Genomic DNA, 56,356 nt, shown 5'->3' with positions numbered 1-56,356 from the left:
AGCAGCACCACGTCGCTGACGCGGAAGTCCCGCGGCAGCGGGTCGTCGGCGTCGGCGCGCCTGCGGGCGAGGTCGTTGAGCAGGTGGCCGAGGAACACGGCGCCCGCGCTGTGGCCGACCAGGGTGACCCGCGGGCGCGCCCCGGAGGCGAGCAGCTGGCCGAAGCGGTCGAGGAAGTGGCGTCCGGCGCGCGGCTCGCCGCCGGGGGCGGTGAAGGTGTCGGCGGTCTGCCGCTTCATCGCGTCCCAGACGGCCGCGCCCACGTTGGCGAGGTAGAACTCGCGGAGGATCTCCTCGACGGCCGTCGGGTACAGGCCGTGGTCGGTGTGCGTGCGGAACCGGCCGACGACGGCGGTGACCACGCGGACCGTCTTGCGCACCAGCAGCGCCGACGTCACCACGGCGCGCCGGTTGTCGGCGGCCGCGGTCTCCGCCGCCAGCTCGGCCACGGTCCGCGGGGACATGAGGGTGGCGACCGCCGCGCGCCCCCGTCGATGTCGCGCGCGGCGGTCGGTGACGCGGCCGGGCGCAGGACCGAGCCGACGATCTCCCGGTTGCGCTCGGCGAGTTCGGTGTCCGCCGAGAGGTCGGCGGTGATGCGGACGCGTTCGGCCTCGGTGACCGGCGGGACGTCCGCGGGGGCCGTCAGGCGCGCGTACGGCTCCTGGCCGGTGCGCAGGCGGGCGAGTTCGGCGGCGACGGCCTTGGTGGACGGGGCGGCGAGGGCGCCGAGCGCGCGCTGGCCCGGCTCCTGGAAGACCAGGCCCGCGGCGAACCGGGTGACCCGGTTCAGGAGGGTCTGGAAGACGCCCTCGCTGAGGATCCGCGGCAGGTTGCCGCGCAGCACCTCGAGCAGGCCGCTGCTCCACACGAAGAACACCGGCTCGGCGCCCGCCGCCTCGTACACCGGGGCGAGCCGCGCGGCCGTCGCGAACCCCCGCTCCTCGTCGACGAGTCCGCCGTGGACGTGCAGCACCACGTGCGGCCGGTCCTTCAGGCGCGCGACCAGCGCGTCGACGTCGTCGGTTGTGGTCGAGGCGAGGCGGCCCCCCGGTCCCGTGTGGACGCAGCGCGTGCGCGGTGCGATGCCGGTCTGGATGCCGGTCTGGATGCCGGTCTGGGTGTCGGTCTGGGTGTCGGTCTGCATGTCGGACCTCCGGCCCGCCGGAGCCTCCCGCGGCCTTCCGCGGGAGCCCCGTCGCTCCTGGCGGGAGATCCCCACGGTAGGACCGCGGTCGGCGCCGCGTCCCCGGGGGCGGGCCCAGGGGTTACCCCAGGGAGGCGAACCCCCGGCGAACCCTGAGCGAACCCGAACGGCCCGTGGGCGGACCGCCGCTGAGGCGGGGCAGGGGCGGGGCATGGTGAGGCGGGGCAGGGGCGGGGCCGGGCCCCAATAGGACATGGGCATGTGCTCTGCCAAGCGATCGGCCGGTTCGTCATGCTCCCGCGTGACACGCCCCGGCGCCGCGGCCGCGGTCCCGTGACAATGGCCCGCATGGCTGACGACTGGAGGCAGCACATCGACGCGCTGCACGGCGAGTTGGTGCGCCGCGACGACCCGGCCGCGTGGGTCAGCGAGGCCGACGCGGTGGACGCCTCGTACCGGTATCCGCACCTGGCGGTGCGCGGCCCCGTCTTCGGCCTCGCCGCCCGTGAGGTCGGGGACACGGCACCGTGGCGGCTGCTGAGCGACGTCGCGGACGGCACGCCGCAGCAGGCGCGGGACGCGCTCAACTCGCTGCTGTGGTTCCGGGCGAAGGACGAGGCCGAGGGGCGGGCGCAGCGCCGCGCGCTGCTTCGGGCCGTCGGCACCCTGGAGCGGGAGCGGGTGAACGAGGTGACCGTGCTCGGCACCCGCTACCGGGTGGTGCGCGGCGAGGAGTTCGCGCGCGTCGGCGACGGCGGCCTCGAACCGCCGCGCCCGACGGACCCGGAGCCCGCCGTGCCGTCGTGGGACGAGACCCCGGCGGCGCCGTCGCACGACGTGGGCTTCGCACTCGACCCGGGCCGCTCCTGCGGCCTGATGGCGGGCGCGCTGCGCCTCGCGCTGCGCGGCTTCGCGTACGCCGGTGAGGACACGCCCGCCGCGCCGCGCGCGGACGCGGAGCGGGCCGTGCGGGACTTCCCGGACGTGGTGCTGCTGCCGGTCAGCTTCGGGGTCGCCGAGCGGCACGGCGAGCGGTGGCGCCCGCGCGGCGCCCTGATGCCCACGCCGCACGACGCGCGGAAGGTCCTGGTGCACGGCCTCACCGAGTTCTGGCCGCTGCTGTACGGCCTCGGCACCGCGGACCGGGCGGCGTTCGCCCGCGCCGCCGCCGAGTTCAAGGCGGCGGGGCGGGCCAACGAGGTCGTGGTGCGCGAGCGGTGCTTCCGGATCTGCCGGGTGGAGCGCATGATGCGGGTCGGCCCGGACGGGCCGGAGCCCGCGCGGCCGTCGGACCAGCAGACGACGGGGCCGATGAAGCTCCATCCGACGATGGACGAGGACGGCACGATCCACTACGACGACTGAGGCTCCGTACGGCGCCCGCGCCACTCCTGCGGCGGCCGGAGGCCCCCCACCGCACCCCTCGTCCGTCGTCGCGTCCGGGCGACCGGACAGGGGTGGGCCGCCCTGCTGTCGGCTTCGGGCACCTATCCTGGTTGCGGCACATGCCCGGCTTCTGGTTCCGTCGCGCGGGCGACCACGTGAACCGCGGCCCGACCGCCTACCTGCATCGACGGAGTGCTGATGACCACCGAACCGACGACGACGTCCCCGCACACCGGGTTCAACGCGACCTCTCCCGTGGCCCGTTGGCTGCGCCGCCCGCAGGCGCGGCCGGGGGCCAGGACCACCCTGGTGTGCTTCCCGCACGCGGGCGGCACCGCGTCCTTCTTCTACCCGTGGGCGAGCCTGGTGCCGCTGGACGTGGAGCTGGTCGCGGTGCAGTACCCGGGCCGCCAGGACCGGCTGGCGGAGCGGCCCATCAGCACGATGACCGAACTGGCCGACGCGGTCACGGAGATCCTGCGCGCGGGCCTGCGCACCGACCGCGACGTGGTCTTCTTCGGCCACAGCATGGGCGCGGCGCTCGCCTGGGAGACGGCGCTGCGCCTGGAGGCGGGCCCCGGCCCCGCGCCCCGCGAGGTCTTCGTGTCGGGCCGTCAGGGTCCGAGCCGCCAGCGTCCGGGCACGGTGCACCTGCTGCCGGAGGAGGGCCTGGTCCGGGAGATGCGGAAGCTGGGCGGCACCGACCCGCAGCTCCTCGACGACCCGGACGTGCGCGAGATGGTGCTGCCCGCCGTGCGCGCCGACTACCGCCTCATCGAGACCTACCGCCCCGACCTGACCGCCCGGCTGCGCTGCCCCCTCGGTGTGTTCACCGGCGACGAGGACGTCGAGGTGGCGCCCGAGGACGTCGAGGCGTGGCGCGAGGCCACCAGCGGCGAGGTCTTCACGCGAGTGCTGCCCGGCGACCACTTCTACCTCGCGGCGCAGGCGGGCCGGATCATCTCCACCATGTTCGGCAGCCGCTCCGGCGACGAGCCGACGGCCCCCGGGGAGCAGGGCGGCACCGCCCCGGCGTGACCCGCGCGCCGCAGCCCACAGGCGCGGCGGCCGGTCCGGTGGGGCCAAGGCCGCCGACGGCGACCTCGAAGGGGTGCGCGTCCGGGGCCCGTTGTCCGGCCCGCGGGGGCGCCCCACGGGGGTCGGCGGCGGCGTCACGTCGTGCCCCTGGCGGTGGGTGCCGTGGTGCGTGACGGGCCGCCCCGTCCAGTAGCGGTCGATCAGGTCGGGCCCCTCGTCGAGGAGTTCGCCCGGCACGGCCGGGTCCGTCGGCTCGCCGAAGCCGCCGAACTCGTCCTCGATCGGGCCGCCGAGCCCCGCCCCGACCACGGCGCGTCCGCCGCTGTCGCACGACGTGGTCCCAGACGAACAACGCCTCCCCGCCTGCCTCGTCGGCCGTGGCGGCCAGGGACGCCACGGTGCGTGCGTCGGCGACGTCACCGACGTCCGGGACGGTCAGGGAGAAGCGCGTGAGGGCATGGCGATGCGCCACGAGGGCTCGGAGCAATCGTCTTGCCGCCCTCGCGTGCCGTGCGTGGTGATCCGTCCGCTACGACGGCGGGGACGTCACCCCCTGGCGTCCGACCCTGATCACCACGGGCAGTCGCCCTCCGGCCTCGTGGGCCAGCACACCGAGCGTGAGCGTCGGGGCGGGCACGGGCCATCCCGACGGACAGATGCACTCCACCCGACCGCAGTAGGGGCAGACGGGAACGTTGTTCGTCATGACCGGCACTATGCCCTGCCGAAGTCAAGATTCCGTTAGAAGCTGATGATTATCGGCTCTCACGTTCCGCCACGTCCCTTCACCATCCGGTCACGCCGTACAGCGTATTCGGCCATCAGCGCAATGGCTGACGCGTACGGCGCCCCTCGATCTACGGTCACGGTGTGACCGAAAATGATGGGTACGTGACCGAAACGTGGGGACCTGGTGACGGAGGGATACTACGCCTTCCCTCCGGGCGGCTTGTGCGCGGACGCGGACTGCACCACCCCCAACCTGAGGGCGCGGAGCCGGTGTTCGGCGTCTACCTCCTGGGGCGGCCCGCGCCCGCCGTGACCTGGGAAGCGCGCTGGCTGCGCTGGCCCGACTTCCGGCTCCCCGCCGACCGCGAGGAGGCCCGGCGGGTGCTCGCCGAGGCCTGGGCGCGGGCCGCCACCGAACGCGTCGAGATCGCGTGCGGCGGCGGCATCGGCCGCACCGGCACGGCCCTGGCGTGCCTCGCCGTCCTCGACGGAGTGCCCGCCGGTGAGGCCGTGGCGTACGTCCGCGAGCACTACCACCGGCGGGCCGTCGAGACGCCGTGGCAGCGCCGCTATGTGCGCACGTTCGCCCCAGCGGCCAAGGCGCCACCGTCCGGGGGGCGTTGACGCCGCGGGCCGCGCGGCCAGGGGCACGGCGGCGGCGACGAGGGCCAGTGCCACGGCCGCCGTCAGCGGAGAGCGGGGCATCAGCAGCTCCTCGCGCCGACGTGCAGGGCGAGGGCGGTGTTCGGCGCGACGGACGCCGTGAAGCGGCCCGAGCCGTCCACCATCACGCTCCGGCCGCTCTGCACATCGCAGTAGCCGCCCGCCGGAAGGGACGTCTGGAAGGTGCGGCGCAGCTCCGCGCCCTCGTGGTTGATCACGACGTACGCCTTGTCGCCGCGCCCGAAGGCGATGGCGTCGCCGCCGTTGTCCCACCAGTGGGTCACGCCCGTGCCGCGCGCCGCGTTGCGCAGCTCGACCATGCTCCGGACCTCGGGCCAGGCGTGCTGGCACGTCCAGCCGTCGCGGTGGCAGGCCGCGACCCGGCCGCCGTTCGGCGGGCCCGCGTCGCGGTCGGTGAACTCGTAGCCGGAGTGCACGTCCGGGGAGCCGTAGGGCCAGGCCAGCATGAACACATGGGCGAGGGTGTGGTCGGCGCCGTCCTTGTACGTCAGGGTGTCGCCGCCGCGCTCGGTGTCGTGGTTGGCGACAAAGACCGCCGCCTTGCCGGAGGGCAGATAGGCCCAGCCCTCGCCGTAGTTCCTCAGGTGGGCGAGCTTCTCGCTCTGGAAGACCCGCTTGAGGTCGCGGGCGTAGCGGAACTCCTGCACATCGCCGCTGCCCAGGTACTCGTCCGGTGCGACGGCCTCGCCCGCGCCGAAGATGGCCTCCTGCTTCCAGTACGCGTGCGGGTTCTTCAGGCGCGCCTTGATGTCCTTGAGGTCGGCCGCGGCCATGTGCTTGGCCGCGTCCACCCGGAAGCCGTCGACGCCGAGGGAGAGCAGGTCGTTCAGGTACGCGGCGACGCGGCCGCGCACGTACTCCTCGCCGGTGTCCAGGTCGGCGAGTCCGACCAGTTCGCACTCCTGGACGTTGAAGCGGTCCTGGTAGTCGCTGATCGGGGCGGTGCAGTTGTCGAAGTCGGGGCGCGAGTAGAGGCCCGGGTAGTCGTACTTCGTATACCTGGAGCCACCGGTTCCGGTGCCGTTCCCGGCCGCCATGTGGTTGATGACGGTGTCGACGACGACCTTGACGCCCGCCTTGTGGCAGGTGTCGACCATGTCCTTGAAGGCGCCGCGGCCCCCGAGGCGCCCGGCGATCCGGTAGCTCACGGGCTGGTACGAGGTCCACCACTGCGGGCCCTGGATGTGCTCCTGCGGCGGCGACACCTGCACGGAGCCGTAGCCGTCGGGGCCCAGGCGGGCGGTGCACTCCTCGGCGACCGAGGCGAAGGTCCACTCGAAGAGGACGGCAGTGACGTCCTTGCCGCCGGGCGGGGCCGCCTGCGCCTGCGGGGCGGCGCCCACGACGCCGCCGCCGACGGCCGCGAGCAGGGCCAGGGTCGCGGTGCGGGGCCGTGGGCGGCGCGCGCCGCCGCTGTGGGGGGTCACGGGGCCTCCTGTGGGGGTGTGGGCGCGAGAGGATGAAGGATGTTGCAGAAAGATTTCGACTGCGTTTGCGCCGTGACCGTACGGCGGTCAACCACCCCGGTCAACCCTCCTGACGCGCCTGCCCGGTTGAGCCCCGTACGACGAGTTCCGGCTGGAACACGAACTCGGTGCGCTGCACCGGATGGCCCGCGATCTCCTCCAGGAGCGCGCCGACGGCCGCCGACGCCATCGCGTGCACGGGCTGGCGCACCGTGGTCAGCGGCGGGTCGGTGAACGCGATGAGCGGCGAGTCGTCGAAGCCGACCACCGACACGTCGCCGGGCACCGTCAGGCCCCGCTGGCGGGCGGCCCGCACCGCGCCGAGCGCCATCAGGTCGCTGCCGCACACCACGGCGGTGCAGCCCGCGTCGAGGAGCGCGCTGGCCGCCGCGTGCCCGCCCTCGACGGTGAACAGCGTGTGCCGCACGAGCCCTTGGGCGTCCCCCTGTGCCGGGCCGAAGTGCTCGCGCAGCGCCGCCGTGAATCCCTCCGCCTTGCGCCGCGAGGGCACGTACCGGCTCGGCCCGAGGGCCAGGCCGATCCGCTCGTGGCCCAGCTCCACCAGGTGGCGCACCGCCATCCGCATCGCGGCGCGGTCGTCCGGCGAGACGAAGGAGACGGGGATGTCCGGGTGGTAGCCGTTGATGAGCACGAACGGCACGCCTCGGCCCGCGAGTTCGAGGTAGCGGCCGGGGTCGGCGGTGGTGTCGGCGTGCAGGCCGGACAGGAAGACGACGCCGCTGACGCCGCGCGCCTCCAGCTGCTCGACCAGTTCGTCCTCGGTGGCGCCGCCCGGCAGCTGCGTGCACAGCATCGGCGTGTAGCCGTGCCCGGCCAGGACCTGCTCGACGACCTGCGCGAACGCCGGGAAGATCGGGTTGGTCAGCTCGGGGATGACCAGGCCGACCAGGCCCGCGCTGCGGCGCTTGAGGCGCACCGGCCGCTCGTAGCCGAGGACGTCGAGCGCGGCGAGCACCCGGCGCCGGGTCGCGGTGGCGACGCCCGCCTTGCCGTTCAGGACGCGGCTCGCGGTGGCCTCGCTGACCTCGGCCTGCGCCGCGATGTCCGCGAGCCGCGGGGCGCCGCGCTCGGAGTCACGGGGGCTCCGGTCGGCGTCCCGCGGCGGGGAGGTCGTCACACCGCCCACCACACGGTGGTGTCGGCGGGCAGCACCACGTGGTCGCCGTCGGCCTCCTCCATGTCTCCGCTGGCCAGGAGCGCGCGGCCCGGCACCGGAATCCGTACGGCCGCCCCCGTGGTGTTGGCGGTGCACACGAACCCCTCGCGGCGGAAGGCGAGCACGCCCTCGGGCGCGTCCAGCCACTGGAGGGCGTCGCCCGCGCCGAGCCCCGGCTGCGCCCGGCGCACCCGCAGGGCCTCGCGGTACAGCTCCAGGGTCGAGCCGGGCACGCCGGTCTGCGCCTGCACGCTCAGCTCGCCCCAGCCCTCGGGCTGCGGCAGCCAGCTGCCGCCCGTCCCGAACCCGTACGACGGGCCGTCCTTGGTCCAGGGGATCGGCACCCGGCAGCCGTCGCGGAACCCGTCCTGGCCGTGCGCCCGGTGGAAGGAGGGGTCCTGGCGCACCTCGTCGGGCAGGTCGGTGACGTCGGGCAGGCCGAGTTCCTCGCCCTGGTAGAGGTACGCGGAGCCGGGCAGGGCCAGCATCAGGAGCGTGGCGGCGCGGGCGCGGCGCAGGCCGAGCGCGCGGTCGCCGGGGGTGCGCAGCTGGGTGCCGAGGCCCGGCGGGTTGGCGAACCGCGTGGCGTGCCGGGTGACGTCGTGGTTGGACAGGACCCAGGTCGCGGGGGCGCCGACGGGGCGCATCGCGGCGAGCGAGGAGTCGATGACGGCGCGCAGCTCGGCCGCGTCCCAGTAGGTGCCCAGGTACTGGAAGTTGAAGGCCTGGTGCAGTTCGTCGGGGCGCACGTACAGGGCGGTGCGCTCGACGGTCGGCGTCCAGGCCTCCGCCACCAGGATCCGCTCCCCCGCGTACTCGGTGAGGATCTGCCGCCAGCCGCGGTAGATCTCGTGCACGCCGTCCTGGTCGAAGAACGGCATGGTGTCGTTGCCGAGCAGCTTGACCTGGTCGCGGCGGCCGATGTCGGGCAGCCCCGCGGCCTTGACCAGGCCGTGGGCGACGTCGACGCGGAAGCCGTCGACGCCGAGGTCCAGCCAGAACCGCAGGATGGAGCGGAACTCGTCGTGGACGGCGGGGTGGTCCCAGTTGAAGTCGGGCTGCTCGGGGGCGAAGAGGTGCAGGTACCACTCGCCGTCGGGTACGCGGGTCCAGGCGGGCCCGCCGAACACGGACTCCCAGTCGTTGGGCGGCAGTTCGCCGTGCTCGCCCTTGCCGGGGCGGAAGTGGTAGCGCCCCCTGAGCGGCGATCCGGGCCCTTCGGCGAGGGCCCGCCGGAACCAGTCGTGCTGGTCGGAGGAGTGGTTGGGCACCAGGTCGACGATGATCCGCAGGCCGAGGGCGTGGGCGTCGCGGATGACGGCTTCGGCGTCCTGGAGGGTGCCGAACACGGGGTCGATGGCGCGGTAGTCGGCGACGTCGTAGCCCGCGTCGGCCTGCGGCGAGGCGTAGAACGGGGAGAGCCAGACGGCGTCGACGCCGAGGTCCTGCAGATGGGGCAGCCGGGCGCGGACGCCCGCCAGGTCGCCCATGCCGTCGCCGTTGGAGTCGGCGAAGCTGCGCGGGTAGACCTGGTAGATGACCGCGCCGCGCCACCAGTCGGCGGCGGGGGCGGCGGAGTCGGCGGGGTGCTTGCTCATGTCGTCCTTGGGAACGTGGGAGGTGCGGGCGGGTGCGGGGGCGTCAGGACTTCGTGGCTCCGGCGGTCAGGCCGGAGACGAGGTGCCGCTGGACGAGCCCGAAGATCACCGCGGCGGGCACGGCCACGATGACGGCGGCGGCGGTCAGCGAACCCCAGTCGCTGGTGTACTGGTTGACGAAGGTCTGGAGGCCGCCCGCGAGGGTCAGGTTCTCCTCGCCCGTCATGAACGCGGAGGCGTAGGCGACCTCCGCCCAGGCGGTGATGAAGCTGTAGAAGCCGGTCACGGCGAGGCCGGGTCTGGCGAGCGGCAGGATCAGCCGCCAGAAGACGCCGAACGGGTTGAGCCCGTCCACGCGCCCCGCCTCGTCGATCTCGGCCGGGATGGTGTCGAAGTACCCCTTCATCATCCAGGCGCTGAACGGCACCGCGATCGTCAGGTAGGTGAGGACCAGGCCGAGGGGCTGGTTGAGCAGTTCCATGGCGGCCAGCAGGTTGTACAGCGGCACGATCAGGACGGCGACCGGGAACATCTGCGTGATGAGCAGCAGCCACATCAGGGGCCGCATGCCGGGGAAGCGGAAGCGGCTCACCGCGTACCCGGTGGTCGCGGAGATGAAGACGCCGATGACCGTGGTCAGGCCGACCACGAGCAGCGAGTTGCCCACCCAGTCCAGGAACTTGGTGTCGTTCAGGACGTGGTCGTAGTTGCCGAGCGTGAAGTCCTTGACCAGGGCGGTCGAGAACGCCTCGCTCTGCGGTTTGAACGACGTGACCAGCAGCCACAGCGGCGGCAGGACCGCGATGAGGCTGGCGATCAGCAGCGTCGTGTGCAGCGCGACGGAGGCGAGCGGCCCGCGTTCGCCGCGCGGTCGGGGCGTGCTGTGCTTCCGCACGGTCACCACACCTCTCCCTGTCTGCGGAGCGCGCGGCGGTAGACCACCGCGAAGAGCGAAAGGAGCAGCAGGATCAGCACGCCCAGGCGGCGGATCCGGCGAAGTCGCGGGGGCTGACGACGAACGAGAGCCGGTAGGCGTACGTCACCAGGATCTCCGTGGCGTCGCCCGGGCCGCCCGGGTGAGCAGGAAGATCACCGGGAACATGTTGAACGTCCAGATGGCGCTGATGAGGACGACGGTGCTGCTGACGGTCCTGAGGCCCGGCAGGGTCACGTACCGGAAGCGCTGCCAGGCGCTCGCGCCGTCCATCTCCGCGGCCTCGTACAGCTCGCGCGGGATGGACTGGAGGCCGCCGAGCATGGCGACCAGCATGAACGGCACGCCGAGCCAGACGTTGACGGCGATCACGGAGACCTTCGCCCAGGTGGGGTCGTTCAGCCAGGGGACGGCGTCGATGCCGCCGCCTTCGAGGATCTTGTTGAGCAGGCCGTTCTTCTCGTTGAAGAGCAGCCGCCAGGTGAAGACGGAGACGAACGCGGGCACGGCCCAGGGCAGGATCAGCGCCATCCGGTAGACGGAGCGGCCCCTGAGCTTGCGGTTGAGCATGTTCGCGAGGGCGAGCCCGAGGACGAAGGACAGGGCGACGCAGGACACCGTCCAGACGACGGTCCAGGTCAGCCGGTCCCAGAAGACGCCGTCGTCGAGGATGGCCCGGTAGTTGTCCAGGCCGACGGACTCGTAGGTGGCGGGGATGTGGTTGACGCCGATGGTGCGCTCGACGTTCGCCTCGTTGGCGTCGGTCGTGGACAGGTAGACGCCGCGGGCCAGCGGGTAGCCGACGATGACGCCGATGACGATCACCACGGGGGCGACCATGGCCCAGGCGTACCAGTGGGTGGCGAGCGCTCTGCGCAGGCGTCCGGGGTGCTTTCCGGCGCGGGGGCCGCGGTCGCGGACGCGCTCGGCGTCCGCGGCCGGGGCCGCCCGGCGGTGGCTGTCGAGGGCCATCGCTACTGGTAGTCCTTGAGGAGCTTGCGGTAGGCGTCGCCGATGCCCTTGGCGCCGTCGCCGGGCGAGGTGTCGCCGCCGAGGACCTTGCCCATCTGGAGCCGGATCGGCTCGAACAGGGAGTTGGCCTCGGGGATCCACGGCCGCTGCACGGACTTGTCGACGGCGGGCTTGAAGAACTGGACCATCTGGTTGCCCTGGACGGACTTGGCCTTGTACACGGACGTGCGGGTGGGCAGCAGGCTGAGCTTCTCGGTGGTCTGCTGCTGCACCTTCGCCGAGCTCATGTACTTGATGAAGGCGTAGGAGGCGTCGAGGTTCTTGGAGCCCGCGTACGCGGCGAGGTTCCAGCCGCCCTGCGGGGAGGCCTGGCGGGCGCTGCCGCCGGGCACCGGGGCGACGCCCAGGTTGGCCTTGTCGTCTTTGAACTGCTTGCCCGCGAGAGCCCCTTCGATGGACCAGGGGCCGTCGAGGGCCATCGCGACGTCGCCGTCCTTGAAGGCGTTGAGCTGGTTGTTGTAGCCGTCGCTGGCGTCGGTGACGGCGGCCTTGGAGTCGACGAGGTCCTTCATGACCTTGAAGGCGGCCTCGCCCTCGGCGTCGTCTACGGTGATCTCCTTCTTCTTGGTGTCGAGGAGGTCACCACCCTCGCCGTAGAGGTAGGGCAGGTAGAAGTACGGGTCGTCGCCGCGCAGGTACAGGCCGGTCTTGCCGGTCTTCGACTTGATCTTCTTGGCGGCGGACTTGACGTCGGCGAAGGTCTTGGGGACCTCGACGCCCGCCGCCTTGAGCATCTTCTTGTTGTAGAAGAGCGCGAGGGTGTCGATGGTCTGCGGGACGGCGTACGTCTTGCCCTTGAACCTGGTGCTGGCGGCGGCCTGCGGCAGGTAGTCGTCCGCCTTGTCGAGGGCGGTGGTGTCGTCGAGGGGCGCGAGGTAGCCGAGGTTGGCGAAGTCGGCGACCCAGGCGACCTCGGTGCGCATCACGTCGGGGGCGCCGGAGTTGCCGCCCGCGGCGTTCTTGAACTTGGCGTTGGCCTCGCCGAACGGGACGTTGACGTAGTTGACCTTCACGCCGGGGTGCAGGTCCTCGAAGCCCTTGGCGAGCTTCTCGTACGTGCTCTTCTCCGCGTCGTTCGAGGTGTCCCAGAACGTCACGGTGCCGGAGAGCCTGCCGCCGCTCTTCTTCCCGCCGTCGCCGTCGTCGCCGCCGCACGCCGCCACGGTCAGGGTGAGGGCGGCGACCAGTGCGGTGGCCGCTGTGCCACGCCGCATGTGAACTCCTTCAACTGGTCCCGGAACGTGCCGGGATGATCCCGGAATGACCCGGAGATGAGGGACATAAAGGGGGAGGCGAAGAGGTGCCTCCCGGGGGCCGCACTCGACGCGGCGCCGGGTTGGCAGGAACGTAACAGGCTTGAAAACGTCTCGAAAGACCTTGCGGCGATTTTCTGCAAGAGGCGTCGATCGTTACCGTCACGTGTCCGGAAGGTTGCCGCGCTCCCTCGCGATCCCCCAGGCAGCAGCCCGGGAGGCAGCCCTCGCAAGCTTGCGCAAGCGGTGGGCAAGACGGCGTCCGGCCGGTACAGTCCCCCGCATGACCGCACGGCTCGTCGACATCGCAGCCCAGGCGGGGGTCAGCGAGGCGACGGTGAGCCGGGTCCTGAACGGCAAGCCGGGCGTGTCCGCGGCCACCCGCGAAGCCGTCCTCGCCGCGCTCGACGTGCTCGGCTACGAACGGCCCGTCAAGCTGCGCCGCCGCGCCAGCGCGGGCCTGGTCGGCCTGATCACGCCCGAGCTGGACAACCCGATCTTCCCCGCGCTCGCCCAGGTCATCGGCCAGGCCCTGACCCGGCAGGGCTACACGCCGGTGCTCGCCACGCAGACCCCGGGCGGCTCCACGGAGGACGAGCTGACGGAGATGCTGGTGGACCGGGGCGTCGCCGGGATCATCTTCGTCTCCGGACTGCACGCGGACACCACGGCGGACATGGGCCGCTACGCGTCCCTGCGCGCCCAGGGCGTCCCCCACGTCCTGGTCAACGGCTTCTCACCCGAGGTCGACGCGGCCTTCGTGTCGACCGACGACCGGGCCGCGGTGCGCCTCGCCGTGCGGCATCTGGCCTCGCTCGGCCACACCAGGATCGGCCTCGCGGTCGGGCCCCGGCGGTTCGTGCCCGTCGTCCGCAAGATCGAGGGCTTCCGGCTCGGCACGGGCGAGTTGCTCGGCCTGTCCCCCGAGGAGGCCGACGAGTTGGTGGAGCACTCCCTCTACACCCTGGAGGGCGGGCAGGCGGCCGCGGCCGCGCTGATCGCGCGCGGCTGCACGGGCCTGGTGTGCGCCAGCGACATGATGGCGCTCGGCGCCGTCCGCGCCGCCCGCGAGCGGGGCCTGGACGTGCCCCGGGACGTCTCGGTGGTCGGCTTCGACGACTCCCCGCTCATCGCGTTCACCGACCCGCCCCTGACCACGGTCCGCCAGCCCGTCCAGGCGATGGGGCAGGCGGCGGTGCGCACCCTCCTGGAGGAGATCGGCGGCACGCCCGCCCCGCACAGCGAGTTCGTGTTCCTGCCCGAGCTGGTGGTGCGGGGATCCACGGCGTCCGGACGGCGCGGCGAGCGGACGCCCTGACCGGCGCGCCCCGCGGCGGCTAGGCCGGGCTCCCGCCCAGCCTGCGCACGACCTCGCCGAGGCCCTCCCGCAGGGCCGCGAGCTGGTCGGCGGTGAGCACGTCGACGAGGTGGGCGCGGACCACCGCGACATGGCCGGGCGCCGCCTCTTCGAGGCGGGCGCGGCCCGCGTCGGTGAGGACGGCGTAGACGCCGCGCACATCGCGCTCGCAGGAGCGGCGGCGCACCAGGCCCGCCTTCTCCAGCTGGGTGATCTGGTACGTGAGGCCGCTCTTGGTGGTGATGACGGCGTCCGCCAGCTCGCTCATGCGCAGGGCGCCGCCCTCGGCGGCGGAGAGCCTGACCAGGACCTCGTACTGGAGGTGCGACAGGCCCGCCTCGTCCTTCAGCTGCTGCTCGATGCGCCGGTCGAGCAGCGCCCCCGCGGTCAGGAAGGCCTGCCAGGCGGCCATCTCGTCGTCGTCGAGCCAGTTCGTTTCGGCCATGGCGGCAGCGTACGCCTGTTGTTCAAATTCAAACAATCAGCTACGGTCGGGGCATGGTTCAAATTTGAACCTACGGGGTACCCGCCTCCGCAGCACGGGACGGCACCCCCGCACCACGAGGCACACGGCACAAGGAGCCGACCATGACCACCGCAGCACCGGAGCGCATGCCGTCCCTCTTCATGAGCCACGGCGGCCCCACCCTCGCCGAGGACGCCCACTGGCCGGGCGAGCTGGCCCAGTGGGGCCGGGACCTGCCGCGCCCGCGGGCGATCCTGATGGTCTCCGCCCACTGGGAGGAGGCCCCGCTCGCCCTCGGGGCGACCACCACCGTGCCGCTGATCTACGACTTCTGGGGCTTCCCCGAGCACTACTACCGCATCCAGTACGCCGCGCCCGGCGCCCCCGACCTTGCCGAGCGGGTCCGCAAGCTGCTGCGCGGGCCGGGCATGCCGGTGCACGACCTGCCGGACCGGGGCCTCGACCACGGCGCGTACGTGCCGCTGCGCGAGATGTACCCGGACGCCGACGTCCCCGTCCTCCAGATCTCCCTGCCGACCCTGGACCCGCGGAAGCTGATGGACATCGGGCGCCGTCTGGCGCCGCTGCGCGACGAGGGCGTGCTGATCGTCGGCAGCGGCTCCTTCACGCACAACCTGCGGGCCATCAACCCCCAGAACGAGGTGCCGTCCGTGATGGCCGAGTTCGACGACTGGGGCAGCCGCGCCCTCGCGGCCGGGGACGTGGACGCGCTGCTCGACTTCCTCCACAAGGCGCCGGGCGCGCGGTTCGCGCACCCGCGCGAGGAGCACTTCGTGCCGCTGGCCGTCACCCTCGGCACCGCCGAGGACGAGCTGCGCTCGCAGCGCAGCGTCATCGAGGGCACCTGGCTCGGCCTGTCGAAGCGGTCGGTGCAGTTCGGCTGAGCGGGCCGCCCGGCCGGTCGGTGACCGGCCGGGCGTCCAGGGGTCGGCCGGTATCAGCCGGTCGGCCGGTGCGTCCAGCCGCGGTCGCAGCGCACCAGCTCGGTGAAGCCGAGCGCCGTCAGCTCCGCGAGCGCGGCCGGGTCGTCGGCCGCCTCGTACGCCAGGAGCCGGTCGGCGCCCGCGAGCCGCAGCCACGCGGCGGCCTGCCCGAGCAGCCAGGCGGCGAGGCCCTCGACGCCGTGGTCCGGCTCCAGGTGGAAGTTGCCGACGTCCGCCAACGCCCCGTTGCGGGCCTGGCGTTCGGGGCGGCCGAGCGCCGTGTCGACCTCGACGAAGCCGAGGTCGCGGCCGTTCAGACGGGCCGTGAGGCGAGTGCCGCACTCGCCGAGCGAGCGGTGCGCCACGAGGCCGGGAACCGGCGGCTCGGGCGTCGCCAGGTCGGCCACGGCCGCGATGAGGACGACCTCGGTGTGACCGGTGTGCCGGAACCCGGCGCGCTCGTAGGCGGCGCGGACGTGCGGCCACACCCGGGGCAGGCCGTACACGCCGGGAGCGGGCAGCGCGCCGTCGGCCTCCCGCGCCCGCACGCCCCAGCGGGCCAGCTGCGCCAGGCAGGCGCCCATCAGCAGGTCGGCGGCCTCGTCGGCGTCGGGCCAGAACGAGGCGGGCGGGTGGCAGACGAACCAGTCGACGACGCCCATGTTCCGGTAGTCCGGGCCGACCTCGTCGTCCCCGCGGTAGCGCAGCAGGTGCGCGGCCGCCACGACGAACGACCGCTGCTCGGCCACGAGCGTCACCCGCTCGGCCACCCAGGGGTCGGTGATGAACTCGTCCGGCTGCCGGGCCAGCGCCCCGACGACGGTGTTCACGGACACGGACACCCCGGGCACGACGGCCGCCACATGGGCGTTCACCAGCTCGGTGAGCTGGTCCCGGTCGTCGCGGTGGAAGGGTCGGACGGTGAGCGCGGGCATGCGGAGACCTCCCGGTCAGGGCTGTACGTACGAGGAGGCCGCCATGCGATGCGGTATGGGGCCGATGATACGGGGGCGAGGCGCCCGGCGGGACCCGGGGGCCGCGGACCCGCCCGCCGCGGACCGCCGGGCTCCCACCCGGGACGGCTCCCTCTCCGGGACGGCTGGCGCGCCCGATGGCTGGCGCCCCGCTCAGTCGCCCTGCCACGGCCCGTACAGGGCGTGCTCCGCGCCCGTCGCCAGGGCCCAGTACCGGTCGCCGTACGACCAGTGCCACCACTCGGTGGGGTAGTTGACCAGGCCCGCGTCCGTGAGCACCGCGCCCAGCAGGCGCCGGTTCTCTCGGGCCTCGGCGCCGATGCCGTCCGCGTGCGTGTAGCAGGCGCCCGCGCTCTCCTCGGGGCTCGCGTTGACCGGCGTGCCCATGTCGCGCGGGGTGCCGTCGGCGTCGGCGAGGGTCAAGTCGACGGCGGCGCCCGCGCTGTGCGGGGCGATGTCCGGCGGCGACACATAGCGGCTCGCGGCGGCGTGCAGGTCCCCGGGGCTGCGGGTGGGGTCGGCGGCGCGCAGCTCGGCCGTGTACTCCTCGAAGTAGTGGCGCTGGAGGGACAGCGGCCGGTAACCCTCGACGAACAGCAGCCGCAGGCCGTCCGGCAGCGACTCCTGCGCCTTCACCAGGCGCCGCAGCACCCCCTCGCGCAGCAGCGCGTACGCGCCCTCGGCGTCCGCTACCAGCGAGTCGACCAGCAGCCCGCCCTCGCTGCGGACGTCCACCAGGCGCTCCCCGCGGTCCCGCACGGGCACGGCGGCGACCTCCGGGTCCGACATCAACGTGATCTCAGCCATGGGGAGATCATCACGCGCGGCCCCGTACGGCGTACAGCCGTACGGACGGGTACGGCGTACGGGAAGGCATGAGCGGCGGCGGGCGGGCGCGGGCTCCTGGCGTGCCGCGCGGGACTCGTGACGTGGCGTCTGGTGCTCTTGGCGTGCCGCTGTGGCGCTGCTCGCGTGCCGCTCGGTGCCGCTTGCCCGCTGCCTGGCGTCTGGTGCTCGTAGCGTGCGTCTGGTGCTGTGGGCATGGCCCGTGGCCCCGGCGCGTGTCCGGTGCGCCCGGCGGCCCCCAGCCCCTGCCCGACGACGTGAGGAACCCGGCCCATGCCCGCGACGCCCCGCCCCCGTTCCCTGCCCCGTGTCGCGGTCGCCATGTCGGCCGAGGCCGCGGCGGCCGTGCTCGACGACGCGGCGGTCGCCGCCCTCGCCGGGGTGAGCGAGCTGCGCTATCCGCCGCTGCTCGACGCCTTCGGCACCGAGCGGGCGCGGGCCGTGCTCGGGGACGTCGAGGTGCTGGTGACCGGCTGGGGCTGCCCGCCGCTGGACACGGCCGCGCTCGCCGCCGCGCCGAGGCTGCGGGCCGTGGTGCACACGGCGGGCTCCGTACGGGGTCACGTCACGCCCGCGTGCTGGGAGCGCGGCATCGCGGTGTCGTCGGCGGCGGCCGCCAACGCGCTGCCCGTCGCCGAGTACACCGTCGCGATGATCCTGCTGACCGGCAAGCGGGTCCTGGAGCGGGCGCGCGCCTACACCGCCGCGCGCCGCCCCGACGACCCGTTCGCCACGCCCCGCTCGGTCGGCAACCACCGCCGCGTGGTGGGCGTCCTGTCCGCCTCGCACATCGGGCGCCGGGTCATCGAACTGCTGCGCCCGTACGACCTGGAGGTGCTGCTGCACGATCCGTACGTCACCGAGGCCGGGGCCGCGGCGCTCGGCGCCCGTGGCGTGGGCCTCGGCGAACTGTTCGCGGCCAGCGACGTGGTGAGCGTCCACACGCCGCTGCTGCCCGCCACGCGCGGCCTTGTCAGCCGCGCCCTGCTCGACGCCATGCGCCCGGACGCCGTGCTCATCAACACCGCGCGCGGCGCCGTCGTCGACCACGAGGCGCTGACCCGGGCCGTGGTGGAGGGCCGGATCCGGGCGGTGCTCGACGTCACCGACCCCGAACTCCTGCCGCCCGGGCACCCGTTGTGGGACTGCGACAACGCCCTGCTCACCCCGCACCTGGCCGGGTCGCAGGGCAACGAGTGGCGCCGCCTGACGGACCTCGCGGTCGCCGAGGTCGCGCGCTGGGCGGCGAGGGACGGCTTCGCCCACCCCGTGGCCCCGGAGCGGGCGGAGTTCCTGGCCTAGGGAGCCGCCGCGGGCCCCGGCGCCGGGCTCAGCCCCCGGTCGTGGAGCCCGGCCGGACGATCATCAGGATGGTGACGGTCGCCCAGAGCAGGTTGAAGACACCGGTGAACATGGCGAGGCGGGCGCTGGCGCGGGCGTCGACGGCCACGGCGGCGCCCGCGGACGCCGCCCCCTCCTCAGACGCCGCCCCTTCCCCGGCCCCCGCACCGCCCCCGGCCCCCGCGCTCACCGCGTCCAGCGCCGCCTCCTGCCGCGGCAGCACCAGCACCATCAGGACCACGGCGGCGACGAACGTGAGCGCGATGGACGTCACCAGCCAGGGGCTGTTCAGGACGCCCATGCTGCTGGCGGTGGCGAAGCCGAAGGCCACCACGGCGAAGCCGACGCCCGCGTAGACGCGGCAGATGCGGTGCAGGGTGCGCAGCGTCGTGACGGGCGCGGCGGCGCCGGGCTCGGCGAGGGCGTCGCGCAGCACCTTCGGGAACATGCTCGCGGCGACCGCGACCGGACCCACGGCGAGGATCGCGGCGAGGACGTGCAGGATCAGGAAGACCTTGGTCATCGGCGGGCCCCGCTCAGCTCGCCACGGGCAGCACGCCCGCGTCCCGCCAGACGACGCCGCGCCGCTCGTGCGCGAACAGCTCCCCCACGGCGTGCGCGACGCGCGGCCCGAACTCCCGCTCCAGCAGGTACTGGCCGAGGTCGAGCCCGGAGGTGACGCCGCCGCCGCTGACCAGGTCGCCGTCGTCGACGACGCGCGCGGCGACCGGGCGGGCGCCCTGCGCCTGGAGGGCCTCGTACGTCAGGTGGTGCCCGGTGGTGGCGCGGCCCTTGATGAGCCCCGCCATCGCCAGGAGCAGCGAGCCGCCGCAGACCGTGGCCACGGTCACGCCCGGCGCGGCGAGGGCGGCGCCCATGAGCGCGGGCAGCTCGGTGGACAGCGCCCGCTGGAGCCGGGAGGGGATGCTGTCGTCGTCGGCGTGGCCCTGCTCGGTGGGCCCGGCCGCGCCGGGCAGCAGGACGAGTCCGGCGCGCTCGGGGTCGAGCTTCGCGGTGGCGGTCAGCGTCACCGCCGCCAGGCCGCTGGGGATGGCGCGCGGGCCCTCCGCCGAGACCAGCTCGACGGTGAGCCCGCCGCCGACAGCGAGGCCGCCCGCGTACAGCGTCTCCAGAGGGCCGAGGACGTCCAGCGGGTCGAAGCCGTCGAACAGGACTGCCTGCACGTGCATGCGAGGTTCCGTTTCCTGGGTGGTGGTGGGGCGGGGCCGCGGCCGTTCCCTGGCGGTTCCGGCGGGCCCCGGGCCGAGGCTAGCCAGGGCGCGGGGCACCCCGACAGTGGCACTAATGACAGGTTCCAACGGGATATCGCCAGGGCTCTGCGACCGCTGGTCAGGGCCCTTTCCGCCGCTCCCCCGCTGCTCAGGGCCCACCGTGCCGCTTGGCGGACTTCCGGTGGTGGCGTACGTTGCCGCCATGCACACCGTCGCGGTCCTCGCCCCGGACAACGTCATCCCGTCCGACCTGGCCATGCCCATCGACGTGTTCGCCCGCACCTGTCTGCCCGGCGGCCGGGACGCCTACCGGCTGCGGGTGTGCGCCGCCGAGCCGGAGGTCGACGCGGGCACGTTCACGCTGCGCGCGCACCACGACCTGAGCGCCCTCGCGGACGCGGACACGGTGATGGTGCCGGGCGTCCACGACCCGATGGCGCCGGTACGCGAGGACGTCCTGGCGGCGCTGCGCGCGGCGGCCGACGCGGGCACGCGGATCGCGTCGATCTGCGTCGGCACGTTCGTGCTCGCCCAGGCGGGCCTGCTCAAGGGGTTGCGGGCGACCACGCACTGGTTCGCGGCCGAGCAGCTCGCGGCGGCGTACCCGGACGTCGCCGTGGACCCGGACGTGCTGTACGTCGACAACGGCCAGATCCTCACCTCGGCGGGCGCCGCCGCCGGGCTCGACCTGTGCCTGCACATGATCCGCCGCGACTACGGCTCCGCGGTCGCCGCCGAGGCCGCGCGCGCCTCCGTGATGCCGCTAGAACGCGAGGGCGGACAGGCCCAGTTCATCGTCAACCTGCCCCCGGCGAGCCCGCGCGGCGCCGCCCTCGAACCCCTCCTCGCCTGGCTGGACGAGCACGCGGCCCGTGACCTCACCCTCGACGACATCGCCGCGCACGCGGGCCTGAGCACCCGCACCCTGCTGCGCCGCTTCCGCGAGCAGACCGGCACCACCCCGCTCCAGTGGCTACACCGGGCCCGGGTGCGCCGCGCCCAGCACCTCCTGGAGACCACCGAGCACCCGGTGGAGCGCATCGCCGCGCAGGTCGGCTTCGGCTCCCCCACCGCGTTCCGCGACCGCTTCAAACGGGTCGCCGGGGTCAGCCCGCAGGCGTACCGGCGGGCGTTCGGCAGCGGCGGCGCGGGGGCCTGAGCGCGGCGGCCGGTGTCACGCCCGGCGCGCCACCACCAGGCGCCAGTGCGGGCTGCCGTCGTCGCGGCGGCCGAACTCCTCCAGCGGCAGCAGGTCCACCGCGAACCCGGCGCGCTCCAGGTCGGCGCGCACCCCGGCCAGCGGGAACGTGCGGTAGTACATGACGAAGCGGGGCCGCCACAGCGCGTTGCGCACCCGCATCGCCGCGTCGAAGCCGAGCATGGCCCAGTACCATGGTGACGTGAGTGGCTGGGGTGCGCCGATGGGAAAGGCGAACAGGCCGCCGGGGCGCAGCGCCCGGTGCACCTGCCCGAAAAGGCCGGGCCGCTCCGACGGCAGGAAGTGCCCGAACGCCCCGAAGCTGACGGCCACGTCGAAGGCCCCGGTGAACGGCAGCGCCCGGGCGTCGGCCCGCACCCAGTCCACGGCGGGCCCGGCCCCCGGCGCGGCGACGTTCGCCCGCGCCACGTCCAGCATCCCGGCGCTGAAGTCCACGCCCGTCACGCGCTTCCGGCACAGCGGCAGCAGGACCTCGACGCCCGCCCCGGTGCCGCAGCACACGTCGAGGCCCGCGCGGAACGCGCCGTACGGGCGCAGCGCCTCGGCGCAGGCGTCGAGGATCCGGTCGGGCGTGCGGAACGGCGTGCGGTCGAACGTGGGCGCGAGGAGGTCGTAGCCGCGTTCCGTGGACGACAGCGCCTGGACGGCCAGCTCACGCAGTGAGGGGCCCTGGGAGGTGAACACCGGCACAGCCTAATGAGTCAGCGTGGCCGGGACGCGCCTCGTGGTCTTCCGGCGCCAGGAGTGCCTCGGGTAGAGCTTCAACCACCGCACCCCGACCCGACGTTCACGGAGGTACACCCATGCGCGCACACCGGACGCCCGGACACGGCGGCCCCGTCCCCGGCGGCGGCGACGGCTCCGCGGCGGGCGGGACGTCGGGCAAGACGCGGTTCGACGACATCTACGACCGGCCGGACCCGCGCGCCTACTTCCGCCGACTCGCCCCGTACGCGTACGAGATCCCGCACCACGCGCAGGGCGTCTTCCGCCGGGCGCTCGCCGCCCGGGAGCGCGGCGGGCCGGTCACCGTCCTCGATCTGTGCTGCGGTTACGGCGTCAACGCGGCGCTGCTGAACCACGACGTCACGCTCGACGAGCTGTACGCGCACTACACGAGCGAGGAGGCGGACGCGCTCACGCCGGGCGAACTCGTCGACCGCGACAAGGAGTTCTACGCCGCCCGCCGCCGCCCCGGCGCGGCGCGGATCATCGGCGTGGACAGCGCGCCCCACGCCACCGCGTACGCCCTGGCCGTGGGGCTGCTCGACGAGGCGTACGCGGAGAACCTGGAGCGCGCGGCGCCCAGCCCGGCGCTGGCCCGGGCGCTGGCGGGCGTCGGCCTGATCATCGTCACCGGCGGCATCAGCTACGTCTCGCACCGCACCTTCGACGCGCTCCTGGAGCAGGTGCGGCTTCCCCTGTGGGTCGACGCGTTCGTGCTGCGCACCGTGCCGTACGACCGGATCGCCCAGAGCCTCGCCGCGCACGGCCTGGTCACCACGACCGATCCCGGGCGGCTCTACCCGCAGCGCCTGTTCACCGGCCCCGATGAGCAGCGTGACGCCGTGGAGCGGGTGCGCGCGGCGGGCGACGACCCGGCCGGTCTGGAGGCCGGTGGCCGTTACTACACGCGGCTGTACGAGTCCCGGCCCCGGCGGCGCTGACCGCGCCCCGGCGGCCGTTCGCCCCGCGCGGCGAACCGGGCGTACCGTTGAATACCGGGTGAATACCGGGTGGTGTGCGGCGGCTCGGAGGTGCCTCGGAGCGACAGGGGGTCGTCATGGTGCAGGAGCTGCTCGCGGCGGGCGCGGCGACCCTGTCCGCGGCTCTGGTCCGGTTCGCGGTGTCGCAGATGGCGCAGACGTCGCTGCGCTCGATCATCGGCAAGAGCGATCTGGACGATCTGCTGTCCAACCGGGAGAAGCTCAACCAGGGCCTGGAGCTGATGATCGACAGCCCGGCCGTCGGCTGGGGCGTGCAGATCGACCGCGTGGAGATCAAGGACGTCTCGCTGCCGGAGACCATGAAGCGCTCCATGGCCCGTCAGGCCGAGGCCGACCGCGAGCGCCGCGCCCGCGTCATCAACGCCGACGCCGAACTCCAGGCCTCCAAGAAGCTCTCCGAGGCCGCCAAGGAGATGTCCGAGCAGCCCGCAGCCCTGCAACTGCGCCTGCTCCAGACCGTCGTGGCCGTCGCCGCCGAGAAGAACTCCACCCTCGTCCTGCCCTTCCCCGTCGAACTCCTCCGCTTCCTCGAACGCGCCCAGGCCCACCAGGCCCCGCCCGCCTCCTGAGCCTTCCGGTACGCCTAGGACCACGCCTCTATGACCACGCCTATGACGTGGCCGCCGCCGGAAGGTCCGGGTCCGTCTGGGGGCGGCCGGGGACGCGGCGCAGCGCGAGGACCATGGTGAGGCCGCCGCCGGGGGTGTCCTCGGCGGTGAGGGTGCCGCCGATAGCCTCGGTGAAGCCGCGGGCGACGGCGAGGCCGAGGCCCACGCCCGCGCCGCGCGGGGCGTCGCCGTGCCGTTGGAACGGCTCGAAGATGCGCTCTTTGGCGTCGTCCGGGACGCCGGGGCCGCGGTCCACGACGCGCAGTTGCACCTGGTCAGCCATGGTGCTGGCGGCGACCAGGACGGGCTCGCCCTCGGGGCTGTACTTCAGGGCGTTCTCGATGACGTTGGCGACGGCGCGCTCCAGGAGGCCCTTGTCGGCGGCGACCATCGGCAGCTCCTCGGGGATGTCCAGGACGACGCTGTCGGCGGAGGCCATGCCCTCCAGGGCGAGCGGCACCACTTCGTCGAGGTCGATCTCGCGGACCATCGGCTGCACGGTGTCGGTCTGGAGCCGGGACATGTCGAGGAGGTTGCCGACGAGGTGGTCGAGGCGGTCGGCGCCCGCCTCGATGGCTTCGAGGAGTTCCGCCCGGTCCTCGTCGGACCACTCGATGTCGTCGGAGCGCAGGCTGGACACCGACGCCTTGATCCCGGCGAGGGGGGTGCGCAGGTCGTGGCTGACGGCGGCGAGCAGCGCGGTGCGGATGCGGTTGCCCTCGGCGAGCGCCCGGGCCTCGTCGGCCTGCGACTTCAGGCGCTGGCGGTCGAGGACGACGGCGGCCTGCGCGGCGAACGCGGCGAGCACCCGCCGGTCCTCGGCGGGCAGCACCCGGCCGGTCAGCGCGAGCGACATGTAGTCGCCGACCGGCATGTCCACGTCGGCGTCCTCGGGGCGGCCGACGTGCGGCCGGGTGCCCGCGCTGGCCGTGCAGGTCCACAGGGAGATGTCGCTCTCGCGCTCCAGGAGGGCGACGGACTCCATGGCGAAGGTCTCGCGGACGGTCTCCAGAAGGGACTCCAGGCTGTTCTCGCCGCGCAGGACGCTGCCCGCCAGGTGGGACAGTATCTCCGACTCGGCGCGCAGCCGGGCGGCCTGGTGGGTGCGGCGGGCCGCCAGGTCGACCACGGACGCCACGGACACCGCGACGGCGACGAAGATGGTGAGGGCGACGATGTTCCTGGGGTTCGCGATCAGTATGTGGTGGACGGGCGGGGTGAAGAAGTAGTTGAGCAGCAGCGAGCCGAACGCCGCGGACGCGAGCGCCGGGGCGAGCCCGCCTAGCAGCGCCGCCGCCACCGTCAGCGACAGGAACAGCAGCATGTCGTTGGCGAGCCCGAGGTGGGGCGCGACGCCGCGCAGCAGCAGGGCGAGCAGGGCGGGCCCCACCATGCCGACGAGCCAGCCCCAGATGATCCGGTCGCGGGCGAGCCGCGTGGTGCGGGGCGTGCCCGACAGGCCCCGGCCCTTGCCCGCCTCGTCGTGCGTGACGAGGTGGACGTCCAGGTCGGGCCCCGACTCGCTGGCCACGGTGGCGCTGACGCCCGGCCCGAACACGTACTGCCAGCCCTTGCGGCGGGAGACGCCGAGGACGATCTGGGTGGCGTTGACCCCGCGGGCGAACTCCAGCAGGGAGGCCGTGATGTCCTCCCCTATCACCTGGTGGAAGCTGCCGCCGAGGTCCTCCACCAGGGTGCGCTGGACGGCGAGTTCCTTCGGGGAGCCCGCGGTGAGGCCGTCGCTGCGGGCGATGTACACGGCGAGGACCTCGCCGCCCGCGCCCTTCTCCGCGAGCCGGGCCGCGCGGCGCAGCAGGGTGCGGCCCTCGGGGCCGCCGGTGAGGCCGACGACGATGCGCTCACGGGCCTGCCAGGGCTTACGGATGTTGTGCTCGCCGCGGTACTGCTGGAGGTACTCGTCGACGCGGTCCGCGACCCACAGCAGGGCCAGCTCGCGCAGCGCTGTCAGGTTGCCGGGACGGAAGTAGTTGGACAGGGCCGCGTCGACCTTGTCGGCCTTGTAGATGTTGCCGTGCGCCATGCGGCGGCGCAGCGCCTGGGGTGACATGTCGACCAGCTCGATCTGGTCGGCGCGGCGCACCACGTCGTCGGGCACGGTCTCGCGCTGCCGGACGCCGGTGATGGACTCCACGACGTCGCCCAGGGACTCCAGGTGCTGGATGTTGACGGTGGAGACCACGTCGATCCCGGCGGCGAGAAGTTCCTCGACGTCCTGCCAGCGCTTGGCGTTGCGCGAGCCGGGCACGTTGGTGTGCGCCAGCTCGTCGACCAGGGCGACGGCCGGGGCGCGGCGCAGCACCGCGTCGACGTCCATTTCCGTGAAGGTCGCGCCCCGGTAGCCGAGCTGCTTGCGCGGCACCGTCTCCAGGCCGTGCAGCATGACCTCCGTACGGGGCCGGTCGTGGTGCTCCACGAAGGCCACCACGCAGTCGGTGCCGCGCTCGATACGGCGGTGTGCCTCGGACAGCATCGCGTACGTCTTGCCGACGCCCGGTGCCGCCCCCACATAGATCCGAAGCTTGCCGCGTGCCATGAATCTCGTCTCTGCGATCGGGTGCGGGTGCTCCGCCCACTGGTCGTGCGGGTGGTGCGCCCGGTCAGTCAAAGGCGCTCAGCATGGCAGACGCGCGAGCCGGACCGCGCGTTCACCCGATGCACGCCCCCTGCGCGATCCCCCTGTTCGAACCGTCCGGGGGGCCGGGGTGTGCGGCGCAGGGCAGGGACAGGACCATGGTGAGGCCGCCGCCGGGGGTGTCCTCGGGGGTGAGGGTGCCGTCCATCGCCTCGGTGAGGCCGCGGGAGAGCGCGAGGCCGAGGCCGAGGCCGGTGGTGTTGTCGGTGTCGCCGAGCCGCTGGAAGGGCTCGAAGACCCGGTCGCGGTCGGCGGCCGGGAGGCCGGGGCCGCGGTCGACGACGCGCAGCTCCACGCGGCCCGCGAGGGCGCTGGCGGTGACCAGGACCTTCTCGCCGGGCGGGGTGTGCCGGGCGGCGTTGCCGACGAGGTTGGCGATGACGCGCTCCAGCAGCGGCGGGTCGGCGCGGACCTCGGGGATCTCCTCCAGGCTTCCCGTCTCGACGGCGCAGGCGACGGGCAGCGAGTCGAGCGCGGGCGGAAGGACCTCCTCCAGGCTGGTGGCGCGCAGGTCGAGGGTGAGCGCGCCCGCCTGGAGGCGGCTCATGTCGAGCAGGTTGTCGACGAGCCGGTTCAGCTTGGTCATGGACTCGTCGGCGGTGGCGAGCAGCTCCTGCCGGTCCTGTTCGGAGAAGTCCAGGTCGCGGCTGCGCAGCGAGCCGATCGCGGCGAGGGCGGCGGCCAGCGGGGTGCGCAGGTCGTGGCCGACGGCGCGCAGCAGGGCGGTGCGCATCCGGTCGGCGGCCTTGACCGGCTCCACCTCGGCGGCGGCCTCGGCGAGCCTGGCCCGCTCCACGGCGGCGCCCACGTGCGCGGCGAACGCGGCGAGCACCCGCCGGTCGGCGGAGGGCAGCGGCCGTCCGCGCAGGACCAGATAGGCGTCGCCCGCGGGCACGGCGGTCACCAGGGGGTCGCTGGTGCCGGGCGGCTCCTCGACCAGTTCGGCGGCCTCGACGCCGAAGGCCTCGCGGGCCCGCTCCAGGAGTGCGGGCACGGGGCGGCCGCCGCGCACGATGGTGCCCGCGAGCGACGACATGGTCTCCGCCTCGGCGGTGGCGCGCGCCGAGCGCCGGGACAGGCGCAGGGAGCGGTCGACGACGGCGGCGACGGTGGCGGCGACGCTCGTGAACACCGCGAGCGCGACCACGCTGTTGGGGTCGCCTAGCGTGAAGTGCCCCGTGGGCGGCATGAACCAGTAGTTGAGCAGCAGCGAGGCGGTGACGGCCGCGACCACCGCGGAGGCCACGCCGCCGATGCAGGCCACGCCCACCACGGCAAGCAGGAACAGCAGCGCCTCGCTGGTGAGGTTCAGTCGGCCGCGGGCCACGTCCAGGTCGAGGAGGGCGGTGAGCGCGAGCGGCAGGAGCAGCCCGGCGACGGGGCCCGCGACGCGCCGCGGGCCCGACAGGGTGCGCCTGCGGGACGGCAGCAGCGTGCCGCGCCCGGCGCGTTCGTGGGTGACGGTGTGGACATCGATGTCACCGGACATCTCGACGACGGCCTCGCCGGTGCCGCGCCCGGTGAGGAACCGCTCGAAGCGGCCGCGGCGGCTGGAGCCGAGGACCAGCTGGGTGGCGTTCTCGGCGCGCGCGAACTCCACCAGGGCGCTGGCCGTGTCGTCGCCGACGACCGAGTGGTAGCTGCCGCCGAGGTCCTCCACCAGGCGGCGCTGGCGGGCCAGCGAGGCGTGCGAGGTGCCCGCGGCGAGGCCGTCGCTGCGGGTGACGTGCACGGCGAGCAGTTCGCCGCCGGCGGAGCGGTCGGCGATGCGGGCGGCGCGGCGGATGAGGGTGTCGCCCTCGGGGCCGCCGGTGAGGCCGACGACGACGCGTTCCCGGGTCTCCCAGACGCCGCCGATGCCGTGCTCGACGCGGTAGGCCTTGAGCGCCTCGTCGACCCGGTCGGCCAGCCACAGCAGGGCGAGCTGGCGCAGCGCCGTCAGGTTGCCGGTGCGGAAGTAGTGGGCGAGGGCCGCGTCGACCTGCCGGGGCGGGTAGACGTTGCCGTGCGCCATGCGGCGGCGCAGCGCCTGCGGGGCGATGTCGACGAGTTCGATCTGCTGGGCGCGGCGCACCACGTCGTCGGGGACCGTCTCGGTCTGCGGCACCTTGGTGATCTTCTCGACGACGTCGTTGAGGGACTCCAGGTGCTGGATGTTGAGGGTGGTGACGACGTCGATCCCGGCCGTGAGCAGCCGGTCGACGTCCTGCCAGCGCCGGGGGTTGCGGCCCTCGCCGGGGGCGTTGGCGTGGGCGAGGTCGTCGACCAGGGCCACTTCGGGGCGCCGGGCGAGCAGCGCGTCCAGGTCGAGTTCGATGGCCTCCGCGCCCCGGTGGACGCTCGGGGCGCGCTCCACGACCCCCACGCCCTGGGCGAGCGCGGCGTCGAGCGCGGCCTGGGTGTGCGGCCGGTCGTGGCACTCCACGAGGCCCACGACGACGTCGGCCCCGCGGGCGGCCCTGCGCCGCCCCTCGTCGAGCATGCGGCAGGTCTTGCCGACCCCCGGTGCCGCCCCGAGGTAGATCTTCAGCTGTCCGGGTCGTACGTCGGTCATCGCGCCGGTGTCAGAACCTCTCCGGGTACAGGCGCGCGAGGACCAGATATCCGACCAGGCTCAGGGCGATCACGACGCCCACCACGTGTTCCGCGCTCACGGTCCTCAACTCCTCGGCGTGCCGGGTGACTTCTATGTCCCCACCGAAGCCGCTGGCGGGGCGGCCGGACATGCCCCTTGACACATCCTTGGCAGCGCGCGCCCGGACGTTGACACCGCGTTGACGCCGGGGGCGGCCCCGTGCCGGTCCGCCCCGCGCTCGCGCCCCGCGTCGGCCCGTCAGCGCAGCGACTCGATGGTCCTGGCCAGGCTCGCGGAGCCGTGGCCTTGGGCGATCTGCTCGTCGAACAGCCGCTGGAGCGGCGCCAGGAGGTCCACGCCGACGCCCTGGGCCCGTGTCGCGGTGAGGATGTTGGCGAGGCCGACGGCGTTGATGTCCAGGTTGGAGGTCTCCGTGCGGTAGTCGCGCGCGTCGATCTCCGCGGCGAAGCCGGGCAGCGCGTCGAGCGCCTCCCGCAGCCAGCGCACCAGCAGGTCGGTCACCCGCGCCGCGCCGATCCCGGCGGAGCCGCCGACGGCCACCGCCTGGAAGAAGCCCGCGAACATCCCGTACATGCCGCTGAGCAGCGCCACGTCGTAGACCGGCGCGAGGGGGGCGTCCGTGCCGACGAACACCGCGGAGCCCAGCGGCTCCAGGACCGCCCGGTGGCGCGCGAAGGCGTCGGCGTCGCCGCTGTAGAGCACGAAGGCCTCCGGTGTGCCGATGGTCTGCGGGACCGCGTACACGGCGCCGTCCACATAGGCGGCGCCCTGCTCGCTCACCCACGCGCCCAGTTCGCGGGCCGCCTGGGGGATGCCCGAGGTGACGTTGACGACGGCGCGGCCCGCGAGGGCGCCGCCGACGGGCGTGAGCAGGTCGCGGACGGTGGTGTAGTCGAGTACGCAGATGACGACCAGGTCGCTGGCGGCGATGGCGGCGGCCGGGGTGGCGGCGAGGGTGGCGCCGTCGGCGACGAGGGCGTCGGCCTTGTCCTGCGAGCGGTTCCAGACGGTGAGGCGGTGCCCCTGGTCGAGGAGGTTCCGGGCGAGGGCCTGTCCGAGGTTGCCGAGGCCGAGGACGGTGACGGTGGTGGGCGTGGCGGAAGGGGCGGGCGTGGTGCTCATGGCTGGTGTTCCTCCGGGGTGGGGGGCCGCCGCGTCGGTGGCCGGTGCCGAGAACCCTGCGGGTGGGCGCTGCCGGTCGGCTGCCGGTGCGCTGTCGCTCGGCCTCTGACCGGCTGCTGCTCGGCTGCCGGTCGGCACCGACAGGGTGCTTGAGCAGGCGGGTTATCGTCGTCGGCATGCGATTCGGGGTGCTGGGTCCGCTGGCGGTGTGGGCGAGCGACGGGGCGCCCGTCGCCGTTCCCGGGGCCAAGGTCCGCGCGCTCCTCGCCCAGCTCCTGGTGCACCCGGGCCGCCCGGTGTCCGCCGAGCGGCTCATCGACGGCCTGTGGGGCGCGGCGGCGCTGCCGGACCACCCGGCCAACGCCCTTCAGGGCAAGGCGTCCCAGCTGCGCCGCGCCCTGGAGCGGGGCGAGCCGGGCGGGCGGGCCCTGGTGGTGTCGGGGCCTGCCGGGTACGCGCTGCGGGTGGCGCCGGACGCGGTCGACGCGGGGCGGTTCGCGCGGCTGCTCGCCGAGGCGCGGGCCGCCGCGGAGCCGGGCGAGCGGGTGCGGCTGCTGGACGCGGCGCTCGGCCTGTGGCGCGGCGAGCCCTTCGCCGACTTCGCCGGTGGCGGCCTGGCGCGGGGCGCCGCGGAACGGCTCGGCGAGGACCGCCTGACGGCGTGGGAGGAGCGGGCCGAGGCGCGCCTGGAGCTGGGCGAGCACGGGCCGCTCACCGCCGAACTCGCCGATCTCGTCGAGCGGTATCCGCTGCGGGAGCGCCTGCGGGCCGCGCACCTGCGGGCGCTGTACCGCGCGGGGCGGCAGACGGAGGCGCTGGCCTCGTACGAGGAGCTGCGGCGCCGCCTGGCCGACGAGCTGGGCCTGGCGCCGGGCCCCGACCTGGCGGCCCTGCACACGGCGGTCCTCCGGCAGGACCCCGCCCTGGCCGCCCCGCCGCCCTCCGCTCCTTCCCCGTACGCGCCCTCGACCGCGCCCGCACACCCCGCGCGCACCAACCTCCCCACCCCCGTCTCGCCCCTCATAGGCCGCGACGCCGAACTGCCCGCGCTCCGGGAACTGCTGGGCGGCGCACGGCTGGTGACGCTCACCGGCCCCGGCGGGGTGGGCAAGACCCGCCTCGCGGTGGCGGCGGCGGGCGGCGCGGCCGGGGCGTACCCGGACGGCGTCTGGCTCGTGGAGCTGGCGGGCGTGCCCGCGACGCGCCGCCCGGACGCCGTGGCCGAGGCCGTGACGCGCTCGCTCGGGCTGCACGAGGAGCCGGACCCGGCGGCGCCGGTGGACTCCGTGGGCCGGTTGGCGCACGCGCTGCGCGGGCGGCGGACGCTGCTGCTGCTCGACAACTGCGAGCACGTGGTGGAGGCCGCGGCCGAGGCGGTCGTCGCGCTGCTGCGCGACGTGCCCGGCCTGAGCGTCCTGGCGACCAGCCAGGAGCCGCTGGACGTGAGCGGTGAGCACGTGCGGGCGGTGGCGCCGCTCGAACTGGCCGGTGCCATGGAGCTGTTCCGGCAGCGGGCGGGCCTCGCGCCCGGCGGCGCGCTCGGCGCGGACGACGCGGAGGCCGTCGCCGAACTGTGCGCCCGGCTCGACGGCATCCCGCTGGCCCTGGAACTCGCGGCGGCCCGGGTGCGCACCCTCGGCGTGCACGGCCTGCTCGCCCGCGTCGACGACCGGTTCGCCCTGCTCGCCCGCGGGCTGCGCGGGGCCCCGGCCCGGCAGCGCACGCTGCGGGCGGTCATCGACTGGAGCTGGTCGCTGCTCGGCGCGGGCGAGCGCGCCCTGCTGCGCAGGCTGGCCGTGCACGACGGGTGCGGCCTGGACGCGGCCGAGGCGGTGAGCGCGGGCGGCGCGGTGCGCGCCCCGGACGTGCTGGACGTGCTCGGGCGGCTCGTGGACCGCTCGCTCGTGGTGGTGGCGGACCGCCCGGACGGGCCGCGCTACTGCCTCCTTGAGTCTGTGCGGGCGTACGGGCTCGAACAGCTCAGGGAGGCGGGCGAGTTCGACGCGCTGCGGGAGCGGCACAGCGCGCACTACGCCGCGCTCGCCGTGCGGGCCGGTGCGGCGCTGCGCGGCCCGCGGCAGCGCGTGTGGCTGGAACGGCTCGACGAGGAAAGCGCCAATCTCCGGCGGGCGCTTGACACGGCGGTGGAGCGGGGCGCGGCGGGGCGGGCCCTCGGCGTGGTGAACGCGCTCGCCTGGTACTGGGTGCTGCGCGGCCGGATCGCCGAGGCCCGCGGCGCGCTGGACGCGGCGCTGGCGCTGGTCCCCGACGCCGCGTCCGCCCCCGAGACGGCCGCGGCGCGGGCGCTCGCGCTGGCCTGGCGGGCCGGGATCGCGCTGCGCGAGGGCGCCGCCGCGGGCCCCGACGCGCCCCCGGACGTCTGCCTCGGCACGGGCCCCGGCCCGGCCGCCGACGGGGACCTCGTGCGGGCGGCCCTGGCGGCAAACGAGGAGGCATACGAGGAGGTCGACGACCCGGCGGGGCGCGCCACCGCGCTGTGGGTCCTCGGCTCCGCGCAGCTCGGCGCGGGCGCGGTGCGCGCCGGTGAGCGGCTGGTCGACGAGGCCCTGGACGCCTTCGCCGCCCTCGGCGACACCTGGGGCACGGCGGCGGCGCTGAGCGTGCGGGCGCGGCACGCGATGGCCCGCGGCGACCTGGGCGCGGTGCGGCGCGACAGCGAGCGCGCCGCGCGGCTCTTCGCCGACCTCGGCGACTCGCTCGGCCGGTTGCAGACGGTGTTCCCGCTGGCCGCGCTGAGCGAGATCGCGGGCGACCACGCCGAGGCCGAGCGGCTGCACCGCGAGGGTCTGGCCATCGCCGAGCGCCTGGGGCTGTGGACCGAGGCGTCCAAGCGCCTGTCGGGGCTCGGCCGGATCGCGCTGCTCACCGGCGACACCGACGGGGCCCGGGAGCACCACGAGCGGGCACTGCGCCTGGCGCGCGCCCACAGCTTCCGCTCGGGCGAGGTCGACGCCCTCATCGGGCTCGGCCTCGGGGCGCGCCGCGCGGGCGACCTGGCCGCCGCCGAGGGGCACATGCGGGAGCTGCTCGCGTGGTTCCGCGCGGCCGACTACGGCCCCGGTGTGACGCTCGCGCTGGCCGAGCTGGGTTTCGCCGCGGAGCTGCGGGGCGACGCGGCGGCGGCCCTGGCGCTGCACGACGAGGGCTTCGCGGTGGCGCGCGGCCTCGGCGACCCGCGGGCGCTGGCCCTCGCCCTGGAGGGCCTGGCGGGGGCGCGGGCCGCCGCGGGCGGGTACGAGGCGGCGGCGACGCTCCTGGGCGCGGCGGCCGCGGCCCGCGCGTCGGTGGGCGCGCCGCTGCCGCCCGCCGAGCGCCTGGACGTCGACCGCGCGGCGGCCCTGGCGCGGGCCCGGCTGGGCGCGGAGGGGTACGCCGCCGCGTACGCCGAGGGCGGCCGTCTGACTCCCGAGGCCGCCCGCGCCCGCGCGACGGCCCCCTGACGGACCCGGCGCCCTGCGCCACGCCCCGCGCCCCACCAGCCGTACACAACCCCGTGTGACGAACGCCGGACAGCGAGCGGCGGGGAAGTCCGGCCGCACGGACCCCGGCGCGCGGGCGCGGACCGCTCCCGGGCCGGGGCGCGGCCCCGCAAGGAGGCAGGTCCGCCCCTGCGACGCAGGTCAGGCGCCACCCCGCCGCGGTGAACGGCGCGCGAATATCCCTTCGTGACCCGCGCGGTCAACCGATGGTTTCCGGTCGAAGGCAGCGCGACAGAAAACAACCAACCGCTCATTTTCGCAGGTCAAGTGGTTGTTCCGGGTTATACCACCGGGTCGCGCGGCACGCCTGGGCGCCGGGCGCACGCCCGGCTCGGCCGCCCTGAGCTGCCCGAACGGCCTTTCGGGCAGCGCTCAGCGGACGACCCCATCCGGAAATCGACCATCTAGTTGCTGCTCACTCAGCGCACTTGCAAGACTCCCGAACGCAATCACCGTTACGGCACGCAACCCGTCCGTAACTCCGAGCAGCACCGGTGCGCACCACCATCCGCGTACCACCCACCCGCATTTGAAGGAGCGTCAAAAGTGCGTCACCTCCTCAAGACCGTGAGCGCGGCCGCCGCCGTGGCCGCCGGTGTCCTGACCGCCTCCGCGGTCACCACAGGCGCCGCCCACGCGGCGACGCCGCAGCCGACGAGCCTGTACGCGCCGTCGGACCTCGTGCTCACCGTCGGCCAGGGCGAAGACGCCGCTACGGCCACGGTGCAGCGCGCGGTCACCCTGACCTGCGCCCCCAAGGCCTCGGGCACCCACCCCGCACCGGGCGCGGCCTGTGCCGAGCTCAACGCGGTGGAGGCCAGGTTCGACGCGCTCGTCGACGACAACCCGAAGGGCATCTGTACCAAGGAGTGGAACCCGGTCGTGGTCTCCGTGACCGGTGTGTGGCAGGGCAAGCACGTGGCGTGGTCGACGACGTTCGGCAACGCGTGCACGAAGAACGCCGCCCTCGCCGAAGGCGCGCTGCTCAACTTCTGACGGCACGCCACCCCCAGATCCCTCGGCAACCTTTCGTGGGGGAGGAAGCCGAGGCCCGCGGCCCCCGATGTCCCGAGCGTCGGGGGCCGCACAATGCCGTCCTGCGTTCTCGTGGCGCCCTTGCCGTGCCCCTGTTCACCTTGGCACCGGCTGACTCCCCTGGTTTCCTTCGGAGTTATGCCCACGTCTCACGAATGTCATGCCCTTGATGAGGATTCAGGTCTTACGGGACCTTCGGGGAGCCCTCCCGGCGGCGTCGAGCACCTGGCGGCAGGCGCGCACCGCCCCGCGCCCCGCCCCCTCACCGCCGTACCGCTCGCCACCGACCGGCTGGTCCTCGAACCCCTCCGGGTCGCCCACGCCGAGGAGATGGCCGTCGTCCTGTCCGACCCGGCGCTGCACGGGTTCATCGGGGGCGCGCCGCTGGACGTGGACGCGCTGCGCGCCCGCTACGCGCGCCAGGTCTCCGGGGCGCCGGACCCCGGCGTCTCGTGGTGCAACTGGGTCATCAGGCTGGGCGAGCGGGGGCACCTCGCGGGGACCGTGCAGGCGACCGTCACCCCTGACGCCGCCGAGGTGGCGTGGGTGGTCGGCACGCCGTGGCAGGGGCAGGGCATCGCGACGGAGGCGGCTCGCGCCCTCGTCACCTGGCTGGCCGCCCACCCCGGCGTACCGGAAGTGATCGCCCACATCCACCCCGACCACACCGCGTCCGCGGCCGTGGCCCGAGCCGCGGGCCTCTCCCCACCGCCGAGCACCACGAGGGAGAACGCAGATGGCGCCTCACGACGCCCCACCGGAACACCCCTGAAGCGAACGCCGACCCATCAGTCCCGCCCGGCGACCAACCAAGCCCGCCCGGCGACCAACCAAGCCCGTCCGGCGTTTGAGGACGAGGCGCGGAGCGCGAAGGAAGGGCGGGCGGGTGGGGAAAGACGCCAACCACCCCACCGGGGGGCAGCACAGGGCCCCGAATTCCCCGGGGGACCCGGCATGGCGGATGATCGTGCCGTACAGGCAGGTTCGTGCAACCCAGGGAGGACCACCCCATGGATGAGCGCTTCGACGTCGTCGTGCTCGGAGCAGGCCCCGGCGGCTACGTGGCCGCCATCCGCGCCGCCCAGCTCGGCAAGCGAGTCGCGGTCGTGGAGGAGAAGTACTGGGGCGGTGTCTGCCTCAACGTCGGCTGCATCCCGACGAAGGCGCTGCTGCGCAACGCCGAGCTGGCGCACCTGTTCACGCACGAGGCGAAGACCTACGGCATCAAGGTCGACGGCGAGGTCTCCTTCGACTACGGCGAGGCGTTCCGGCGCAGCCGCACGGTCGCGGACGGCCGCGTCAAGGGCGTCCACTTCCTGATGAAGAAGAACAAGATCACGGAGTTCGACGGCCGGGGCACCTTCCTCGACGCGAACACCCTCCAGGTGGCCAAGTCGGACGGCACGACCACCACGATCGGCTTCGACAACTGCGTCATCGCCACCGGCGCCACCCCGAAGCTGCTGCCCGGCACGCGCCGCAGCGACCGCGTGGTGACGTACGAGGAGCAGATCCTCGCCGACGAGCTGCCGCGCTCCATCGTGATCGCGGGCGCGGGCGCCATCGGCGTCGAATTCGCGTACGTCCTGCACAACTACGGCGTGAAGGTCACGATCGTCGAGTTCCTGGACCGGATCGCGCCCCTGGAGGACGCGGACGTCTCCAAGGAGTTGGCGAAGCAGTACCGCAAGCTCGGCATCGACGTGCTGACCTCCACCCGCGTGGAGTCCATCGACGAGTCCGGCGAGCAGGTCCGCGTCACGGTCACCGGCAAGGACGGGGCCCAGCAGGTCCTGGAGGCCGACAAGGTGCTCCAGGCCATCGGCTTCGCGCCGAACGTCACCGGCTACGGCCTGGAGGCGACCGGCGTGGCGCTCACCGAGCGCGGCGCCATCGAGGTGGACGGCCGCTGCCGCACGAGCGTGCCGCACATCTACGCCATCGGCGACGTCACCGCCAAGCTGATGCTCGCGCACACCGCCGAGTCCATGGGCGTCGTGGCCGCCGAGACCATCGCGGACGCCGAGACGATGGAACTCGACTACCCGATGATCCCGCGCGCCACCTACTGCCAGCCGCAGATCGCGAGCTTCGGCTGGACGGAGGCGCAGGCCAAGGAGAAGGGCTTCGACGTCAAGGTCGCCAAGTTCCCGTTCCAGGCGAACGGCAAGGCGCACGGCCTCGGCGACACCGTCGGCTTCGTGAAGATCATCAGCGACGCGAAGTACGGCGAGATCATCGGCGCCCACCTGATCGGCCCCGACGTCACCGAACTGCTCCCGGAGCTGACCCTGGCCCAGCAGTGGGACCTCACGGTGCACGAGGTGGCCCGCAACGTGCACGCCCACCCGACGCTCGGCGAGGCCGTCAAGGAGGCCGTGCACGGCCTGGCCGGACACATGATCAACTTCTGACCTCGGGGCCCGGCGGGGCCCTGCCGGGGGCTGCGGGGGCCCTGCTGGGGGCCGCCTGGGCCCGGGGGCCCTACACGGGCTCAGTCGAGGCCGCGCGGGGATCCGGCCAGGTCCCAGGGGCCTGGCCGGTTTCTCGCAGGGAGCCGGGCCTGACGCCCCTACAGGGATCTGGCCAAGGATCCACAGGGTCCCGGGGCCGAGCCCCCGCAGGGGCCCAGCAGGGGTCCCGCAGAGCCCCGGCCGTCGCCCCGCAGGGATCCGGCCAGGTCCCGTAGGGAGCCGAGGCCGAGACCCCGCAGGGGCTGGCCGAAGTCCTACCGGGGTCCAGGGCCGGGGACCCGCAGGGGCCCAGCCGACGCCCCGCGGGGAGCTGAGGCCGACGCCCCGCGGGAAGCCAGGGCCAAGGCCCAGCCGGGAGCTGAGGCCCAGCCGGGAGTCGAGGCCGTCGCCCCGCAGGGGCCCGCAGGGAGCCGGGGCACCGGCCGCGGCGCCGCCCAGCCCTACGGCGGGCCCCGCGAGGGGCCCGCCCGAGTGGCGGGGTCGCATAGTCCGGCCGATGCTGGGCAGGATGCGATGTGCCTCGGGGGCGAGGAGAGGCAGTGGTTCATGTTCTCTGCACTGGGCCGGTTCGTGGTCCGCCGCCCGTGGTGGGTCATCCTCGCCTGGGTGGTCGCGGCCGCCGCCGTGATCTCACTGGCACCGAAGCTCACGTCGAGCACCGACGAGGCGAGCTTCCTTCCCGAGCACTATGAGTCCATCCGCGCCTCGGACCTGCAGGAGAGGGACTTCCCGCAGCAGGAGAACGTCGGCGCGATCATCGTCTTCCAGCGCTCCGACGGCCGCGCCCTGACCGCGGCCGACTCCGCCGAGGTCGTCCGGGTCTCCAAGGACCTGGAGGCGAAGAAGATCAAGGACGTCCAGGCCGTCAGGCCGGGCGAGGTCTCCCCCAACAAGCGGGTGCAGACGTCCGTGGTGGCCATGCCGAAGGTCACCAACCCCGAGGACACCACCCAGCAGGACGCCGTCGAGGACCTGCGCGGCGACCTCAAGTCGGCGCTCAAGGGCTCCGACCTCGACGCGGGCATCACCGGCTCGGCGGCGCAGGCCCTGGACGAGCGGGACGCCTCGGAGCGGGCGGGCATGCTCGTCGGCGTCGGCACCATCGTGATCATCATCGTGCTGCTGCTTGTGATCTTCCGCAGCCCCATCATCGCGCTGCTGCCGGTCGTCCTGATCGGCTTGATCTCCCCGATGGCCACGGGCCTGATCGCCTGGGCGAACAAGGCCTTCGACATGAAGGCCGACTCCTCCATCCAGGAGCTGCTCACCGTCGTCCTGTTCGGCGTCGGCACCGACTACATCCTGTTCCTGCTGTTCCGCTACCGCGAGGCGCTGCGCGCGGGCGAGGACCCCAAGGGCGGCATGGTGCACGCCGTGGAGCGGGTCGGCGAGGCGATCGCGTCGGCGGCGGGCGCCGTCATCGTGGCGTTCGCCGCGCTCACCCTGTCGTCGCTCGGCATGCTGCGCTCGATGGGCCCCGCCCTCGCGATCGCCGTGTTCCTGACGCTGCTCGCCGGGCTGACGCTGGTGCCCGCCGTGGTGTCGCTGCTCGGTACGAAGGTCTTCTGGCCGTCGAAGTCCTGGCAGCGGGAGCCGCAGGGCACCGGATTCGCCAAGCTCGGCGGGTCCATCGCGCGCAAACCCGCCGTGTGGACGGTCGTCTCGGGCCTGTTCATGGGAGCCCTGGCGCTCGGCGCCCTCGGCTACAAGGCGAACTTCGACCTCGCGGGCTCCTCGCTGCCCAAGGACAAGGAGTCCATCGTCTGGCAGGACAACCTGGAGAAGGGCTTCCCCGCGGGCACCACCGACCCCACGTTCGTGTACCTGACGTCCAAGGGCGACGGGCCGCTCGGCGAGGGGCAACCGGCCGCGTTCCGCGACCGGCTGAGGGCCGTCGACGGCGTCGGCTCGGTGGCGGCGCCCCAGCTCAGCAAGGACCGCACGACCGCCGCGTACTCGGTGATCCTCGGGGACCCGCCCGCCTCCGAGAAGGCCCTGGACACCATCAAGGACCGGCTGCGGCCCGCCGCGCACGACGACGCGCCGTCCGGCACCGAGGCCCTGGTGGGCGGCACCACGGCCGTGTACGTCGACATCAACAAGGCCGTGGACCGCGACTACTCGGTGGTCTTCCCGGTGGCGGCGATCGCCATCATGGTGATCCTGGGGCTGCTGCTGCGCAGCCTGGTGGCGCCCTGGTACCTGATGCTGTCGGTGGCGCTCGGGTTCGGCGCGACGCTCGGCGCGACCTCGCTGATCTTCCAGCAGCTGGGCGACCAGCCGGGGCTGATGTTCATGCTGCCCGTGATCATGTACCTGTTCGTGGTGGCGCTCGGCACGGACTACAACATCCTGATGGTGTCGCGCCTGCGCGAGGAGGCCCGCGAGGGCCGCGACCCGCACGACGCGGCGGGCACGGCGGTGCGGCACTCGGGCCCCACGATCGGCTCGGCGGGCGTCATCCTCGCGGGCACGTTCGCGACGCTGATGCTCGCGGGCAACTCGACGCTGTCCCAGATGGGCTTCTCGCTGTCCTTCGGCATCGTGATCGCGGCGTTCGTCATGGCGATGCTCTTCACCCCCGCGCTCACCGCCCTGATCGGGCACGCGGCGTGGTGGCCGGGGCACGGCGACGAGGCCCCCTCGGCGGGGGAGCCGCCGGTCAGGCACCCGGAGGAATCGCGCCGCTGACCTGCCGTCGGCCTCACGCGCCGGACGGGCCGGGTTCCACCGCCCGTCCGGCGCCCGGGTCGCGGCCGACGCGGGAGCGGCCCACGCCCGTGCGCGTCGCCGCGAGGGCGATGGCGACCAGGGCCGCGCCCACCGTCAGGCAGACCGGCGCCACCCCCCAGGTGCCCGCCGCCGCGGTGACGGCCGCCGCGCCCGCCGGGCCGAGGGCGTTGTGGAGGGTCCAGAACGCCGAGGTGACCCGGCCCAGGAGGTGACCGGGCGTCACTTCCTGGCGCAGGGACAGGGAGTTCATCCCCGCCATGCCGGTGCAGAACAGCACGGCGGCGGCCAGGGCGCCCACCGCGGGGACGCTGCCGGTCAGGCCGAGCGCGGCCACGGCGGCACCCGCGGCGATGTGCACGCCGACCCACACCACCCCGAAGCCGAGGCGCTTGCGGACCCGGTCGACGACGGCCGCGGCGGCGAGGGTGCCGAGGGTCGCGGCCGTCAGGACGTAGCCCACGGTGCTGTCGCCGTGCCCGAGTTCCTCCTTCACCCGGAAGACGACGAGGTCGGTCAGGCCGTACGTGAGGAAGATGACGAGGGTGAGCAGCACCGTCAGGGGCCGCAGCACCGGGTGCCGCCACAGGAACCGCGCCCCGGCGGCGAACTCCCCCCGCACTCCCGCCCGTTCGGCCGGTCCCCGCTCGGGCGACGGGGCGGCGCGGACGCGGACGAAGAGGATGCCGACCGCCGACACCGCGAACGTCACGGCGTCGATGCCGAGCGCCGCGGCGGGCCCGAACCCGGCCGCGACCAGGCCCGCGAGCATCGGGCCGCCCGCGCTGGCGACGGCGTACGTCCCGAACAGGTGGCTGTTGGCCTTGAGGATCTGACCCTGCGGAACGATGGCGGGCACCACCGTCACATACGTGACCTGGAAGAGCATGCCGAAGGCCGCGGCGAGCGGCACGACCGCGTAGACCAGCCAGATCGGCGTCGCGAACAGCCACACCAGGGGCACGCTGCCGAGCAGGACGCACCGCGCGACGTCGGTGGCCATCAGCAGCCGCCGCCGGTCCAGGCGGTCGGCGACGACCCCGGCGAACAGGCCCGTGACGATCGAGGCGAGCCCGGTCAGGGCGGTGACGAGGCCCATCTGCGCGACCGAGCCGGTCCGGTGCAGCACGAGCAGCGGGATCGCCACGTGCGAGAAGGAGTCACCCAGCGCCGACAGGCCCTGGAGGGCGAGGAACAGGCGGTAGTTGGAGTCGGCCCACAGGGACGGCGGCCCGGAGCCGGGGCGCGCCGCGCGCGACGCCCGCCGCGTGGTGTCCCGCCCACCCATGCGCCGCCCCCCTCCCTCACTCCTGCGCCGACCCTCCGTGCCCCGATCGCTCATGCCCCGATTCCTCGTGTGCCGAGCCCTCGTACGCCGTCGCGAGATCCTGCGCGTCGGCGTACGACAGTACGTCCCCGGGGATCAAGGCGCCGTGAGTGAACTCCCTGGCCACGTCGACCGCTTGCTGCACGGCCGTGCGGAACAGCAGCGAGCCGGTGCTCACGCGCCGCACGCCCAGCTCGGCGAGGCGCTGGGGCGTCAGGCCGCCCGGCGCGTACAGGACGTTCAGGGGGACGTCGAGCGCGGCGGTCAGCGCGGCGATCACGGACTCGTCCTGCACGCCCGGCACGAACACCCCGTCGGCGCCCGCCTGTTGGTACGCGGCCGTGCGGCGCTCGGCCTCGGGCGCGCGCCCGGCGTCCAGCCAGTAGGCGTCCGTGCGGGCGTTCACGAACAGCTCGGGCACGGCCTCCTTCACGGCGCGGATCAGCTCGCACTGGGCGGCGACGGGCGCGAGGGTGCCGTCCGGGCGGCCGTCCTCGATGTTCACGCCGACCACGCCCGCCGCGGTCAGCTCGCGGGCCAGCGCGGCGACGTCCTCGGGGCGCTGGGCGAAGCCGCCCTCGATGTCGACGGTGATCAGCGCGGGCAGGCGCGCGATGCCGCGGGCGAGCCGCAGCGTCTCCTCGCGCGCGGCGCCGGTGGCGTCGGCCTTGCCCGCGGCCGCGGCGACCCCGAGGCTCGTCGTGCCGATCGCGGGGAACCCGGCGCGGGCGAGCGCGGCGGCGGACGCGTGGTCCCAGGCGTTGGGGAGGAGCAGCGGCGCACCGGCGCGGTGCAGGGCGCGGAAGGCCTCGTGGCGATCAGTGAGCATGAGGGGCACTGTGCCAGAGGGGTCTGACACGCGCCCGGCGAGCCGGGCGGCTCCCCGGGGGCCCGGCGGACAGCACCGCGCGTCCCCCGGAGCGCCTAGCACTGCCAGAGGAACGCGGCCTCCCGGCAGTCCCCGCACGTGAACACGTAGCCGATGCCGCCGCCCCCGAAGTTGGCGGCCGTGGCGTGGTCGTGGCCCTCCTCCAGTTGCGCCGCGAACGCCATGGGCGCCGTGCAGGCGGGGCAGTCGGGCGTCTCGTCGCCCTGGACCCAGGCGGGTGCGCCGCCGAGCTGGCCCTGGACGAGGCGCGGCTCCCCGCCGCCGTCCGCCCACTGGTCGAGCGCCTCCGCGAAGCCGTCCGCGGCGACCCGCTCCGCGCGCAGCGCGCTGACCGCGCCCAGCCGGGTCTCGCCCTCCTCGGGCACGACGGCCGGGACGAGCCCCTCGGCGGCGAAGCGGAACGCCTTGTTCCCTCCGCCCGTGGCGTCCCACTCGTCGCACAGCCCGGGGTCGTTCTGGCACTGGAACACCGCGACGACGTCCGTGTCGAGCGGCAGGTGGGCCAGGAACTGCATCGCTCCCTCGCACTCGCCGCACTCGGGCCAGGCGAAGCCCTCCGGCACCAGCGGCACTCCGCCCGTGCGCGGCGTGGGGGCCAGCGGGTCGGCGGCACCGTCATGGATCAGCAACGTCGTCATGGCGTCACCTTAGGGCGCTGCTCAGGGCCCAGGGCTCGGGGGGCCGCTCCCCTGCACCGGCGGCCCTGATCGGACGCCAACAGGAACCTGACAGTTTCCTCATAACTCCGCGACAGCCTGACGACCGTGCCCGGCGGGGTCTTGGTGTTCACCGCTCCCGCCGGGCACTCCCTGATGCCCAGTGATATTCAGCCGGATCGGAGCCCCCATGTCCTCTCTGCCCCTCTGTCCCCCCTGTCCCCGCGCTTCCGCGCCCGTTCCCTGCGGGCCGCGGCCGTCTCGGCCGCCGTCGCCTTCGGTGTGCTGGCCGCGCCGTCCGCCGTGGCGCACGCCTCGGAGGTCACGCCGAAGCCGAAGCCCACGGTCACGGAGGCGGCGCCCGCGCCCGCGCCGAAGGTCTCCAAGGACGCCGTCGCCAAGAAGCGGGCGGCGGCAGCGGAGGTCCTGAAGGACGGCGGCAGCAAGCCCGTCGCCCCGCGCGGCGGCGTCGCCGCGGGCGAGCGCCCGTCCTCCGGCGGCGGCGACCACACCGTGATGGGCACGGCCGCGGGCATCGCCCTGGCCGCGGCCGCGAGCACGGTGGTCCTGCGCCGCCGGGCCGCCGGGCGCGCCCAGGGCTGACCACACCCCCCGGTCACCCCTGACGCCCCGTCCGCCCGATCACACCGGGGTGGTGCCGTCCGCACGGGCGGCACCACCCCCACGGAGCCCCATGACCCCGACGAAGTCCCCGCGCCCCGCCCGGGGCGCCGCACTCGCCGCGCTCGCCCTCGCCCTCGCGGCCGCGAGCGGCTGCTCGTCCGCCTCCGACGCCGATGACTCCGAGGTGCCCCGCGCCCCGTCGACGTACTCCGTGGACGCCTCGCACGGCGACGGCGAGACCGACGCGAAGGGCGGTGCCATCCGCGTCGGGCCCGCGGATCCGGTGCGCGTGTCCATCCCGTCCATCGGGGTGAGCGCCCCGCTGATGCGCCTCGGCCTCAACGCGGACCGCACCGTCGAGGTGCCGCCGCCGGACAAGGGCATGACGGCGGGCTGGTACACCGGCGGCGCCGTGCCCGGCGAGCGCGGCGCGGCCGTCCTCATCGGCCACAACGACACCCGCTACGGCAAGGCCGTCTTCCACGACCTGAAGGACCTCCGCAAGGGCGCCCGCGTCACCGTCCGCGACGCCCGCGGCGCGACGGCGCACTTCACCGTCACCGGCACCGAGACGGTCAGCAAGCGGGCCTTCCCCACGGCGAAGGTCTACGGCCGGACCAGTGCACGGGCCCTGCGCCTGATCACCTGCGATGGCGCGTACGACGCCCAGGGGCACCCCGTGGACAACCTCATCGTGTACGCGACCGCGAACCGTTGAACGCGGCCGCTAGGGGCGGGACGGCGGGCGCCGTCCCGCCGCCTGGGCGCGTGCGGGCTCACGGCCCTGGAGGTGCGCGGCGCGCTCCCTGATCGCGGGCAGGGCGGCGCGCAGCGCGGCGCCGGGGCACTGGGTGGAGTAGCCGTCGGCGTGCCCCGCGACGGCGTCGAACTCGGCGCGTGTGCCCGCGGGGAAGCGGCTGAGGCCGTTGGAGGAGACCAGGCGGGCGCGCAGCCGCGGGTCGACGTCGGCGAGGCCGAGCTTCCAGGCGGCGAGCGCGGCGATGGACTCGGCCATGGGCCGCGGCACCGGGGTGCCCGCGGTGAACGTGCCGATCGCGGCGACGCCCGCCGTGCGGTGGTTGAAGCCCTGCGTGTGCGCGCCGACGACCGGCTGGTCGACGCCGCCCGCGCGGCCCTCGTAGATCGTGCCGCAGCGGTCGACGAGGAAGTTGTAGCCGATGTCGTCGAAGAAGCGGGCCGTGGTCTGCCCGGCGGCGAGGGCGCGGATGATGCGGGGCGCGTCGGCGCAGTCGTACCCGTTGGGCGAGTCGGTGTGGTGGACGAAGACGGCGAGGACGGGTCCGCCGTAGCGCACCGGCGGATGGCTGGCGGGCGCCTCGCCCAGCCAGCGGGCGCGCGGCACGATCACCGGCCGGGCCGCGCGGTGCGGGGCCGCGGCGGTCCGCGTGGCGTGCTCGCGCCCGCCGCCGGAGGCCGCGTGCTCCACGCCCGCCGCGCACAGCGCCAGCGTCCCCGCGGCGAGCAGGCCGGGCACGGCCGCGAGCACCACGCGGACCGCGCGGCCGCGCGGCCACAGCCCGCCCGCGGCACGCGGCAGCAACCCCGCCACCGTCTCCCGCCAGGCACGCATGCCCTCACTCTCCCGGCACCCGCCCGGCGCCGCCCCGTGGGGTGCGCCGGTCGGGGGACGGCGCCGCACACGGCCGCCGCCCGTGGCGGGACGGGACCCGTGGAAGAAATTCCGCGGGACGTGTCGAGAGCGGGTCGCCCGCTCCGACGTCCCCTGTGAGAGTTGCCCATGAGGGGCGATCTGACAGCCGAGGAGTGACGGACATGAAGTACCTGGTGATGGTGCAGGGCGCGCAGGCCGACTACGACGCCATGTGCGGCAAGGCCTCCGCGCACAGCCCGGCCTGGAGCGAGAAGGAGCTCCAGGAGATGTTCGCGTTCATGGGGGCCCTGAACGACGACCTCGCCGAGTCCGGTGAGTACATCGACGGCCAGGGCCTGGCGGAGCCCGCACAGGCCCGCGTGGTGAGCCTGGACGACGAGGGCCGCCCGGTGGTCACGGACGGCCCGTTCGGCGAGACCAAGGAGGTGCTCGCGGGGTACTGGCTCCTGGAGTGCGAGAGCCTGGAGCGCGTCACGGAGATCGCCGAGCGCGTCCTGCGGTGCCCCGTGCCGAAGGGCGCGCCGAACCCGCCGGTGGTGATCCGGCCCGTGCAGGAGGAGGGCGGCGACGGCACGAGCGGGTGACGCCGCCGCGTCCGGGAGGGCTCCGGTGACCCGCGCCCCTGAGGTCGAGGACCTGCTGCGCCTGCACGCGCCGCAGGTCCTCGGCGCGCTCGTACGCCGCTACGGCCACTTCGACGAGGCCGAGGACGCCGTGCAGGAGGCGCTGCTCGCCGCCGCGCGGCAGTGGCCGGGCCAGGGGGTGCCCGACAACCCGCGCGGCTGGCTGATCAGGGTGGCGGCGCGCCGCCTGGTGGACCAGCTGCGCGCCGACGAGGCGCGGCGCCGCCGCGAGGAGAGCGCCGCCCGGCTGCTGCCGCGCGACGCCCTCGCGGCGCCCGCGCCCGGCGAGAGCCGCGCCCCGTCCGACGACGACACGCTCACGCTGCTGTTCCTGTGCTGCGACCCGGCGCTGACCCCGGCCGCGCAGATCGCCCTGACGCTGCGGGCCGTCGGCGGCCTGACCACCGCCGAGATCGCCCGCGCGCACCTGGTGCCGGAGGCGACGATGGCGCAGCGCGTCAGCCGCGCCAAGCGGCGGATACGGGGCGTGCCGTTCCGGCAGCCGGGCCCCGCCGACCGCGACCAGCGGCTGGCCGTGGTCCTCCAGGTCCTGTACCTGATCTTCAACGAGGGCTACACGGCGACGTCGGGCCCGGCGCTGCACCGCGCCGACCTGGCCCGCGAGGCGATCCGGCTGACCCGGGCGGTGCGTCGGCTGCTGCCGCGGGAGGGCGCGGTGACGGGGCTGCTCGCGCTGATGCTGCTCACCGACGCGCGCAGCGCCGCCCGCACCGGCCCGCACGGCGAGCTGATCCCGCTCGACGAGCAGGACCGCTCCCGGTGGGACGCGGCGGCCGTCGCCGAGGGCACGGCCCTGGTCGAGGAGGCGCTGCGGCAGGGGCCCGCGGGCGTGTACCAGGTGCAGGCGGCGATCGCCGCGCTGCACGACGAGGCGGCGCGCGCCGAGGACACCGACTGGCCGCAGATCCTCGCCCTGTACGACGTCCTGGTGCGCCGCGCCCCGGAGCCGATGGCCGAGCTGGGCCGGGCCGTGGCGGTCGCCATGGTGCACGGGCCCCGGGCGGGTCTCGCCGAACTCGCTGACCTGGAGGGCCGGTTGGCGGGCCACCACCGCCTCGACGCGGTGCGCGCCCATCTGCTGGAGAAGGCGGGCGACCTCGAAGGGGCGCGCGCCGCCTACCAGTTGGCGGCCCAGCGCACCCTGAGCCGCCCGGAGGTCCGCTACCTCCAGATGCGCGCGGCCCGCCTCGCCCCGCCGTCGACCGGCGGGGCGCCCTGAGCGGGCACGCCCCCGGCCGCCCGGTCCGCCGCGCACCCCGCGGCCACCGCGTCCGCGAAGGTGCGGGCCAGCGGGCTGAGCGCGTCCCAGCGGCGCACCGCCCAGCCCACCGACAGGGCGGGCAGCCCCGCGATCGGCAGCAGCCGCAGGCCCGGTGGGACCGCCGCGCGCCAGCCGGGCAGCTCGGGCACCACGGCCCGGCCTACGCCGAGTTCGGTGAGCAGCAGCGCGGTGTCCCAGTCGGCGACGCTGGTGTGCCCCGCCGGGCTCAGGCCCACCTGCCCGAGGGCCGCGTCGAGCTGGGCGCGCGAGGTGGCGGCCTGAGGGGGCCGGATCAGCGGGCAGGACGCCAGGTCGGCGAGGCCGACGCGGTCCTGGACGGCCAGCGGGTCGCCCTCGGGGACGGCGAGCACCCACGGCAGGTCGGCGACGGGCCGCTGCTCGATGCCGCGCACGGGGGCGCCGATGGTGATCCATGCCAGGTCCAGGTCGTCGTTGGCGAGCGCGTCGAAGCAGGCCCGGCTCGAGCTGGCCGTCTGGAACTCCAGGGTCACGCGGGGGTGGCGCCGCCGGAAGTCGACGATCGCGTCGGCCATGAAGTGCCGTACGGTCGTCGCCCCCGTGGTGACGCGCACGGCGCCGCCCTCACCGCGCGCCTGGTCGCGCAGGCGGCGCAGGGCGAGGTCGATGCCGCCGATGCCGTCGGCCGCGGCGGCGTGCAGGATGCGGCCCGCCGAGGTGGGCACGACACCGCGCGCGTGCCGCTCCACGAGGCAGACGGCGAGTTCCTTCTCCAGGCGTTTGACGTGCTGGCTCACCGCCGACTGCGTACAGGAGAGCTCCCGCGCCACCGCGCTCAGGCTCCCGGCACGGCAGACGGCTATGAAGACACGGAGATCATCAAGCGTCACGCCACGAAGCTACAACGAACCCCTCTCCCAAGCCCCCGGCACACCCACCCCCAACCCCCGGCACACCAAAGCGCCCCGAAGGGGCGCGGGAACTGCGCGACCAGCCACGACCAACCCGCAGACCAAGAACACACCACAGCACGAAGCCAACGAACAACAGGCAACGGGCCGACAGGCCAAAGGGGCCGACAGGCCAAAGGGGCCGACAGGCCAAAGGCGCCCGGCACCGGGAACCCGGCACCAGGCGCCCCGCCAGATCACGCCGCGAGGGCAACCGCCTCCACCGCCGGAGCCCGCAGCACCCGCCGCGCCGTGACCAGCATGGTCCCGAGCGTCGCCGCCGTCGCGACGGCCACGACGGCGAACCAGATGCCGAGGCCCTGGTCGGGCAGGGCCTGGTCGGCGCGTACCGAGGTGAACGAGACGATCCCGGCGAGCCCGGCGAGCGAGCCGAGGCACACCCCGGTCAGGGTGAGGGCCAGGCCCTCGACGCCAACCGTGGCGAGCACCTGCCTGGGCGTGGCTCCGGCGAGGCGCTGCTGCCCGAACTCCCGGGCCCGGTAGGACGTGGCGGCGTACAGGCTGTTGACGAGCATGACGCAGGCGAAGACGACGATGATGCCGACGACGACGAGGTTCAGGGTCTGGAGGTTCTTGTCGTCGACGGACTTGGTCAGGCCGGAGGCCTCGATGGCGTCGTTCTCGACCGCCTGCATGTACAGGGTGGCGGTCGCCATGCCGGTGAAGAGGATCAACGGCATGAGGACACCGGCGAGTTCACCGGCGCGCCGCCGCAGGGTGTGCACGGTGAGGTAGCCGCTCGCTCCGGCGAGCGCGGTGAGCGGCCACTCCAGGAGCCCGAGCAGGCCGTGCAGCAGCCGGGGCGCGAGCATGGCGAGGCCGACGGCGAGCAGGATGGAGCCGTAGGCGGCGGGAGCCATCAGGGCGGGGTCCGTGGCGTCGAAGGCGAAGGTGGTGCTGACGCTTCCGGCACCGGCGGCCAGGGCGGCGTACGCGAGGAAGACGCGCCCCCTGCCTCGGGGCGCGCGCTCCCCCGCGGCGGCCTTGGTGGCTCGGCGCACCGCGAGCAGCGCGGCGCCGACGGCGGCGACCAGGGTGATGTCGACGCCGGTCAGCAGGGCGACGGGGCCGAAGGTGTAGTCGACGGAGTCGGCGACCTGCCCGCTGTCCTTGAAGAGGTGGAGCAGCAGGCGCCCGCCGAGCATCGCGGGCCCGATGGCGAGGACGGCGCCGACCAGCGCGATGACGGCGGCCTCGCCGACGATCATGCGCTTGATCTGCGCGGGGGTCGCCCCGGTGGAGCGCAGCAGGGCGATCTCGGTGCCGCGCTGGCGGACGTTGACGGTGAGCGTGGAGGCGACGGCGAAGAACACGAGCAGGGTGCCGTAGCCACCGACGACGCTGGCGGCGGTGGTCAGGGACTCGGAGCTGGTGCTGTCGACGCCGGGGGCACCGGCCGTGTCGTGCAGGGAGTTGAAGGTCATGATGACGGCGGCGCCGAGGAACGCGGACAGCAGCGTGGCGACGCAGCGTCCGGGGCGCTGCCGCAGGGAGCGCAGGGCGAGCAGGAACATCGCTCACACCCCCGCGGGCACGTCGTGGCGGGCGGCGACCATGTCGCCGAGGTGCGCGAGCCGCTCGGCGACCTCGTCGACCGTGGGCCGCTCCATGTGCCCGGCGAGGCGGCCGTCCGCGAGGAACAGCACCGCGTCCGCGTAGCTGGCGGCCACCGGGTCGTGGGTCACCATGACCACGGTCCTGCCGTGCACCCGCACGGCCTCCTGGAGCAGTCCGAGGACCTCGCGGGCGCTGCGGGTGTCGAGCGCGCCCGTCGGCTCGTCCGCGAAGATCACGCTGGGTTCGGTGACCAGGGCCCGGGCGATGGCGACGCGCTGGCGCTGGCCGCCGGAGAGCTGGTCGGGCCGGTGCCCGAGCCGCTCGCCGAGGCCGACCCGGGCGAGGATGTCGCGGGCGCGGCGGCGGTCGACGCGCCGTCCGGCGAGCCGCAGCGGCAGCGTGGTGTTCTGCTCGACGGTGAGGGTGTCGAGCAGGTTGTACTGCTGGAAGACGAAGCCGACGCGCTGGCGCCGGAACTTGGTGAGCTCCGCCTCGGTGCCGCCGGTCATCTGCTCGCCGTCCACCATGACGATGCCGCTGTCGGCCCGGTCGAGCCCGGCGGCGCACTGCAGGAGCGTCGACTTGCCGGATCCGGAGGGCCCCATGACGGCGGTGAAGCTTCCGGCGGGCAGGCTGAGGGAGACGCCGTCGAGCGCGGTGACGGCGCTGTCGTCGCTCCCGTAGACCTTGCTGACCTTGACGAGCCGCAGCGCCTCCGCGCTCCGGGTGGATCCGGTCCCGCCCTGGCGGCGAAAGTGTCCGAACATGGCCCCGCTTTCCCTTCTCTCGGCGCTTCGCAGGAGGCACCGCGGCGCCTCACCCATGACGCTACGGACGGGCGGGGTCGGACACATTGGGCGTACGCACCGAGCGGGGGGTGGTGCTGAGTACACCTGGACATCCATGGGGGTGAGGTGCACCGGCTACGGGCGAGTAACGCAGATCACAGCAGATCAGGCCGGACGCGTGGAACGCGCCTGCGTATTTCACCGTTGAACAAGATAAGAGCCCCGGCCGTGAGTCCCCCGTCCGGCCGGGGCTCGCCCCTCCTCAGGCCCTCAGGACCTGCCCGCACCCCCGCCTCGGCCGGTCCTCGCCCCTCCTCAGGGCCCGCCCGGACCCTCGCGTCGGCCGGTCCTCGCCCCGCCGGAGGCCGCACCCCCCACCGGCGGACCGCACCCCGCTCCCCCGTCGGGCCGCCCCCGCCGCTGCTCAGAGCCGCCGCCGCGACCGGCGCCACCCGTTCCGCGCGCGTCCACCCCTTTGAGCGGAATATGCCAATCCGACCGCATGGAACCGGCCAGGGCGGCATCATGCGTCCATGGACGGTGCCAAGCCTGTGCAGGTCTTGTTCCCACCCGACGAGTACGACGCGGTGCTGCGGCACGCGGACCGGCTCGGGATCACGGCCGCGGAGTTCATACGCCGCGCGGCGGCCGTCCACCTCACGGCCGACCTCGGCGTCCACGACCCGCAGGGCCCCCGGCGCGGCGCCTCCGTGCCTCCGGTGCGCCGCCGCCTGGACGCCGGGGCCGCCCCCGCGCTCCAGCGGTTCCTGGACACGCTCGCGACGGCCCCGGACCGGGACACGGTGCCGCGCCAGCCGACCGTGCGCAGCCGCTCGGGCCAGTGACGGCGGCGGCCGTCAGGCCAGCGCCACCTCGGGCTTGTACAGGTCGAACCACAGGGCCAGGTCGAGCGCCCGCTCGAGGCCGCGCCGCGAGGCCTGCCGGATCTGCGGCGCCTCCCGCTCCGCGAGGCGGCGCAGGGCCGCCCGGTCGACGAGGTCGAAGACCGGGTGGCTCGGGTTCGCCAGGAGGTCCTTCGCGTGCTCCTGGAGCGCGAAGGCGTACTTCGGGTCCTGCGTGGACGGGTAGGGGCTCTTCACCCGGTCGTACACCGACTTCGGCAGCCGGTCCCTGGCCGCCTCGCGCAGCAGCGACTTCTCCCGGCCGTCGAAGGACTTCAGCGCCCAGGGCGCGTTGTACACGTAGCCGACGAGCCGGTGGTCGCAGAACGGCACCCGCACCTCAAGGCCCACGGCCATGCTCGCGCGGTCCTTGCGGTCCAGCAGCACCCGCACGAAGCGGGTCAGGTAGAGGTGGCTGATGGTGCGCATGCGGTACTCGAAGTCGCTCTCGCCGTCGAGCCGTTCGACGCCCGCGGCGGCCGTGGCGTAGCTGTCGCCGACGTACCCGGGCAGGTCGAGGGCGTCGAGGACGTCCCGGCGCAGCGCGCCCGTGTCGTCGCCGAGGGTCTCGGCGTGCCGCACCAGCCAGGGGAAGGTGGTGCCCTGGCGGGCCTGTTCGTCGAAGAACTGGAGGTAGCCGCCGAAGACTTCGTCCGCCGACTCGCCGGACAGGGCCACCGTGGAGTGCTCGCGGATCGCCTGGAACAGCAGGTAGAGCGAGGCGTCCATGTCGCCGAAGCCGACGGGCAGGTCGCGGGCCGTGAGCATCTTCGCCCGCACCTCGGGGTCGGCGAGCGTCTGCGCGTCCAAGACGATGTCGCGGTGGTCGGTGCCCGCGAGGCGGGCGACGTCGTGGGCGTAGGGGGTGTCCGGCGTGCCGCGCAGGTCGTCGGCGACGAAGTGGTCGGTCAGGCCCACGAAGTCCACGGAGAAGCTGCGCAGCGTCTCGCCGCTGTCGGCGAGCTGCGCGGCCGCGAGCGCCGACATCGCGGAGGAGTCGAGCCCGCCGGAGAGCAGGACGCAGCGCGGCACGTCGGACACCAGCTGGCGGCGCACGATGTCGTCGAGCAGCGAGCGGACCGTGGCGACGGTCTCCTCGCGGCCGTGCGGGTGCGGCCGGGTCTCCAGGCGCCAATACGTGCGGGTGCGCAGCCCCTCGCGGTCGACGGTGACGACCGTGCCGGGCTCGACCTCGCGCATGCCGTCCCAGACGGCGTGCCCCGGCGTCTTCACGAAGGCGAACACCTCGCGCAGGCCTTCGGCGGTCACGCGGGCGCGGGCCAGGGGGTTGGCGAGGATCGCCTTGGGCTCGGAGCCGAACAGGACGCCGTCGGGCGTGCGGAAGTAGTAGAAGGGCTTGATGCCCATGCGGTCGCGGATCATCACCAGGCGGTCGTGGCGGCCGTCCCAGACGGCGAAGGCGTACATGCCGTTGAGGCGCTCCGCGACCGCCTCGCCCCACTGGAGGTAGCCGCGCAGCACGACCTCGGTGTCGGACGAGGTGGTGAACGCGTGGCCCAGCGCGGCGAGTTCGGTGCGCAGCTCGGTGAAGTTGTAGGTCTCGCCGGAGTACACGAGCGCCACCGTGCCCTCGGGCGTCGCCGCGGTCATGGGCTGGCGCCCGCCGGGCAGGTCGATGATGGCCAGGCGCCGGTGGCCGAGCGCGGCGGGGCCCTCGGCCCAGGTGCCGCGGTCGTCCGGGCCGCGGCAGGACATCGTCTCGGTCATCGCGTCCAGGGCCTGGCCCTGGAGACGCAGATCACGGTCGAACGAGACCCAGCCGGTGATACCGCACATGCGCAGTTCCTCCCGCGAAGTAGTTGTATCTAACAGCTATATCGCCAGAGTCCGCCTCCGACCGCATACGGTCAACGCGCCCGTCACCCGGTACGCCCGCCCCACCCACGGCGTTTCGGCCGCGCCGCACCGAAGGTCAAGCCGTCACCATGGGGCGCCCCTCGCCCGCGAGCGCGCCGGACGCCGCCCCCGACCCAACTGGAACGTCACATTCCAGCCGTCCGTAAAGCTTTGCCCAACATCTATGCATACGACACTCAACTCCGCGCGGACGGCACCTGATCCGGCAGCGCGCGCAGCAGGTCCTCCGCCTGCCCGCGCGCGTGCCCGATGGCGTCGGGGAAGACGCCGATGCCGTACGCCACCAGGGCCCCCTCGTGCAGCAGCATCAGCGACCTGCCGACCGCCCGCGCCCGGCGCGGCGCGAGCGCGCGGGCCAGATCGGTGAACAGTGCGAGCATCCAGGCCTTCTGACCGGTGATCACCGCGTACGCCGGGTGGGCGGGGTCCGCGATCTCCGCGTGGGCGTTGACCATGCTGCACCCTCGGGGCAGGCTCCGCTCGGCCCAGGCGCGCGAGGCGTCGAAGACGGCCAGCACCCGCCCCTCGGGGGTGCGGGCCCGCTCCAGGTGACCGGCGAGGAAGGCGCGCCAGCGCTCGTCCCGCTCGGCCAGGTACTCCACGACGATCTGCTCCTTGGAGCCGAACCGGTCGTAGAGCGTCTTCTTGGTGACGCCCGCCTCGGCCGCGATCAGGTCCACGCCCACGGCGTGGATGCCGCGCTCGTAGAACAGCCGCTCCGCCGCCTCCAGGACGCGCCGCGCCCCGGGCGTCAGGACGACCCTGCGCGGCCCCGGCCCTGATCCCTCGCCCTCGTTCACGTTCTCCGTCATCCGACCATAGTAAACCGATCTGTATACTCGCTGCGGGAAGTAAACAGATCGGTCTACTCGACGCGGCCCCCGGTCGCGGCGGCCGGGAGGCATGCCGTGAACGTCCTGCTCTCGATCGGATTCGTGCTCACCTGGAGCTCCGGCTTCATCGGGGCCAAGCTCGGCGCGGGCAGCGCGGGCGCGGTGACGGTCCTGATGTGGCGGTTCCTGCCGCTGGCCGCCGTCCTCGCCCTGCTCGCCGCGACCGCGTACCGGAGGAGCTGGCGGGGCCTGACGGCCCGCGCGCTGGGACGGCAGGCCGCCGTCGGCGCGCTCTCCCAGAGCGGCTACCTCCTGACGGTGTACTACGCGATCCAGCTGGGCGTCTCCAGCGGCACCACGGCGCTGATCGACGGCGTCCAGCCGCTGGTGGCGGGCGCGCTCGCCGGGCCGCTGCTCGGGCAGTACGTCTCCCGGACGCAGTGGCTCGGCCTCGCGCTGGGTCTCGCCGGGGTCGCGCTCGTCACCACGGCCGACGCGGGCGCGGGCACCACCGCACCCTGGTGGGCGTACGCGGTGCCGTTCCTCGGCATGCTGTCGCTGGTGGCGGCGACGTTCCTGGACCGCCGCGCGCGCGACGCCGTGCCGCCGCTGGTCTCGCTGACCGTGCACTGCGCCACCAGTGCGGTCGTCTTCGGTGGCCTCGCGCTGGCCGTGGGCGGGGCGACGCCGCCCGCCGACGCCGCGTTCTGGACGGCGGTCGCCTGGCTCGTCGGCTTCTCCACCTTCGGGGGGTACGGGCTCTACTGGCTGGTCCTGCGGCGCGGCGGCGTCGCCCGGGTCAACGCCCTGATGTTCCTGATGGCCCCGGTGACGGCGGTGTGGGGCGCGGCGATGTTCGACGAGCCGTTCGGCGTCCGGACGGCGGTGGGCCTCGCGCTCGGGCTCGCGGCGGTCGCCGTGGTGCACCGGGGCGGCCGGGCGGCGGCCCGGGAGTCGGACCGGGTGCCGGACGCCGCCGGGGCGGGTGTCACTCGGGCGTCAGGCAGGACTGGACGGCGGGTGCGTACCGGTCGGTGATCTCGGTGATCGCCGTGGCCCGCAGATGCGGCCCGCGCGCGATGCCGTACATCACGCCGAGCCCGAGCAGCATGCCCACGGCCAGCTCGGCGCGCAGGCCCGCGTCCGGCCCCGGCAGACGCTCGCCGAGCCTGCGCACCACCTGCGTACGGAAGTTGGCGCGCAGGACGAAGCCGTGCTCGCGGTGCAGTGGCGCGAAGACGATGCGCAGCAGGGGGTCGGCGCCCTGTTCGGCCTGGCTGGTGAGCAGATGGCTGACCATGTGGCGGCCGAGCCCCTCCAGGGGCGCGTCGAGGACGGCGGCGGCGTCGGCCTCGAAGGACATGATCTGCGTGAACAGCGCGTCCTTGCTGCCGAAGTACTTCAGGACCAACGGCGGGCTCACACCGGCGCGTTCGGCCACCGCTTTCAAGGTGATGTCGGCGTGCGCGTGCCGTGCCAGGAGGTGGCGGGCGGCGCGCACGATGGCGGCCTTGGTGGCCTCGGCGTCGCGGCGCGCGGAGCCCGGCGCGCACGGCGTCGGCGGATGCGAGGTCGAGCTGGTCATGGCGTCACTTTCCGTCCCTGGCCGCCCAGTTCGACGGCCAGGAACGAGCGTAGGGCGACGGGGGCCGCGCGGCCACGAGCGCGCCACGACCGGGGCCGGAGTCGGAGCCGGGCCGGGATCAGCCCGGGACCGGACCGGACCGGAGCGGGGCCGGGGCCGGGACCGGACCGGAGCCAGGTCGGGGCCGGGACCGGACCGGCCGGAGCGAGGCCGGGATCGGGCCGGATGCGGCAATCGGACAGATACCAGTCGAAACGGTGGATGTCGGGAACTCTCCGCCGGACGCGGACGGTCCGTATGTTTCCCCGGCACATTCCCCCGGCAACCGAGTCATGGCCGAGTCGGCACCCGAGTGAATGCCAATTCACCCCGTCCGCTAATTGCCATTCGACTAACGCGAGTTGACGGGCCGTCGAGAAAGCAAGGGGGCTTGACCGCCCCCCATGAGCCGATCCCGTGAACGTTCACCGGACGGCGCGTGAGGATTCGCGCCGCCAAGGTCCGGACCTTTATTGGTTTCCTCTACACCGTAGAACGCGATCTCCGGCCAGCGGCGGCCGAGAAGTGCCGTTCGACAAGCGCCGACCGGCCCATAGGTGGTCACACAGCGCTCCGCCATACTGCGCTCATGAGCAGATTTCGCGTGGGTTTGATCGGAACGGGTCCATGGGCGGCGGCGACGCACGCGCCGGTGCTCGCCGCGCACCCCGCCGCCGAGCTTTCCGGCATCTGGGGCCGCCGCCCCTGGCGGCCGCCGAACTCGCGGCCGCGCACGCCACCACGGCGTACGAGGACGTGGACGCCCTCTTCGCGGCGAGCGACGCCGTGGCGTTCGCGGTGCCGCCGGACGTGCAGGCGCCGCTGGCGGTGCGGGCCGCGGCGGCGGGCTGCCATCTGCTGCTCGACAAGCCGGTGGCGACGACCGCGGACGCGGCGCGCGCCGTGGCCGCGGAGGCGGAGCGGGCGGGAGTGGCGTCCGTGGTGTTCTTCACCCTGCGGTTCGCCCCGCCCACCGCCGACTGGCTGGCGAAACAGGCCGCGAGCGGCCCCTGGTTCACCGGCCGCGCCGACTGGTACGGGTCCTTCTTCGCGGCCGACGGCAGCGGCCTGTTCGACTCGCCGTGGCGGGCGGCCAAGGGCGGGCTGTGGGACGTGGGGCCGCACGCCCTGTCCGTCCTGACGGCGGTGCTCGGCCGGATCACGTCGGTCACGGCGGCGCCGGGCCCCGCCGACACGGTCCACCTGGTGCTGCGGCACGCCGACGGAGCGTCCAGCACGGCGACCCTCACACTGCGCGCGCCCGAGGCGGCGTCGGGCGTCACGCTGGAGTTCCGCGGCGCGAACGGCACGGTCACGCCGCCGGTGACCGGGGAGGGAGGGTGGGGTGACTCGGGCGTCGCGTTTCGGTCAGCGGTCCACGCGCTCGTGGCCGCGGCGCGCGACGGGAAGCCGCACGCGTGCGACGCGCGCTTCGGGCTGCGGGTGACGGAGATCCTGGCCGAGGCGGAACGCCAGGTGCGCGCGACCGACGAGGCGGACGGCGGCCCCCGGGCACCGGCTC

Annotated in this window: 45 protein-coding genes and 5 pseudogenes (2 of these 50 cut by a window edge); 21 read left to right on the top strand and 29 right to left on the bottom strand. The window is 74.4% G+C overall.

The genetic code is table 11. The features are described from left to right. Together ACOBQU_RS33905 and ACOBQU_RS33900 are read right to left on the bottom strand one after the other, a co-directional pair. Positions 1-464, bottom strand: the beginning of a protein-coding gene (locus ACOBQU_RS33905) for a hypothetical protein (RefSeq protein ID WP_423632538.1). 484 nt of this gene lie to the left of the window's left edge; the window shows 464 of its 948 coding nt (coding positions 1-464); the start codon lies at positions 462-464; its stop codon lies off the left edge, out of view. After that, entirely contained in the window at positions 395-1,147 is a 753-nt protein-coding gene (locus ACOBQU_RS33900) for a hypothetical protein (RefSeq protein ID WP_423632536.1), read from the bottom strand. The genes ACOBQU_RS33905 and ACOBQU_RS33900 overlap by 70 nt, the downstream gene beginning before the upstream one ends. A gap of 348 nt (positions 1,148-1,495) precedes the next feature. Here ACOBQU_RS33900 and ACOBQU_RS33895 point away from each other — a divergent pair, with 348 nt between their 5' ends. From ACOBQU_RS33895 to ACOBQU_RS33885, 3 genes are all read left to right on the top strand, one after another. Then, positions 1,496-2,512 (top strand): DUF5954 family protein, encoded by a 1,017-nt coding sequence (locus tag ACOBQU_RS33895; protein ID WP_423632534.1) that lies wholly within the window; start codon positions 1,496-1,498, stop codon positions 2,510-2,512. Positions 2,513-2,731: 219 nt separating this feature from the next. Beyond that, a complete protein-coding gene (locus tag ACOBQU_RS33890) occupies positions 2,732-3,571 on the top strand; it encodes a thioesterase II family protein (protein WP_423632532.1) in 840 nt (279 codons plus the stop codon). Between the two features lie 891 nt (positions 3,572-4,462). Further along, positions 4,463-4,924, top strand: a complete 462-nt coding sequence (locus ACOBQU_RS33885) for a protein-tyrosine phosphatase family protein (RefSeq protein ID WP_423632530.1) — start codon at positions 4,463-4,465, stop codon at positions 4,922-4,924. Between the two features lie 83 nt (positions 4,925-5,007). Here the strand turns inward: ACOBQU_RS33885 and ACOBQU_RS33880 are convergent. The 6 genes and pseudogenes from ACOBQU_RS33880 to ACOBQU_RS33855 all read right to left on the bottom strand — a co-directional run. Beyond that, positions 5,008-6,411: pseudogene (locus tag ACOBQU_RS33880) on the bottom strand (alpha-amylase); the annotation flags it as partial. 100 nt (positions 6,412-6,511) lie between these two features. Beyond that, complete coding sequence (locus ACOBQU_RS33875) at positions 6,512-7,588, bottom strand: LacI family DNA-binding transcriptional regulator (RefSeq protein ID WP_423632528.1); 1,077 nt, start codon at positions 7,586-7,588, stop codon at positions 6,512-6,514. Then, the gene (locus ACOBQU_RS33870; protein ID WP_423632526.1) at positions 7,585-9,225 is read right to left on the bottom strand and encodes a glycoside hydrolase family 13 protein; all 1,641 of its coding nucleotides are present in this window, start codon (positions 9,223-9,225) and stop codon (positions 7,585-7,587) included. Before ACOBQU_RS33870 ends, ACOBQU_RS33875 begins: the two co-directional genes overlap by 4 nt. Positions 9,226-9,268: 43 nt before the next feature. Further along, entirely contained in the window at positions 9,269-10,126 is an 858-nt protein-coding gene (locus ACOBQU_RS33865) for a sugar ABC transporter permease (protein WP_423632524.1), read from the bottom strand. Beyond that, positions 10,123-11,131, bottom strand: a pseudogene (locus ACOBQU_RS33860) (carbohydrate ABC transporter permease). The gene ACOBQU_RS33865 and the pseudogene ACOBQU_RS33860 overlap by 4 nt, the downstream one beginning before the upstream one ends. Before the next feature lie 2 nt (positions 11,132-11,133). Further along, a complete protein-coding gene (locus tag ACOBQU_RS33855) occupies positions 11,134-12,405 on the bottom strand; it encodes an extracellular solute-binding protein (protein WP_423632522.1) in 1,272 nt (423 codons plus the stop codon). A 322-nt stretch (positions 12,406-12,727) separates the two neighbouring features. Here ACOBQU_RS33855 and ACOBQU_RS33850 point away from each other — a divergent pair, with 322 nt between their 5' ends. Beyond that, complete coding sequence (locus ACOBQU_RS33850) at positions 12,728-13,762, top strand: LacI family DNA-binding transcriptional regulator (protein ID WP_423632520.1); 1,035 nt, start codon at positions 12,728-12,730, stop codon at positions 13,760-13,762. A 19-nt stretch (positions 13,763-13,781) separates the two neighbouring features. Here the strand turns inward: ACOBQU_RS33850 and ACOBQU_RS33845 are convergent, their stop codons facing one another. After that, a complete protein-coding gene (locus ACOBQU_RS33845; protein WP_423632518.1) occupies positions 13,782-14,246 on the bottom strand; it encodes a MarR family winged helix-turn-helix transcriptional regulator in 465 nt (154 codons plus the stop codon). Positions 14,247-14,389: 143 nt separating this feature from the next. Between ACOBQU_RS33845 and ACOBQU_RS33840 the strand changes: the two genes are divergently transcribed. Next, positions 14,390-15,172 carry a dioxygenase gene (locus ACOBQU_RS33840; protein WP_423632516.1) on the top strand — a complete coding sequence of 261 codons (783 nt, stop codon included), beginning with the start codon at positions 14,390-14,392 and terminating at the stop codon, positions 15,170-15,172. 53 nt (positions 15,173-15,225) lie between these two features. Here the strand turns inward: ACOBQU_RS33840 and ACOBQU_RS33835 are convergent, their stop codons facing one another. Both ACOBQU_RS33835 and ACOBQU_RS33830 read right to left on the bottom strand, forming a co-directional pair. Further along, positions 15,226-16,146, bottom strand: coding sequence for an N-acetyltransferase (locus tag ACOBQU_RS33835; RefSeq protein ID WP_423632514.1), 921 nt, complete (start codon positions 16,144-16,146; stop codon positions 15,226-15,228). 192 nt (positions 16,147-16,338) lie between these two features. Next, positions 16,339-16,992, bottom strand: coding sequence for a M15 family metallopeptidase (locus tag ACOBQU_RS33830; protein WP_423632512.1), 654 nt, complete (start codon positions 16,990-16,992; stop codon positions 16,339-16,341). A 312-nt stretch (positions 16,993-17,304) separates the two neighbouring features. On the opposite strand from ACOBQU_RS33830, the gene ACOBQU_RS33825 reads away from it, so the two are divergent. Further along, positions 17,305-18,333, top strand: coding sequence for a hydroxyacid dehydrogenase (locus ACOBQU_RS33825; protein ID WP_423632511.1), 1,029 nt, complete (start codon positions 17,305-17,307; stop codon positions 18,331-18,333). Positions 18,334-18,361: 28 nt separating this feature from the next. On the opposite strand, the gene ACOBQU_RS33820 is transcribed toward ACOBQU_RS33825, so the two are convergent. Continuing rightward, positions 18,362-18,895, bottom strand: a complete 534-nt coding sequence (locus ACOBQU_RS33820) for a hypothetical protein (protein ID WP_423632509.1) — start codon at positions 18,893-18,895, stop codon at positions 18,362-18,364. Positions 18,896-18,908: 13 nt separating this feature from the next. Then, a complete protein-coding gene (locus ACOBQU_RS33815) occupies positions 18,909-19,562 on the bottom strand; it encodes a DJ-1/PfpI family protein (RefSeq protein ID WP_423632507.1) in 654 nt (217 codons plus the stop codon). A 244-nt stretch (positions 19,563-19,806) separates the two neighbouring features. On the opposite strand from ACOBQU_RS33815, the gene ACOBQU_RS33810 reads away from it, so the two are divergent. Continuing rightward, positions 19,807-20,763, top strand: a complete 957-nt coding sequence (locus ACOBQU_RS33810; protein WP_423632505.1) for a GlxA family transcriptional regulator — start codon at positions 19,807-19,809, stop codon at positions 20,761-20,763. 15 nt (positions 20,764-20,778) lie between these two features. Here ACOBQU_RS33810 and ACOBQU_RS33805 read toward each other — a convergent pair whose 3' ends face one another. After that, positions 20,779-21,507 carry a class I SAM-dependent methyltransferase gene (locus tag ACOBQU_RS33805; protein WP_423632503.1) on the bottom strand — a complete coding sequence of 243 codons (729 nt, stop codon included), beginning with the start codon at positions 21,505-21,507 and terminating at the stop codon, positions 20,779-20,781. Positions 21,508-21,626: 119 nt separating this feature from the next. On the opposite strand from ACOBQU_RS33805, the gene ACOBQU_RS33800 reads away from it, so the two are divergent. Together ACOBQU_RS33800 and ACOBQU_RS33795 are read left to right on the top strand one after the other, a co-directional pair. Then, positions 21,627-22,490, top strand: a complete 864-nt coding sequence (locus ACOBQU_RS33800; RefSeq protein ID WP_423632501.1) for a hypothetical protein — start codon at positions 21,627-21,629, stop codon at positions 22,488-22,490. A gap of 167 nt (positions 22,491-22,657) precedes the next feature. Further along, positions 22,658-23,119: pseudogene (locus ACOBQU_RS33795) on the top strand (SPFH domain-containing protein); the annotation flags it as partial. A gap of 40 nt (positions 23,120-23,159) precedes the next feature. On the opposite strand, the gene ACOBQU_RS33790 reads toward ACOBQU_RS33795, so the two are convergent. From ACOBQU_RS33790 to ACOBQU_RS33775, 4 genes are all read right to left on the bottom strand, one after another. Further along, entirely contained in the window at positions 23,160-25,712 is a 2,553-nt protein-coding gene (locus ACOBQU_RS33790; protein ID WP_423632499.1) for an ATP-binding protein, read from the bottom strand. Between the two features lie 112 nt (positions 25,713-25,824). Continuing rightward, positions 25,825-28,365, bottom strand: coding sequence for an ATP-binding protein (locus tag ACOBQU_RS33785; protein ID WP_423632497.1), 2,541 nt, complete (start codon positions 28,363-28,365; stop codon positions 25,825-25,827). Positions 28,366-28,375: 10 nt separating this feature from the next. Further along, positions 28,376-28,537 (bottom strand): potassium-transporting ATPase subunit F, encoded by a 162-nt coding sequence (locus ACOBQU_RS33780; protein WP_423632495.1) that lies wholly within the window; start codon positions 28,535-28,537, stop codon positions 28,376-28,378. Positions 28,538-28,644: 107 nt separating this feature from the next. Continuing rightward, a complete protein-coding gene (locus ACOBQU_RS33775) occupies positions 28,645-29,529 on the bottom strand; it encodes an NAD(P)-dependent oxidoreductase (RefSeq protein WP_423632493.1) in 885 nt (294 codons plus the stop codon). Positions 29,530-29,705: 176 nt separating this feature from the next. On the opposite strand from ACOBQU_RS33775, the gene ACOBQU_RS33770 reads away from it, so the two are divergent. Both ACOBQU_RS33770 and ACOBQU_RS33765 read left to right on the top strand, forming a co-directional pair. Then, positions 29,706-32,990 carry a BTAD domain-containing putative transcriptional regulator gene (locus tag ACOBQU_RS33770; protein WP_423632491.1) on the top strand — a complete coding sequence of 1,095 codons (3,285 nt, stop codon included), beginning with the start codon at positions 29,706-29,708 and terminating at the stop codon, positions 32,988-32,990. Positions 32,991-33,575: 585 nt separating this feature from the next. Further along, positions 33,576-34,025, top strand: coding sequence for a subtilase-type protease inhibitor (locus tag ACOBQU_RS33765; protein WP_423632489.1), 450 nt, complete (start codon positions 33,576-33,578; stop codon positions 34,023-34,025). Between the two features lie 216 nt (positions 34,026-34,241). Here the strand turns inward: ACOBQU_RS33765 and ACOBQU_RS33760 are convergent, their stop codons facing one another. Further along, positions 34,242-34,427 carry a hypothetical protein gene (locus tag ACOBQU_RS33760; protein ID WP_423635047.1) on the bottom strand — a complete coding sequence of 62 codons (186 nt, stop codon included), beginning with the start codon at positions 34,425-34,427 and terminating at the stop codon, positions 34,242-34,244. On the opposite strand from ACOBQU_RS33760, the pseudogene ACOBQU_RS33755 reads away from it, so the two are divergent. The 3 genes and pseudogenes from ACOBQU_RS33755 (at position 34,356) to ACOBQU_RS33745 (ending at position 39,229) form a co-directional block, all read left to right on the top strand. Next, a pseudogene (locus ACOBQU_RS33755) lies at positions 34,356-34,915 on the top strand (GNAT family N-acetyltransferase). The gene ACOBQU_RS33760 and the pseudogene ACOBQU_RS33755 overlap by 72 nt on opposite strands. 159 nt (positions 34,916-35,074) lie before the next feature. Further along, the gene (gene lpdA / locus ACOBQU_RS33750; RefSeq protein WP_423632487.1) at positions 35,075-36,478 is read left to right on the top strand and encodes a dihydrolipoyl dehydrogenase; all 1,404 of its coding nucleotides are present in this window, start codon (positions 35,075-35,077) and stop codon (positions 36,476-36,478) included. 606 nt (positions 36,479-37,084) lie between these two features. Continuing rightward, positions 37,085-39,229 (top strand): MMPL family transporter, encoded by a 2,145-nt coding sequence (locus ACOBQU_RS33745; protein ID WP_423632485.1) that lies wholly within the window; start codon positions 37,085-37,087, stop codon positions 39,227-39,229. Between the two features lie 13 nt (positions 39,230-39,242). Here ACOBQU_RS33745 and ACOBQU_RS33740 read toward each other — a convergent pair whose 3' ends face one another. The 3 genes from ACOBQU_RS33740 to ACOBQU_RS33730 form a co-directional block, all read right to left on the bottom strand. Further along, positions 39,243-40,556, bottom strand: coding sequence for an MFS transporter (locus ACOBQU_RS33740; RefSeq protein WP_423632483.1), 1,314 nt, complete (start codon positions 40,554-40,556; stop codon positions 39,243-39,245). A gap of 16 nt (positions 40,557-40,572) precedes the next feature. Beyond that, on the bottom strand, positions 40,573-41,424 hold the full coding sequence (locus tag ACOBQU_RS33735; RefSeq protein ID WP_423632481.1) for an isocitrate lyase/PEP mutase family protein: 852 nt from the start codon (positions 41,422-41,424) through the stop codon (positions 40,573-40,575). 95 nt (positions 41,425-41,519) lie between these two features. Then, positions 41,520-42,122 (bottom strand): hypothetical protein, encoded by a 603-nt coding sequence (locus ACOBQU_RS33730; RefSeq protein ID WP_423632479.1) that lies wholly within the window; start codon positions 42,120-42,122, stop codon positions 41,520-41,522. Between the two features lie 126 nt (positions 42,123-42,248). Between ACOBQU_RS33730 and ACOBQU_RS33725 the strand changes: the two genes are divergently transcribed. Both ACOBQU_RS33725 and ACOBQU_RS33720 read left to right on the top strand, forming a co-directional pair. After that, positions 42,249-42,743, top strand: a complete 495-nt coding sequence (locus ACOBQU_RS33725; RefSeq protein WP_423632477.1) for a hypothetical protein — start codon at positions 42,249-42,251, stop codon at positions 42,741-42,743. A gap of 91 nt (positions 42,744-42,834) precedes the next feature. Further along, on the top strand, positions 42,835-43,482 hold the full coding sequence (locus ACOBQU_RS33720; RefSeq protein WP_423632475.1) for a class F sortase: 648 nt from the start codon (positions 42,835-42,837) through the stop codon (positions 43,480-43,482). 9 nt (positions 43,483-43,491) lie between these two features. Here ACOBQU_RS33720 and ACOBQU_RS33715 read toward each other — a convergent pair whose 3' ends face one another. Then, entirely contained in the window at positions 43,492-44,355 is an 864-nt protein-coding gene (locus tag ACOBQU_RS33715; RefSeq protein WP_423632473.1) for a peptidoglycan recognition protein family protein, read from the bottom strand. Positions 44,356-44,558: 203 nt separating this feature from the next. On the opposite strand from ACOBQU_RS33715, the gene ACOBQU_RS33710 reads away from it, so the two are divergent. Next, on the top strand, positions 44,559-44,981 hold the full coding sequence (locus ACOBQU_RS33710; RefSeq protein WP_423632471.1) for a YciI family protein: 423 nt from the start codon (positions 44,559-44,561) through the stop codon (positions 44,979-44,981). Positions 44,982-45,006: 25 nt separating this feature from the next. Further along, positions 45,007-46,260 (top strand): RNA polymerase sigma factor, encoded by a 1,254-nt coding sequence (locus ACOBQU_RS33705; protein WP_423632469.1) that lies wholly within the window; start codon positions 45,007-45,009, stop codon positions 46,258-46,260. Here the strand turns inward: ACOBQU_RS33705 and ACOBQU_RS33700 are convergent. From ACOBQU_RS33700 to ACOBQU_RS33690, 3 genes are all read right to left on the bottom strand, one after another. Next, complete coding sequence (locus ACOBQU_RS33700; protein ID WP_423632467.1) at positions 46,203-47,171, bottom strand: LysR family transcriptional regulator; 969 nt, start codon at positions 47,169-47,171, stop codon at positions 46,203-46,205. The two genes, ACOBQU_RS33705 and ACOBQU_RS33700, sit on opposite strands and share 58 nt — an antisense overlap. Positions 47,172-47,428: 257 nt before the next feature. Then, positions 47,429-48,766 carry an FtsX-like permease family protein gene (locus ACOBQU_RS33695; RefSeq protein WP_423632465.1) on the bottom strand — a complete coding sequence of 446 codons (1,338 nt, stop codon included), beginning with the start codon at positions 48,764-48,766 and terminating at the stop codon, positions 47,429-47,431. A gap of 3 nt (positions 48,767-48,769) precedes the next feature. Continuing rightward, on the bottom strand, positions 48,770-49,576 hold the full coding sequence (locus tag ACOBQU_RS33690; RefSeq protein ID WP_423632463.1) for an ABC transporter ATP-binding protein: 807 nt from the start codon (positions 49,574-49,576) through the stop codon (positions 48,770-48,772). Between the two features lie 554 nt (positions 49,577-50,130). Here ACOBQU_RS33690 and ACOBQU_RS33685 point away from each other — a divergent pair. After that, positions 50,131-50,442: a hypothetical protein gene (locus ACOBQU_RS33685; RefSeq protein ID WP_423632461.1), complete on the top strand. Its 312-nt coding sequence runs from the start codon at positions 50,131-50,133 to the stop codon at positions 50,440-50,442. Positions 50,443-50,454: 12 nt separating this feature from the next. Here ACOBQU_RS33685 and asnB read toward each other — a convergent pair whose 3' ends face one another. Together asnB and ACOBQU_RS33675 are read right to left on the bottom strand one after the other, a co-directional pair. Continuing rightward, positions 50,455-52,296: an asparagine synthase (glutamine-hydrolyzing) gene (gene asnB, locus ACOBQU_RS33680; protein ID WP_423632459.1), complete on the bottom strand. Its 1,842-nt coding sequence runs from the start codon at positions 52,294-52,296 to the stop codon at positions 50,455-50,457. A 257-nt stretch (positions 52,297-52,553) separates the two neighbouring features. Then, positions 52,554-53,189, bottom strand: coding sequence for a TetR/AcrR family transcriptional regulator (locus ACOBQU_RS33675; protein WP_423632458.1), 636 nt, complete (start codon positions 53,187-53,189; stop codon positions 52,554-52,556). A 96-nt stretch (positions 53,190-53,285) separates the two neighbouring features. Between ACOBQU_RS33675 and ACOBQU_RS33670 the strand changes: the two genes are divergently transcribed. Then, positions 53,286-54,248 carry a DMT family transporter gene (locus ACOBQU_RS33670; protein WP_423632456.1) on the top strand — a complete coding sequence of 321 codons (963 nt, stop codon included), beginning with the start codon at positions 53,286-53,288 and terminating at the stop codon, positions 54,246-54,248. Here ACOBQU_RS33670 and ACOBQU_RS33665 read toward each other — a convergent pair. After that, entirely contained in the window at positions 54,199-54,795 is a 597-nt protein-coding gene (locus tag ACOBQU_RS33665) for a TetR family transcriptional regulator (protein WP_423632454.1), read from the bottom strand. The two genes, ACOBQU_RS33670 and ACOBQU_RS33665, sit on opposite strands and share 50 nt — an antisense overlap. Positions 54,796-55,423: 628 nt before the next feature. Between ACOBQU_RS33665 and ACOBQU_RS33660 the strand changes: the two are divergent. Further along, a pseudogene (locus ACOBQU_RS33660) lies at positions 55,424-56,356 on the top strand (Gfo/Idh/MocA family protein) (it continues 11 nt past the right edge of the window).

Origin of the sequence: Streptomyces sp. G45 (genome assembly GCF_049542095.1) — a bacterium.
Classification (GTDB): Bacteria; Actinomycetota; Actinomycetes; order Streptomycetales; family Streptomycetaceae; genus Streptomyces.
This window is presented reverse-complemented; position numbering and strand designations above follow the sequence as displayed.

Bases quoted from the DNA above. Each gene is read 5' to 3' on its own strand.
- ACOBQU_RS33685 (WP_423632461.1), top strand. From the start codon at position 50,131: ATGGACGGTGCCAAGCCTGTGCAGGTCTTGTTCCCACCCGACGAGTAC.
- lpdA (WP_423632487.1), top strand. From the start codon at position 35,075: ATGGATGAGCGCTTCGACGTCGTCGTGCTCGGAGCAGGCCCCGGCGGC.
- ACOBQU_RS33715 (WP_423632473.1), bottom strand. From the start codon at position 44,355: ATGCGTGCCTGGCGGGAGACGGTGGCGGGGTTGCTGCCGCGTGCCGCG.
- ACOBQU_RS33735 (WP_423632481.1), bottom strand. From the start codon at position 41,424: ATGCTCACTGATCGCCACGAGGCCTTCCGCGCCCTGCACCGCGCCGGT.
- ACOBQU_RS33730 (WP_423632479.1), bottom strand. From the start codon at position 42,122: ATGACGACGTTGCTGATCCATGACGGTGCCGCCGACCCGCTGGCCCCC.
- ACOBQU_RS33810 (WP_423632505.1), top strand. From the start codon at position 19,807: ATGCACACCGTCGCGGTCCTCGCCCCGGACAACGTCATCCCGTCCGAC.
- ACOBQU_RS33800 (WP_423632501.1), top strand. From the start codon at position 21,627: ATGCGCGCACACCGGACGCCCGGACACGGCGGCCCCGTCCCCGGCGGC.
- ACOBQU_RS33845 (WP_423632518.1), bottom strand. From the start codon at position 14,246: ATGGCCGAAACGAACTGGCTCGACGACGACGAGATGGCCGCCTGGCAG.
- ACOBQU_RS33855 (WP_423632522.1), bottom strand. From the start codon at position 12,405: ATGCGGCGTGGCACAGCGGCCACCGCACTGGTCGCCGCCCTCACCCTG.
- ACOBQU_RS33840 (WP_423632516.1), top strand. From the start codon at position 14,390: ATGACCACCGCAGCACCGGAGCGCATGCCGTCCCTCTTCATGAGCCAC.
- ACOBQU_RS33775 (WP_423632493.1), bottom strand. From the start codon at position 29,529: ATGAGCACCACGCCCGCCCCTTCCGCCACGCCCACCACCGTCACCGTC.
- ACOBQU_RS33895 (WP_423632534.1), top strand. From the start codon at position 1,496: ATGGCTGACGACTGGAGGCAGCACATCGACGCGCTGCACGGCGAGTTG.
- asnB (WP_423632459.1), bottom strand. From the start codon at position 52,296: ATGTGCGGTATCACCGGCTGGGTCTCGTTCGACCGTGATCTGCGTCTC.
- ACOBQU_RS33720 (WP_423632475.1), top strand. From the start codon at position 42,835: ATGACCCCGACGAAGTCCCCGCGCCCCGCCCGGGGCGCCGCACTCGCC.
- ACOBQU_RS33695 (WP_423632465.1), bottom strand. From the start codon at position 48,766: ATGTTCCTGCTCGCCCTGCGCTCCCTGCGGCAGCGCCCCGGACGCTGC.
- ACOBQU_RS33690 (WP_423632463.1), bottom strand. From the start codon at position 49,576: ATGTTCGGACACTTTCGCCGCCAGGGCGGGACCGGATCCACCCGGAGC.
- ACOBQU_RS33675 (WP_423632458.1), bottom strand. From the start codon at position 53,189: ATGACGGAGAACGTGAACGAGGGCGAGGGATCAGGGCCGGGGCCGCGC.
- ACOBQU_RS33740 (WP_423632483.1), bottom strand. From the start codon at position 40,556: ATGGGTGGGCGGGACACCACGCGGCGGGCGTCGCGCGCGGCGCGCCCC.
- ACOBQU_RS33665 (WP_423632454.1), bottom strand. From the start codon at position 54,795: ATGACCAGCTCGACCTCGCATCCGCCGACGCCGTGCGCGCCGGGCTCC.
- ACOBQU_RS33710 (WP_423632471.1), top strand. From the start codon at position 44,559: ATGAAGTACCTGGTGATGGTGCAGGGCGCGCAGGCCGACTACGACGCC.
- ACOBQU_RS33870 (WP_423632526.1), bottom strand. From the start codon at position 9,225: ATGAGCAAGCACCCCGCCGACTCCGCCGCCCCCGCCGCCGACTGGTGG.
- ACOBQU_RS33820 (WP_423632509.1), bottom strand. From the start codon at position 18,895: ATGACCAAGGTCTTCCTGATCCTGCACGTCCTCGCCGCGATCCTCGCC.
- ACOBQU_RS33790 (WP_423632499.1), bottom strand. From the start codon at position 25,712: ATGGCACGCGGCAAGCTTCGGATCTATGTGGGGGCGGCACCGGGCGTC.
- ACOBQU_RS33815 (WP_423632507.1), bottom strand. From the start codon at position 19,562: ATGCACGTGCAGGCAGTCCTGTTCGACGGCTTCGACCCGCTGGACGTC.
- ACOBQU_RS33900 (WP_423632536.1), bottom strand. From the start codon at position 1,147: ATGCAGACCGACACCCAGACCGACACCCAGACCGGCATCCAGACCGGC.
- ACOBQU_RS33780 (WP_423632495.1), bottom strand. From the start codon at position 28,537: ATGTCCGGCCGCCCCGCCAGCGGCTTCGGTGGGGACATAGAAGTCACC.
- ACOBQU_RS33770 (WP_423632491.1), top strand. From the start codon at position 29,706: ATGCGATTCGGGGTGCTGGGTCCGCTGGCGGTGTGGGCGAGCGACGGG.
- ACOBQU_RS33785 (WP_423632497.1), bottom strand. From the start codon at position 28,365: ATGACCGACGTACGACCCGGACAGCTGAAGATCTACCTCGGGGCGGCA.
- ACOBQU_RS33850 (WP_423632520.1), top strand. From the start codon at position 12,728: ATGACCGCACGGCTCGTCGACATCGCAGCCCAGGCGGGGGTCAGCGAG.
- ACOBQU_RS33890 (WP_423632532.1), top strand. From the start codon at position 2,732: ATGACCACCGAACCGACGACGACGTCCCCGCACACCGGGTTCAACGCG.
- ACOBQU_RS33830 (WP_423632512.1), bottom strand. From the start codon at position 16,992: ATGGCTGAGATCACGTTGATGTCGGACCCGGAGGTCGCCGCCGTGCCC.
- ACOBQU_RS33835 (WP_423632514.1), bottom strand. From the start codon at position 16,146: ATGCCCGCGCTCACCGTCCGACCCTTCCACCGCGACGACCGGGACCAG.
- ACOBQU_RS33825 (WP_423632511.1), top strand. From the start codon at position 17,305: ATGCCCGCGACGCCCCGCCCCCGTTCCCTGCCCCGTGTCGCGGTCGCC.
- ACOBQU_RS33745 (WP_423632485.1), top strand. From the start codon at position 37,085: ATGTTCTCTGCACTGGGCCGGTTCGTGGTCCGCCGCCCGTGGTGGGTC.